Here is a 57,210-nt window from a genome sequence, read left to right as displayed (position 1 = left end):
CTTCGGACAGTGGCCTGGTGGTGGTCAGCCAGGACCCGCTGATCATCGCCCACCTGCAGCAGCAGCTTGCGCGCACCGAACAGGAGTTCCTGGTGGATATCCAGGGCGAGCGTGCGATGTGGGACGTGGCCCGGCTGCAGACCGGCCTGAAGGAAAACGGGCGCACGATTCCCGGTTGCAAGATCAGCTGGCAGAGCGAACAGCGCCTGCGCTTTGCCGGCAAGGGCCTGCATCCGCGCATGTTGCGCGAAGCCTGCGCCGGTGCCTCGATGCAGGTGGTCGGCATCCGCCGCCTGCGCATCGGCCGTGTCTCGCTGGGCAAGCTGGCCCCGGGCAGCTGGCGTTACCTGGGCAGCGACGAGCGTTTCTGAACAGTGCACTGCGCGTGCACCGGCCTGGCGGTTAGGATCGGTGCATGAGTAAACCCCCTCCCCTGTGGCGCCGGCTGCTGCGCGGCCTGGCCATCGTGCTTGCGCTGCTGGTGTTGCTGGTGCTGTCCGGCCTGTTGCTGGCTGATCACCTGACCCCACAGGCGCGTGGCGAAACATCGCACGTGCTGCCGGTGCAGCCCACCCAGACCCGCATCGACCGCGAGGTCAGCGCGCTGCAGGCGGCGCATCCCGGGGCATCGGGCGTGGCCTTCCTGTCCGACGGACTCGATGCCTTCGCCGCGCGCGCGGTCATCACCGAACGCGCCGAACGCAGCCTGGACCTGCAGTACTACATGTGGAAGGACGACCTGATCGGCCACCTGATGGCGCGTGCCCTGCACGACGCCGCCGAGCGGGGCGTGCGCGTACGGATCCTGCTCGATGACATGAACGCGCAGGACAAGGACGCGCTGATGATGGCGCTCGATACCCATTCCAACATCGAGATCCGCCTGTACAACCCGTTCCGCAACCGCAACGGGCCGTGGCGGATGGTGGAGATGGTGCAGCGGTTCTTCTCGGTCAACCACCGCATGCACAACAAGAGCTGGATCGCCGATGGCCGGGTCGCCATCGTCGGCGGCCGCAACATCGGCGAGGAATACTTCAGCGCGCGCCCGGACGTGAACTTCCGCGACCTGGACCTGCTGGTGGCCGGTGAAGCGGTCGGCCAGGCCAACACCGTGTTCGACGATTACTGGAACAGCGAAGCGGCCGTGCCGATCGCCGCGCTGGCCTTCCATACGCGGCAGGAGCTGCGCCTGTTGATGCGCGAATCGGACAACGAAGCGCGGCTGGACTCGGCCAGGCCCTACCTGCAGGAAGTGGCGAAGTCGCGCCAGCGCGCCATGGCCAGTGCGACACCGCTGCACTGGAGCGCGAACGTGCGCATCGTCTCCGATCCGCCGATGAAGCATCGCCGCGATGACCCGCAGAACTGGCTGGTCAGCGACCTGGTGCAGATGCTGACGGCGTCGCAGCACAAGGCACTGCTGATATCGCCGTACTTCGTGCCCGGCAACGAGGGCCTGGATGGCCTTACCCGGCTGAGCGAACGCGGCGTGCAGGTCGGGGTGGTCACCAACTCACTGGCCGCCAACGACGTGGTCGCCGTGCATGGCGGCTACATGACCTACCGCGCGCCGCTGCTGCAGGCCGGCGTGCAGCTGTACGAACTGAAGGCACATGGCAAGGCGACCAGCTCCGGGCTGTTCGGCAGCAGCGGCGCCAGCCTGCATACCAAGGCCTTCGTGCTGGATGACCGGCACGGCTTCGTCGGCTCCTTCAACCTGGACCCGCGCTCGGCCTACCTCAACACGGAAATGGGCGTGATCTTCGACGACCCGGTGCTGGCCGCCCAGCTGACCGCCGAGTACCTGCGGCTGTCCAGTCCGCAACAGAGCTGGTGGCTGGCATTGGACCCACGGGACCGCGTGCGCTGGCTGGAACGCGAGCCACCGCCGCATTGGGTCGACACCGAACCGGACAGCAGCCTGCGCCTGCGCACCAGTGCACGGGTGATCAGCTGGTTGCCGCTGGAATCACAGCTCTGACGCTGCTCACGCGTCGCCGTCGTGTTCGTCGGCCAGGGTTTCAACCGGCCGCCCGTGCAGGCGCCGCCAGATCCACAGCAGGGCATGCGGCGGGGTGCCGGGCAGCTGCTCCAGCCAGGCCAGCCCCTGGCTCTTGCCGATGTGGCCATGCCGCGCCAGCAGGCTGGCGGCTGCCGCGGCGCGGGCGAAGCGCAGCGTGCGCGGCAAACCGCTGTTGGTATTGCTGGCCTGCAGCGCCTCGTGCACCGGCGCGGGCAGCTCCCAGGCCGCGGCCACGCGCTGGGCGACCGGCAACGTCCACTGGCGCAGCAGCGCCTCGGCGGTAGGGTAGTCCAGCGGCACCTGCAGCGTCTGCGCTTCCTGCAGCAGCTGTTTCATCACCAGCGCGGCGCCCAGGCCCTGCGTGAGCCCCAGCCACTGCGCCGCGAACGGATCCTGCTGGCTGACCGTGCGCGCGTGGTCGGCCGCCGCGCGCGAGGACAGCAGCGCGTGCTCCCAGATGATGGTGCTGAACTGCGGAAACTCACTGCACTGCAGGTGCATCACCGGCTGCACCAGCACCGCGCTGATGATCTGCCGAATGCCTTCGGTGCCGACCAGGGTGATGGCCCGCTGCAGGCTGTCCACCGGCCGCTCCTGCATGCGGAACGCGGGGCTGTTGGCGATACGCAGCAGGTTGCCGGTCAGCACCGGGTCCTGGCCGATGATCGCGGCGGTCGCCCGCGCGGAGGATTCCGGATCGTTGACGGTCTGGATCAGCTGCGGCAGCAGCTGCGGGCGCCGTGGCAGCTGGCGCGCGCTCCAGTCTCGTGACAGCAACGCCTGCCGGGTCGCCTCGAGCAGGGCCCCGTGGCAGGCCGCGCCGCCATCCAGGGCCGGGTGCAGGGCCAGCGCATACAGCCCGGAGTGCAGCCGCGCCTCGGCATCGGCATCGGCATCGGTATCGCCACCGGCAGCCGTCGGGGCAAGCGCAACGGCTTCGGCGACGAAGCCATCGTGGCGCTGCGTGCGCTGCTGCGTGGGGTGCCGCGCCCCGGCACGGCCGAACAGCCGCCCCCACCAGCCGGCCCAGCCACTGCTGCCCGTCGCACTCATCGGCCCGCCCCGCATGGCCCGGCAAAGCGGGCGTAGGATTGCTGTACTGCCACCGCACCGGTCCTTAGCTTCAGGCGGACACCGCCGTGCATCCAGCATCGGCCGCTACGGTCGCTTCTTTAACCCCTCCACCCTCCCGGCCATGGGCCCGGACGTGCACAACACCACCCCGGGGAATGGACTAGAATGGCGCCGCGCGGCCCGTCCCCTGAACTGACGAAGTCGCTTTTTTTGTTTCTGCACCCTTATCGTTGCTGGCCTGTTCGAAGTGGTTCGCTGCTGTTCACGCCAACGGAGTCGCCATGCTATTCGAAACCCTCGCCACTACCGGTCACGAGCAGGTCGTTTTCTGCAACAACCCCGATGCCGGGTTGCGCGCCATCATCGCCCTGCACAGCACCACCCTGGGCCCGGCCCTGGGCGGGGTCCGCATGCGTCCCTACGCGAGCACCGACGAGGCACTGGCCGACGTGCTGCGGCTCAGCCGCACGATGACCTACAAGAACGCGCTGGCCGGGCTCAACGTCGGCGGTGGCAAGGCGGTGATCATCGGTGACCCGCGCACCGACAAGACCGAAGTGCTGCTGCGTGCGTTCGGCCGCCAGGTCGATGCGCTCGGCGGTCGTTACATCACCGCCGAGGACGTCGGCACCGATGTCAACGACATGGAAAACATCTACCTGGAAAGCCAGTTCGTCACCGGCGTGCACCAGGTCCACGGGGGCTCCGGCGATCCCGCCCCGTTCACCGCCTACGGGGCACTGCAGGCCCTGATGGCTTCGCTGCAGGCCAAGCTGGGCCATGAAGAAGTGGGCAAGACCAGCATCGCCGTGCAGGGCCTGGGCCACATCGGCATGGAACTGGTGAAGCTGCTGCGCGACCGCGGGGCCAAGCTGTACGTGACCGACCTGGATGCATCGCTGGTTGATCGCGCGGTGTCCGAGTACGGCGCCGAGGCGGTCAAGCCGGACGAGATCCACGAGGTCAATGCCGATGTGTTCGCTCCGTGTGCGCTGGAAGGTGCGATCAGCCTGGACGTGCTGCCACGGCTGAAGGCGCGGATCATCTGCGGCACCGCCAACAACCAGCTGGCCAACCCGGAAGTGGGCGATGAACTGCACGCGCGCGGCATCCTGTACGCGCCGGATTACGCGGTGAATGCGGGCGGGGTGATGAATGTCTCGCTGGAAATCGACGGCTACAACCGCGAACGCGCGATGCGCCTGATCCGCAGCATCTACCACAACCTGGGCCGCATCTTCGCGTTGTCGCAGCGCGAGAACATCGCCCCGCAGCGCGCGGCCGACCGCATTGCCGAAGCGCGCATCCAGTCGATCGGCAAGCTGAAGCTGCCGATGGGACGCGCCACCCCGCGCTTGGGCGACCTGCGCGCTGGCTGAGCGCCGCCCGCGCCAACCCTGCACGGCAAGCCCGGTAGCGCCGGGCCACGCTCGGCGAGCGCGAAGCCCAGCGCCTTTCATCAGCCACTGCCTGCGAAACACGGTAGCGCCGAGCCACGCTCGGCGAGCGCGAAGCGCGGCGCCTTTCATCAGCCACCGCCTGCGAAACACGGTAGCGCCGAGCCACGCTCGGCGAGCGCGAAGCGCGGCGCCTTTCATCAGCCACGCCGCGCCTCACCGGGAAGCCGCAGAGCCTGGCTCCGCGCCTCCGTGAATCAGAAGCCGGTGCTGTAGTTCAGCGCCGCCTGCGAAACATCCAGCCCGCCGCCGAAGCGCTGGTCGTAGCCGAACGACAACCGGCCGCTACGCCCCACCCCTGCTTCCAGCGCCACGCCGACCAGGCCGGAGGCACGCGGCAGCGCGCCGAAAACCAGCGGTGCCCATGCCTCCACGCCAGTGAAGCCGGCCTGCGCATCGAACCCTTCACTGGACAGCTCCTGCTGCCATTCGGAGTAGCCGCGCAGCGTCCAGCGCTGCCACTGGCGTTCGGCGCGCAGGCCCAGCATGGCCAGGCTGCGCCGCGCCAGGTTGTCCTGCATGCGCAGGCCGAAGCCCAGCCCGCCCTGTTCGGCGAATCCATCCGACCGCACCTGCACCTGGCTGGCCGCCAGGTACGGCGTCAGCGCGGCACGCGCGCCGCCAAACCGCAGCCCCGATTCCACGCTCATGCTGGCGAACCGGCCGCCGTAGCGCGCCCCGGTCCCGACGGCCTGCGCACCCAGCAGCAGCTGACGATCCACCTGACGCTGGAACTGGCCGGCACCCAGCTGCGCCAGCAGGTAGCCACGCCCTTCGCTCCAGCCGGCATACAGCTGCGCCTGCGCCTGGCGATCCCGCCCCAGCCCGCCGGTGTCGCGGCCGCTGGCGCTGCTGCGTACCTCACCGAAGGCAACGCCGAGCAATCCGTTGCCGCCCAGCGCACTCTCCTGGCCCGCCATCCAGCCCTGGGTCTGCGTTGCGTTGCCGGCGAAGTTGCCCTGCCCGGCGTCGCCCAGCGCACTCTGCCACCCACCGCGCAGCGCCGGCCGCGCCTGCACCTGGCCGAAACGAGCCGCCACGGCGCGCCGGCTCATGTCCACGCTGTCGAAGGTGGCCTGGGTGGCCAGGGCATGGGCCTTGCCGGACAGGCTGTCCAGGCTGGCCGACAGGCCACTGATGCCGCCGGGCGTACGCTGCAGATCGCCGGCAGCATCGGCGAACGCGCTGCCCTGCAGGTCCGGGCTGCCATCGAGCAGTTCGAAGGCGCGCTCCACGCGCCCGGCCGAGGCCAGTGCGCGCGCATCCAGCGACGCCGCGCTGGCCGCAGCGACCACGCTGACCCGGGTCAGTTCCAGCCAGGCCGTGGTGCTGTCATAGCCGTACGAAGTTTCCAGCAGCGACACGCCGTTCTGGCCCACCGCAGCGGTGTTGAACTGGCCGGACAACCCGCCCTGTGCGCGGATCAGCGATTGCCGCGTGCCATCGGCCGGCACATAGCCTGCAATCGCGCCGTTGACCAGCACGCCACCGCCCTGCAGGGTCGCCGTGCCGGTGACCTGCAAGGCGTTGACGCCCAGCGCGACCATCAGCTGGGCGCCGTCGCGCTGGAGGTAATTGCCTTCGATGGTGGCATCGGCATTGGCGCTGGTCAGCACCACGCTGGCGCCGTTGTCGACGTTGCCGACCACCCGCGTGGTGCCGTTCATGAACTGCAGCGCGGCGCCGCTGGGGCTGCCGGCCTGCGCGGCAATGCTCACGTTGGAGGTGATCGAGGCGCCACCGCGCAGCGCCAGCGTGCCCTGTTCGATGCGCGTGGCACCGCTGTAGGTGCTGCGTCCTGACAGCCCCAGCGAACCCACGCCCTGCTTGACCAGGCCGCCGGTGCCGCTGAGGTCGTTGCTCCAGACCGAATCCAGCCCGAGCCGGTTGACGTTGACGCTGACATCGCCCCAGTCCAGGCGGCCCGGACCATTGACGGCCTTGCCGACATTGAGCAGCCCGTTGCCGAACACCGGGTCCACGCCGGCAGCGCCGAGGTCGGTTGCCGTGCCCAGCAGGGTCTGCCGGACCAGGTCGTTGCTGAAATACCGATAGCGTTGCCAGACCAGCGCCGCCGCGCCGGAGACCAGCGGCGCAGCATAGGACGTGCCCCAGCCGTAGTAGTAGCTTGCCGTCGCCGTGGTCGCCTGGGGATCCGGATAGACCGCGGTGCCGGGCGCGGCCAGGCAGTAGCTGGCGGCTTCGCCGCAGGCATTCGCATAGCTGGCAAGCTGGGTCGGGGTGACCGTGTCCACGGCGGTCACCGCCAGCCAGCCGCGCACCAGGTCGGCCGCTGGCGTGCTGCCGCCGACGCCGGGACGGCTCGGCAGCGCGGCCATGTTGGACGGGGTTGGCTTGCCATCATTGCCGGTGGCGAATACCACCAGTCCGCCGTTGCTGGTGATGAACGGGCGGTACTCGTCGGCGATCTGCGCGGTGGTGGCCGCGTTGGTCCAATACAGGCCACCCCAGGAGTTGTTCATGATCTTGACGCCGGCATTGATCAGGTCGCGGTGCACCGGCGCCAGGCCGATGGCCCCACTGACCTGGTTGCCATTGCCGCTGCCGTCATCCACGGGCCGCTTGTCGGCGATGATCCGCGCCGAGACGATCTCCGCGCCGGGCGCCACGCCGACCTGCGAACCGGCATAGTCGCCGCCGGCGGCCAGCATCGACACCGTGGTGCCATGCCCGACCACGTCGTCGCGCCCCAGGTCGTTCACCCGTGAATCAACGTAGGTGTAGTTGGCGACCACGCGGCCGGCGAGTGCCGGATGGCTGCGGTTGACCCCCGAATCCACGACGCCGATACGCACGCCCTGCCCGGTCAGGCCGGTGCCCAGCGCATTGATCGCGGTCAGGTGGCCCTGCCTGCTCGGCTGCGGCGGCGTTACCGGCGGGGGGGTAACCGGCGGCGGCGTGACCGGTGGTGGCGTCACCGGCGGCGGCGTGGGCGGTTCGACGCGGACATTGCCGCCGCCGCCACCGCCACCGCAGGCGCTCACTGCCGCCGCCAGCGCCATGGCCAGCGCGTTCCTCATCCCTGCAGCCGTATTCAGTTGAACCCGTTTCATCCCTGTATCCCCGTCGTAGGTAGCGAGTGCCGCGGTCGCCTTATGCTGGCGTCGGGCCAGCCAACCTGCGGTAAGGGGCACCGCCTTATACTGGCGTCCCCCACGCAGTCTGCCGGGATTCGCGCCGCCTTCCAACGGGTCGCGTCTCCTTTTCCGAATTTGCTCACGCAACAACGAGATTGCCATGTCCAACATCGTCATCGCCGCGGCCAAGCGTACTGCCATCGGCTCCTTCCTCGGCCAGTTCAACGGCGTCCCCACCCCGACCCTGGGCGCGACCGCGATCGCCGCCGCGCTTGAAGCCTCCGGCGTGCCGGCCAGCGACGTCACCGAAGTCATCATGGGCTGCGTGCTGCCGGCCAACCTGGGCCAGGCGCCCGCCCGCCAGGCCGCCATCGCCGGCGGACTGCCGCTGTCCACCGGCGCCACCACGCTGAACAAGGTGTGCGGTTCGGGCATGAAGGCGATCATGCTGGGGCATGACCTGATCAAGGCCGGCTCGGCCAGCATCGTCGTCGCCGGGGGCATGGAGTCCATGTCCAACGCACCGCACCTGCTGCCCAACTCGCGCACCGGCAACCGCTTCGGCAACTTCCAGGCGGTGGACCACATGGCCCACGATGGGCTGGTGAATGCCTACGACGGCAAGGCCATGGGCGAGTTCGCCGAATGCGCCGTGGACAAGTACCAGTTCAGCCGCGAAGAGCAGGACGCCTACGCGATCGAGTCGGTCAAGCGTGCCCAGGCCGCGCAGGCCAGCGGTGCATTTGCCGATGAAATCGTCGCGGTGAAGGTCGCCAGCCGCAAGGGCGAGGTCGAGATCTCCATCGACGAACAGCCCACCCGCGCCGACATCGCCAAGATCCCGACCCTGCGCCCGGCGTTCAAGAAGGACGGCAGCGTGACCGCCGCCAGTTCCTCCAGCATCTCCGACGGCGCCGCCGCAGTGGTGCTGCTGTCCGAAGAAGACGCCCAGGCGCGTGGCCTGCAGCCGCTGGCCCGCATCGTTGCCCACGCCACCCACTCGCAGGAGCCGGAGTGGTTCACCACCGCCCCGATCGGCGCGATCCACAAGCTGCTGGACAAGGCAGGCTGGACGCTGGCCGACGTCGACCTGTTCGAGGTCAACGAGGCGTTCGCGGTGGTGGCCATGGCGCCGATGCGTGAACTGGGCATCGCGCATGACAAATTGAACGTCAACGGCGGGGCCTGCGCACTGGGCCATCCGATCGGCGCATCCGGGGCACGTCTGGTGGTCACCCTGGTGCACGCATTGCGCAGCCGCGGTGGCAAGCGCGGGATCGCTACGCTGTGCATTGGCGGCGGCGAAGCAACGGCCATCGCCATCGAATTGATTTGATTGGATTTAACTCCTGTTTCGCAAAACTGAATGCGGGATCGCTTGACAGCCATTCGTGGCTTGTCATCATGTTGACGGCGCGCAACTGCGCGTTGCCTATCTAACGACGACGAGGATTCACCAAATGAGCATCAACAAGCTGCTGGTTGCTATGTCCCTGGCCCTGGCCCTGGCTGCCTGCTCGAAGCAGGAAGCTGCCCAGGACGCCGCCGCTTCGGCCAACGAAGCTGCCACCGAAGCTCAGGCTGCTGCTGACCAGGCTGCTGCCGCTGGTTCGGCCACCGCCGACGCTGCCCAGCAGGCTGCCGACACCGCCGCCACCGCTGCTGACGCTTCGGCCGACGCTGCTGGTGCCGCCGCTGGCGCCGCCACCGACGCTGCTGCCGACGCAGCTGCTGACACTGCCAAGGCTGCCGAAGGCACCGCCGAGCAGGCCAAGGACGCTGCTGAAGAAGCCAAGAAGTAATAACTTCTTTCTTCACGCTGTTCTGAAGAAGCCGCTGGTTCGCCAGCGGCTTTTTCTTTGCCTGTCGTTGGGGTGGGTCGAACGGGTGATACCCCCTCGCGGGTGGCTTTCAGGCTGAAGCTGGGGGGCCGGGCGGTGGGGCTGGGTGGGGGACGGCAAAAGCCGCTCCTGCGGGCCTCGTTTCGCGCCATCCATGGCGCTCAACGCCCCCACCCAGCCCCAGCGCCCGGCCCCTGACAGGTTCCGGTGGCCGCCACCCGCGCGATGAAAATAAAAAAAGGTAGCGCCGACCCATGGTCGGCGGAATCCGTCCGGGGCTGTCAGCAAAGAGCCGCCGACCATGGGTCGGCGCTACCAAGGCCGCTATGGACCTGTCGAAGGTGGGGCGGGGTGGGTTCGTGGGAACGCTCATCCGCATGGATGCGGATGGCGAGCCTACAGGGACGTACTTGCGGCGATTCCCACGAACCCACCCCGCCCCGCCAACCCAACAGCCCTGCCGCTTTTGACGTTGCCGTTGCCGTTGCTTCAAAGCGCGCGCACGCGCAAAAAAAACTTCACCCGCCTTAGACCGGTCGATGAATAGGCTGGCGCTCCCTGAAACCCTGATCCTGGAGCGCGCCATGAAGATCCGCACCCTGACCACGTCCCTGCTGGCCTCCGCGCTGGTGCTCGGCCTGGCCGCCTGCAAGGGCCCGGAAGCCGAACAGGCACGCCAGGACGCCGCCCAGGCCGCCGACAGCGCCGGCGTGGCCGCCCGTGATGCCGTCGACCGCGCGGCCGCCGCCACCCGCGATGCCACCGACGATGCCGCCGCAGCCTCGCGTGAAGCCGCTGCCGATACCCAGCAGGCACTGGACCGCGCGGCCGATTCCACCGCCGCCGCCGCTGCGGAAGCGAAGGTTGCCGCCAAGGATGCGGCCGCCAATGCCAGCGAAGCCACCGCGACCGCGGCACAGAACGTGGCCGACAAGGCACGCGATGTCGCCGACGATGCCAAGGACAACGCCGACCACGGCAAGCACTGAACCACGCACCTCCTTCCACGATGCAGGCGCCGGCCGATGCCGGCGCCTTTTTTGTGGTCCTTGCTCAGGGCAGCGCGCGTGCCAGCATCGCCGCGCTGTCGATCCCCAGCGGCAAGGTGCCGAAGGCCAGGCCGTGTTCACCGCCCAGCCGGCTGCGCACGAACGTGACCGCAAACGGACTGCCTGCACGCAGCAGGATCGACCCCTGCAGCAGCAGCGCCAGCCGCTCGCAGTACACCCGCGCCAGTGCCGGCTCCGGCGGCGCGGCGCTCCACCAGCGTGACATCGCCTCGTCGAAGGTGGCATCCAACCCGCTGCCGGCCAGCAGTTCCTCATGCAGCGCCTGCAACGCCGCCGGCTCGCGCTGCAGCGCGCGCAGCACGTCCAGGCACTGGATGTTGCCGCTGCCTTCCCATATCGAATTGAGCGGCGCCTGGCGGTACAGCCGCGGCAGCATCGACTCTTCCACATAGCCCGCTCCGCCCAGGCATTCCTGTGCTTCATTGACGAACGCCGCCGCGCGCTTGCACACCCAGTATTTCCCCAGCGCGGTGCCGACCCGTGCCAGCAGCGCCTGGCGCGGGTCGCGTGCAGCGCGGTCCACCGCCGCGGCCACGTGCAGGGCCAGCGCGGTCGCCGCTTCGGATTCCAGCGCCAGGTCGGCCAGCACGTTGGCCATCAGCGGGTGGTCGCACAGGCGTTGGCCGAAGGTACGCCGGTGCCGCGCATGGTGCAGCGCCTGCGCCAGCGCCATGCGCATTTCCGCGGCAGCGCCGAGCATGCAGTCCAGCCGGGTCATCATCACCATGTGGATGATGGTGGCCACGCCGCGCCCTTCATCGCCCACCCGCCAGGCCTGCGCGCCGGTGAATTCCACCTCGCTGGAGGCATTGGACCAGTCGCCGAGCTTGTCCTTCAGCCGCATCAACTGGAAGGCGTTCCGGTTGCCATCGGCCAGCCGCCGCGGCATCAGCAGGCAGGTCAGGCCTGCCGGCGCCTGCGCCAGCACCAGGAAGCCGTCGGACATCGGCGCGGAGAAGAACCACTTGTGCCCCACCAGCCGGTAGCTTCCGTCCGCGCCGGGCTCGGCGACGGTGGCATTGGCGCGGACATCGGAGCCGCCCTGTTTTTCGGTCATGCCCATGCCCAGGGTGATGCCGACCTTGTCGGCGATCGGCACATCGCGCGGGTCGTACACCGGTGCGGCCGCCTTGCGGGCCCACTCCGACAGCACCGGGTGGTCGGCCAGCACCGCCACCGCGGCGTGGGTCATGGTCAGCGGGCAGCTAGTCCCGGCTTCGGCCTGGTGGTGCAGGTAACTCAGCGCGGCGCGCGCCACGTGCGCGCCTGGCTGCGGCTCGTGCCAGGACAGCCCGGCCACGCCGTGTTCCTTCGCCGTGTGCAGCAGCTGGTGGTACGCCGGATGGAACTCGACGATGTCGATGCGATGGCCCTGCGCATCGTGGGTACGCAGGCGCGGTCGATCACGGTTGGCATCGAAGCCGAGCCGATACAACGCATCGCCGGCGAGGCGGCCGTACGCTGCCAGGCGACCGGCGAAGGAGGACGCCCCGCCCCGGTCCACCGCTTCCACCAGCGCCGCATCGTCGGCCCACAGGTGGCGGCCGGCGAACGCGGGCGGCTGGTTGTGCACGAGGTGGGTCTGGAACGGTGCTGCTTCGTTGCGCATGGTGGAACGCCTCCCTGGCTGCATGACCCTCGATTCTGCCCCAGCGCGGGAACGGCTGCTGTTCAGGCGGATTCTCACCTCCTGCACGACGGCCCCGGCACAGTGCCGACATGAGCAGACGCGACGATCTGGTGGTTCTGCGTCCGGAAGGACTGTACTGCCCCGCTGGCGATTTCCACATCGATCCATGGCGCCCGGTGGCGCGCGCGGTGATCACCCATGGCCACGGCGACCACGCCCGCGGCGGCATGCAGGAATACCATTGCAGCCCGTCCAGCGAGCCGATCCTGCGCTGGCGGCTGGGCGATGTACGCATCCACACCCACGGCTGGGGCGTGCCGTTCCGGATGGGCGCGGTCGAGGTCTCGCTGCACTCGGCCGGCCACGTGCTGGGCTCTGCGCAGGTGCGCATCGACGACGGCGAGCAGGTCTGGGTCGCGTCCGGTGACTACAAGCGCCAGCCCGACCCCACCTGCGATCCCTTCGAAGTGGTGCCATGCGATACGTTCATCACCGAAGCCACGTTCGCTTCGCCGATCTACCGCTGGCCCGACACCCCGGACGTGGCCGCGGACATCGTCGCCTGGCGCCGTGAATGCGGCGAGCGCGGCGAAGCGGCGATCCTGCTGTGCTATGCATTGGGCAAGGCGCAGCGGGTGCTGGCCGAACTGTTGCCGCTGGACGATCAGCCGGCCTGGCTGCACGGGGCGATCGACAACGGCGTGCAGGTGTATCGCCAGGCCGGCATCCCGATGCTGGCCACCCAGGCGGTGGCCGAACAGGGCCGCCAGCCCGACTCAGCCGGCCGCCTGGTGCTGGCCCCGCCATCGGCCGCGGGCACGCCGTGGGTGCGCCGCTTCGGCCGCCACCAGCTGGGGTTTGCCTCCGGCTGGATGCACCTGCGCGGCAACCGCCGCCGTCGCAACGTTGATCGCGGCTTCGTGGTGTCCGACCACGCCGACTGGCCGGCGCTGCTGCAGACCATCGCGCAGACCGGCGCCACCCGGATCATCGCCACGCATGGCAACACCGATGCATTGATCCGCTACCTGCGCGAAAACGGCACCGCCGCCGAAGCCTTCCGTACCGACTACGGGAGCGAAGAATGAAGGCCTTCGCCGACCTGTACCAGCGCCTGGACCGCAGCACCGCCACCGGCGACAAACGCGCCGCGCTGGTCGACTACTTCCGCCATGCGCCCGCGCACGACGCCGCATGGGCGTTGTACCTGCTGAGCGGTGGCAAGGTCGGTGGCGCGCGCCGCAAGATCGCCGCCAGCGGCGAACTGCGCGCCTGGTTGGCCGACGAATCCGGACTGCCGGCGTGGCTGGTGGAAGACAGCTACGAGCAGGTCGGCGACCTGGCCGAAACGCTGACCCTGTTGGTGGATGAGCCGCGCCAGCCAGCCCCGGACCGCCCGTTGGTGGAGTGGATCGAAACCCATCTGCTGGCCGTGGCCAACCTGGACGAAGCGATCCGCCGGGCCGCCGTGGAAACCGGCTGGCGGACGTTGCCGGCAGCGCAACGGCTGGTGTTCAACAAACTGCTCACCGGCGCGCTGCGCGTCGGTGTCTCGCAGCGGCTGGTGCAGCAGGCACTGGCCGAACTGTCCGGGCTGGACATCGCGCGCATCGCCCAGCGCATGCTGGGTGACTGGGTCCCCTCGCCCACCCTGCTTGCCACGCTGTTGACCCACGAGGAGCTGCCGCTGGACCGCCAGCAGCCCTATCCGTTCTTCCTCGCCTCGCCTCTGGAAGCGGCGGTGGAGACGCTGGGTCCGATCAGCGACTGGCTGCTGGAATGGAAGTGGGATGGCATCCGCCTGCAGCTGCTGCGCCGGCAGGGCGAGGTCGCGCTGTGGTCGCGTGGCGAAGAGCGGCTGGACGGGCGTTTTCCGGAAATCGAACAGGCCGCCACTGCCCTCCCCGATGGCTGTGTGATCGACGGTGAGCTGCTGGCCTGGGACGTAGGGCAGGATCTGCCGCGTGCCTTCACCGCGCTGCAGACGCGCATCCAGCGGCGCAAGCCGGGTCCGGCTACCCTGCGCAGCACGCCGGTGCGCGTGCTCGCCTACGACCTGCTGGAAGAAGGGGGCGAAGACCTGCGCAACGTCCCGTTGCAGCAGCGTCGGCAGCGCCTGGCTGCGCTGCTCGGTGCGCTGGATGATCCCCGCCTGCAATTGTCTCCCCACGTCCATGCCGACGACTGGCAGCAGGCGGCCACCCTGCGCGAAGAAGCACGCGTGCGCGGCGTGGAAGGCTTGATGGTCAAGCGTGCCGATTCGGTCTACCAGGCCGGGCGCCGCCGCGGTGACTGGTGGAAGTGGAAGGTGGATCCGCTGACCATCGATGCGGTGCTGCTGTACGCGCAGGCCGGCCACGGCCGGCGCAGCACGCTGTACACCGATTACACCTTCGGGGTCTGGAACGGCGAAGAACTGGTGCCGGTCGCCAAGGCCTACTCCGGCCTGGACGACAAGGAAATCCTCGCGCTGGATCGCTGGATCCGCGCCAACACGCGCGAACGCTTCGGCCCGGTGCGCAGCGTGCGTGCCGAACAGGTGTTCGAGCTGGGCTTCGAAGCGGTCAATGTCAGCAAGCGGCACAAGTCCGGCATCGCCGTGCGCTTCCCGCGCATCCTGCGCTGGCGCCAGGACAAGCCCGCTGCCGAAGCCGACCATCTGCAACAGCTGCAGGCACTGGCCCGATGACCGCAGCGGAGGCGCTCAAGCGCCTGCAGGGTTTCTTCGCCGAACGCGGCTGGCGGCCGTTGCCGTTCCAGCGCACGATGTGGCGGCACTACCTGGCCGGCCAGTCCGGCCTGCTGCATACGCCCACCGGCAGCGGCAAGACCCTGGCGATGTTCGGCGGCCCGTTGCTGCAGGCGCTGGTCGATCCCCTACCCGCGCCGGCCCGTCGCAGCGCGGTACGGCCGTTGCAGGTGCTGTGGGTGACCCCCCTGCGCGCACTGGCCACCGACACCGCACGTGCGCTGCAGGCGCCGCTGAAGGCCGTTGGACTGGACTGGCAGGTTGGCCTGCGCAGCGGCGACGCCAGCAGCCGCGACAAACGCCTCGCCCGCGAAGGTCGGCTGGACGTGCTGGTGACCACCCCGGAATCGCTGGCGCTGCTGTTGAGCTACCCCGATACGCTGGCGCGCATGCGCCAGCTGCGCTGCGTGGTGGTGGACGAATGGCATGAGCTGCTGGGCAGCAAGCGCGGCGTACTGCTGCAGCTCAACCTGGCCCTGCTGCGCGACACCGCGCCGGCGATGCAGCTGTGGGGCCTGTCGGCCACGCTGGGCAACCTGCAACAGGCACGTGAGGTGCTGTTGCCCGGCCGCGACGACGCGGTCACCGTGGAAGGGGCCAGGCCGCGACCGGTGCGCGTACGCAGCCTGCTGCCCGAGCCCGGCGAGCGCTTCCCGTGGGCCGGCCACCTGGGGCTGGGGCAGCTGCCGCGCGTGCTGCAGGCGCTGATGGGCGCGCGCAGCAGCCTGCTGTTCACCAACACCCGCGCGCAGGCCGAGCTCTGGCACCAGGCATTGTCCGCGGTGTGGCCCGAAGACAGCGCCACGCTGGCGCTGCACCATGGATCGCTGGATCCGGCGCTGCGCCAGCAGGTGGAAGATGGACTGCGCGCCGGCAGCCTGCGCTGCGTGGTCGCCACCTCGAGCCTGGACCTGGGCGTGGATTTCCCGGAAGTGGAACAGGTGCTGCAGTTGGGCAGCCCGAAGGGCGTGGCCCGGCTGCGCCAGCGCGCCGGACGCGCGCGACATCGCCCCGGCGCCAGCGGCGAGATCCTGTGCGTCCCCAGCCATGCGCTGGAACTGGCCGAATACGCGGCCGCGCGCCGCGCCCTCGACGCGGGCGTGGTCGAGGCACGACGGCCGCTTAGGCTGTCGCTGGACGTGCTGGCCCAGCACTGCATCAGCCGCGCGCTGGCCGGCGGCTTCGATGCCGAAGCGCTGCTCGCGCAGGTCCGCCGCACGCATGCCTTCACACAGCTCGGCGATGCGCAGTGGCAGGACGTGCTGCAGTTCATCGTGCAGGGCGGGCGGGCGTTGGCGCAGTACCCGGATTTCCACAAGGCGGTGCAGGACGAGGACGGCATCTACCGCGTGCACGACCGACGCCAGGCGCTGCGCCATCGCCTGTCCATCGGCACCATCAGCAGCGACGGCAGCGTGCGCGTGCAGTTCCTGCGCGGCGGCAGCCTGGGCGCGGTGGAAGAACAGTTTGCCGGGCGCCTGCGTCGTGGTGATCGCTTCCAGTTCGCCGGGCGGCTGCTCGAACTGGTACAGCTGAAGGACATGACCGCCTACGTGCGCGTGGCGCGCGGTGGAGAAGGCGTGGTGCCGCGCTGGCAGGGCGGCCAGCTGGCGCTGTCCACTTCACTGGGGCGGGAACTGGAAGCGGTGCTGCGCGGCGCCGACGACAGCCCCGAATCGCGCTGGCTGGCACCACTGATGGACCTGCAGGCAACCCTGTCGGCGCGGCCTTCGCCGGATCACCTGCTGGTGGAAGACGTACGCCGCCGCGAAGGCCAGTTCCTGTTCGTGTACCCGTTCGCCGGCCGCCACGTGCATGAAGCCCTTGCCGCGCTGCTGGCCCTGCGCTGTACGCGGCTGCAGCGCAACAGCATCGGCTACGCGGTGAACGACCACGGGCTGGTGCTGGCCCCGGCCCTGCCCATCGCCCTGGATGCGGCACAGTGGAGCGCGCTGCTGGACCCTGGCGCACTGCTTGATGACCTGCGCGCGGCAGTCAACCTGGGCGAACTGGCACGCCGCCAGTTCCGCGGCATCGCGCGGGTGTCCGGCCTGCTGGTGCCCAGCCTGCCGGGCGGCATGCCGCGTTCGCTGCGCCAGCTGCAGGCTTCAGCCGGCCTGCTGTACGACGTGCTGCGCGAACACGATCCGGAGCACATGCTGCTGCAGCTGGCCGAGCGCGAAGTGCTGCACGACAGCCTGGACGTGGACGGCCTGCGCGACGCCCTGCAGCGGATGCAGGGCCGTGCACTGTCGCTGCAGGCACCGCGCTCGCTGACGCCGCTGGGCTTCCCGCTGTGGGCCGAACGCCTGCGCGGCCAGCTCAGCAACGAAGACTGGCGCACGCGCGTGCTGCGTGCCGCGCAACAACTGGAAAAGCGCAATGCCCGATGATGTTGTCCTGCACCTGGCCGGCGAGGAAGTGATCCTGCTGGGCGAGCGTGCGCTGCGGATACCGCGGCTGCGCGCGGTGTTGATCGCCGACCTGCACCTGGGCAAGGCGGACATCTTCCGCCGCGCCGGCATCGCGCTGCCGGTGGGTGGCACCGCCGCCGACCTGAAGCGGCTGCAGCAGCTGGTCGAGCGTACCGACTGCGAGCAGCTGTGGATCCTCGGCGATGTGCTGCACGGGCCGTTGCACCGGGCACCGTGGTACAGCCACTGGCTGGCTTGGCGCGAGCAGCGTCCCGGGCTTGCGGTCCACGTGGTGCGTGGCAACCACGACCGCGCGCTGTCCGCCGCCGCGCTGCAGGTCCAGGTGCACGAGGAGCAGGCCGCACTGGGTCCCTTCCTGCTGCGCCACGAACCGGAGCCGGATGCGCAGGCACACGTGATTGGCGGTCACCTGCATCCGCTGGCCGCGCTGCCGGGGCTGCCGCGCCGGTTGCCGTCCTTCTGGCTGCGCGAGCGGGTGACGGTGCTGCCGGCGTTTTCGCAGTTCACCGCGGGGGTGGTGCCGGTGTTGGCTGCCGGCGAGCGGATGGTCGCGTGCGTGGACACTGCGGCGGTGCTGCTGCCTGCGCGGTAGGTGGGTCGAACGGGTGGGCCCCCCTCGCGGGTGGCTGCGTTTCGCTGGCTACGTGCTTGGGGCCGGGCGGTGGGGCTGGTCGGGGGACGGCAAAAACCGCATCCATGCGGGCCTCGTTTCGCGCCATCCATGGCGCTCAACGCCCCCGCCCAGCCCCACCGCCCGGCCCCCTGACAGATTCCGGTGAAAGAGCAAAGGCAGGGGTCAGACTCCTTTTGCGCAGCGAAAGGACTCTGACCCCATTTTCCTCCCACTCTTCCCACCCCTGTCCGAATCCGCCGACCATGGGTCGGCGCTACCAAGCATCTGCCCGGCCCCCTGACAGATTCCGGTGAAAGAGCAAAGGCAGGGGTCAGACTCCTTTTGCGCAGCGAAAGGACTCTGACCCCATCTTCCTCCCATTCTTCCCACCCCTGCCAGAATCCGCCGACCATGGGTCGGCGCTACCAAAGCAACCAATGGCCACCATGGACGTGTCAAGGGGGGGCGGGGTGGCTGTGCAGGACCGTCTTTTCGCATGGATGCGAAAAGCGAGCCTACACGGACGTACTTGCGGCGTGTCCTGCACAGCCGCCCCGCCCCACCAACAATCAGCCCTGCAGCTGTTGCCATGGCCCTGGCTCTGGCTTCAAGCCCGCGCGCAGCGCGAAGAACTCACGCGACCGCCAGCATCTCCGGCATCAGGCGGAAATCCGGCCCGCGGCTCTCTACCCGCCGGGGCAGCGCCCGGATCGTGGCCAGCATTTCCTGCGCACACGTACGGATATAACCGTGCTGCTCCGGAGAGGAATGACTGATCAGGCTGCCAACATGGAATTCGAAGACATCTTCCAGCACGTCAGGCTGGTCTTCGTGCAGCATCTGCAGCAACCCGCGCAGTTTGCAGATTTCCGATTCCAGCGCTTCAGCCGAGAACAACATGGGGGACTCCTTGCATGCGGCTCGCCCGAGCCAGAGGGGGCAGCAGCGACAGGCCGCCCGCCGGGGCGCGATGCAGGATCACGGAACAGTGCGGGGGCCACGCGGTGCGTGCGTTCCCCCCTGTTGTGCCATGAACGAGGTGAGCCGACCGTCAACTCCGCCCACCGCAGCGTTCACGCAGCGCTCAACGCCCCCCCCTCCGCCGTGGCCCGTGGCGTGCCCAGCGCGTCGATGAACGCCGGATCCAGCGGCAGTTTCCCCAGCCAGCCGCGCTGGGTGCCACTGAGCACGCGCAGCATGTGGCCCCGCCCCCCCGGCAAGCGCCCCATCGGCCCCAGCAGCACGTCACGGGCCTTCGACCAGGCATCACGGTCGGACTGGAACAATGGGGTCAGCCAGCGGCTCCAGTAGTGGTACACGGCCACGTGCGCGCGTCGCTGTGCCTGGTAGGCCTGAAGGGCGGCCTCGCCCTTGCCATGCACGCGCAGCGCGTCACGCAGGGCCAGCGCATCCAGCAGCGCCATGTTCACGCCCTGCCCCAGCTGCGGGCTCATGGAGTGCGCTGCATCGCCGGCCAGCACCAGCCGACCGTTGTGCCAGCGCCGCATCACCGCATCGCGGTAAGAAGCGCGCGCCAACTGCCCCGCCTGCTGCAGGTGGGCAAAGCGCGGGCCAGCCTCCGGCCACAGCGCGTGCAGCTCATCCAGCCACGGTTGCAGGCCATCGGCCTCCCAGCGCGCGAAGTCCTCGCGCGGCAGGCTCCAGAAGAAGCTCAGCCGCGGCGTGGCATCCCCGGGGCGCGTGCCGACCGGCAGCAGCCCGATCATCTTGCGCGCCGCCACGTAGCGCTGGCGCAGTTCGCTCACATGCGGCCAGTCTTCGGCCGGCAGCAGGCACCACAGGGCGCCCCACGGGTACACCCGGTCCAGCGACGTCCCCCCGACCTGCGCACGCAGGGCCGATGCCGAGCCGTCGGCAGCGATCACCAGGTCATACGGCCCGTGCTGGCGCCCTTCGCCGTCGTGCAGCAGCCCGCGTTCGTGGTCGACCGATGCAATGGTGACGCCTGCATGCAGCTGTCCGAGGCCATCACGCGCCTGGTCCAGCAGCTGGAACAGCGCGCCACGCTGCATGCCCAGGCCGTGCAGGCGCGCATCCAGGCCGTCGTAGCCCATGTCCATCACCGCCCGCCCGCAGGGGGTATCGCCGTGCAACCGGTGCACCGGTGCGGCATGTGCGCGCACCGCATCCAGCAGGCCCATCTGCCACAGCACCTGCAGCCCGCTGGGCTGCAGCAGGAAGCCGGCGCCGACCGGCCCAGGGCGGGGCGCGCGCTCGAAGATGTCGACGTGGTGTTCGTCGCGGGACAACAGAATGGCCAATGCCTGGCCAGCGGTCCCGTAGCCGATGACGGCGATGCGCATGCGGGGATCCATCCTGCGATTGTGCCTGATCGGCGCGGCAGGCAAAAAAAAACCCCGCCGAAGCGGGGTTCTTCCAACACGCGACTGAATGGATCAGGCGGCCTGGATGTTCGATGCCTGGTCGCCCTTCGGGCCCTGGGTCTTTTCGAAGGTGACTTTCTGGCCTTCCTGCAGGGACTTGAAGCCATTGCCCTGGATGGCGGAGAAGTGCGCGAACAGATCAGCGCCGCCGTCGTCCGGAGTAATAAAGCCAAATCCCTTGGCGTCGTTGAACCACTTCACGGTACCTGTTGCCATGTTGATGCGAGACCTTTGCAATGAATGGGTGGTGTGCGCAAAAACCCTGCGCACGGGGCGAGTATGCAAACCTTGCCCGAGGATGACAATCACCCCCGTGCCAATTCCCCGATCAGTTCGGGCAATCCGTTGGACGCGGCCTGCACGTTGGAGAGTACTTCGGCCATCGTGATTTCTTCCCCATCGCCACAGCCGGCGGCCCAGTTGGCCACGATCGCAAGGCAGGCGTAGTCAAGCCCGAGCTCACGCGCCAGGGCCGCTTCGGGCATGCCGGTCATGCCTACCAGGTCACAGCCATCACGGCGCAGACGCGCGATTTCTGCAATGGTTTCCAGCCGCGGACCTTGCGTTGCAGCATAACAACCACCGTCCCGCACTGTGACGCCCGTCACCTTTGCGGCCGCAAGAATTTTGCTTCGCAGCATGGGCGTGTAGGGATGCCCGAAGTCCACGTGCAGGACGTCACTGCCCGCTTCCTCACACAGGGTGGAGATCCGGCCCCAGGTGTAGTCGATGATCTGGTCCGGGCAGGCCAGCACGCGCGGACCGAAATCGTCGCCGATGCCGCCAACCGTATTCAGCGCCAGCACGCGCGACGCGCCGATCTGCTGCAGTGCAGCAAGGTTGGCGCGGTAGTTGATCTTGTGCGGGGGCAGTGAATGGCCCTCGCCATGGCGGGCCAGGAAAGCCACCCGGTGGCCCAGCAGGCTGCCGACCCGGATCGGACCGGAGGGCGTACCAAAGCGGGTTTCGATCTCGTGGGTCTGCACGTCATCCAGCGTGGCGAGGTTGTAGACGCCGGTTCCACCGATGACCGCCAGGGCGATGGGCTGCATCAGCCTTCCTTCATTGCGTAGATCGCCGGCACGCAGCGCAGGGTCTCGTTGACGTCCATCCCGAAGCCGAACACATAGCGGTCCGGCAGTTCCACGCCGGCGTAATCGGCGTGCACGTCGGCCAGCGCGCGGTCGTGCTTCTTCACCGTCAGCGCAGCGATGCGCACATCAGTGGCGCCCTGCTCCAGGCACCAGGTGCGCACGCCCTGCAGGGTGTAGCCCTCGTCCAGGATGTCGTCCACCAGCAGCACGCGGCGGCCGAACAATGCGGTGGCCGGCTTGTGCTTCCACACCAGGTCGCCGCCGGTGGTTTCACCGCGGTAACGCGTGGCGTGCAGGTAATCGAACTGCACGTCCTGGCCGCGTGCGCCCAGTTCCAGTGCCAGTTGGCCGGCGAACGGCAGCGCGCCATGCATGATCGACAGGAACAGCGGCACTTCGCCCTTGTAATCGCTGGCGATGGCGTCGGCGATGCGGCCGATGGCCTGGTCGATGGTGGGGCGGTCGACCAGCAGGTCAGCCTGTTCCAGGGCCTGGGAAATGGTGAGGTTGGGCATCAGACGGTTCTTCCAGAGGATTCGAGAAAACGGGTTCGGGTGTCGCCATGCCGGGCATCGGCCAGCAGGCCGTCCCAGCCAAGTGCGCCGCGGCCGATCAGGCCAAGCAGCGCGGCAGTGTTCGAGGTGCGATGCTGCATGGCCTGCAGCGCATCGTCCACCAGCTCGGGATGGCAGACCAATACCACGTCGCAGCCGGCATCCAGGTGCGCATCGACGCGGGCCTTCACGCCACCGGCGCTGAACGAGGCAGCCATGCCGATGTCATCGGAAAACACCACGCCGCGGAACCCGAGTTGGCCACGCAGGATGTCCTGCACCCAGCGCCGCGAGTAGCCGGCCGGTTCCGGGGCGACCTGCGGGTAGATGACGTGGGCCATCATCACCGCATCGGCGCCGGCGGCGATCCCGGCCACGAAAGGCACCAGGTCGCGCTGCTGCAGTTCATCCAGCCCACGCGGGTCGATCGCGGTATCGACGTGGGTGTCTTCCAGCACGCTGCCATGGCCGGGGAAATGCTTGAGCGTGGCGGCCATGCCGGCGCTGTGCATGCCGCGCACGTAGGCGGCGGTAAACGCGGCCACCACCTGGGGATCTTCACTGAATGCGCGATCGCCGATGGCGCGGTTGCCATGGCCCAGGTCCACCACCGGCGCAAAGCTCAGGTCCACGCCGCTGGCGCGCACCTCGCTGGCCATCAGCCAGGCGTGCTGCTCGGCGGCGGCCAGCGCGGCCTGCGGATCCTGCGCATGGCCCAGGCCGATCTGCTGCAGCGGCGGCAGATCGGTGAAGCCCTCGCGGAAGCGCTGCACGCGTCCGCCTTCCTGGTCCACGCAGATCAGCTGCGGACGCGGTGCTGCCTCGCGGATGGCGGCGGACAGTCCGGCGATCTGCTGGCGGGATGCGAAATTGCGCTTGAACAGCACCACGCCGGCCACGGCATCGTGCTGCAGCCAGTCACGCTCCTGGGCGGTCAGTTCGGTACCGGCAACGCCGATCAGCAGCATGTTCAGGTCTCCACGACGGGCGCCACGATGGCGCAGCGCCGCATTGTCGCAGAAGCGTGGCCCAGCGTCAGACCCTGCACCCGTCCGGGCCACATCCGTCTTCAGCGTCCAGCGCGTCGGAAGCGCCGGCTTCACTGCGTTCGGCGGCGATCTGGCGCAGCGCCTGGGCGATCGCTGCCGGCGACTGCGCACCCTGGATTGCCCAACGGCCGTCGATGACGAAGGTCGGCACCGAGGTGATGCCGATGGCGTGGCCGTGCTGCAGGCCTTGCTGCACCTCGGCCAGCCCCAGGCCCGAGCCCAGCATCGCCTGGATGTCGTCAGCGGCAAGTCCGCCCTCGATCCCGGCCCGGGCCAGCACCTGCGGATCGGCGAGATTGCGCCCCAGTTCGAAATGCGCACGGAACAGCGCTTCGCCCACCCCATCCTGGACCCCGTGCTGGCCAGCGAGCCATAGCAGGCGGTGCGCCTGCAGCGTGGTCACGCGGACCTGGCCACGACTGAAATCCATCGGCAGCCCCTCGGCGCGTGCGGTGGCCTGCATCTGGCCCAGCAACTGCTCGGTGCGCTCGGCACCCCCGAACTTGCGCGCATAGGCCTCACGCAGCGGCACCGGCGTGGCATCGGCGTCCGGATCCAGCTGGAACGGCTGCCACTCCACCTGCAGCGCGGGCACCGCATCACCCAGCAGCGCAAGACCCTGCGCGAAGCGGTGCTTGCCGATCCAGCACCACGGACACACCACGTCGGAATAGATGTCGATCTTCATCCCCCCGACATGGGGACGACCGCCCGGCGATAAAGGGGACGCAGGCGACCAGCTCGTTTCTGGCATGCCGGGACGCGTCGGCAGCGACTCACTCCCCGCCGTCGCCCTTTTCGCCGGGAGACCAGCGGGCGTACGGGTGGGAGGCCAGCGCGACGTTGTAGTAGCGCGCCTGGTCGGTGACTTCGCGGCCGGTCCAGGCCGGCAGGCTGATCGCCTGGTCCGGGTCTTCCAGCTCCACTTCGGCGACCACCAGCCCGGCGTTGTCGCCGAGGAACTCGTCGACCTCCCACAGCAGGCCTTCGTGCTGCACCAGGTGCCGGCGCTTGTCGATCAGGCCGCCCACGCACAACGCCAGCAGCTCACGCGCGTCCGCTACCGGAATCGGATATTCGAACTCCTGCCGGCTGCGCCCCAGCGTGCGTGATTTGAGGTTCAGTGCGGCACCGTCGCCTTCGATGCGCACCCGCACCGAGGCGTTCTGGTCCCCGCGGTCCAGCGCGCCCATGTCGTTGATATAGCCCTGCGCCATCGGGATGACCGCATGCGCCGCCGCCCGCCAACCGTCACCGGTGACGAGGAATTTCCGTTCGATTTCAATGCCCATGGGGTGATTATGCGGGAAGCGCGTGACAACCGACGGTCGTCACCCACCGCGACCAGCGTTCATCCACCGCGACCGACGGTCACCCGCCCCGATCAGGCTTTTTCGAATACCGCGATGCTTTCCACGTGTGCGGTATGCGGGAACATGTCCATCGCCCCGGCACTGACCAGGGTGAAGCCACGCTCGTTGACCAGGTAGCCGGCATCGCGCGCCAGCGAACCCGGATGGCAGCTGACGTAGACGATGCGCTTGAACTGCTCCAGCGGCAGCTGTTGCAGCACCTCGATGGCGCCCGAGCGCGGCGGGTCCAGCAGCAGCTTGTCGAAGCCCTCCAGCATCCACGAGGCCTGGCGCTGGTCCTGGGTCAGGTCGGCGGCATGGAAGCTGGCGTTGGCCAGCCCGTTGCGCTGGGCGTTCTCCTTCGCACGCGCCACCAGCCCGGCATCGCCCTCCACGCCGACCACTTCGCGCACGCCGCGGGCCAGCGGCAGGGTGAAGTTGCCCAGCCCGCAGAACAGGTCCAGCACGCGCTCCTGCGGGCCGGCATCCAACAGCGCCAGTGCGTGCTCGATCATCTTCACGTTGAGGTTGGCATTGACCTGGATGAAGTCCAGCGGGCGGAACGCCAGCTCCACGTCCCACGGCGCCAGCCGGAAGGACAAAGGAACCTCCTGCGGCCACAGCGGGTGGACCGAGTCGACCCCGTCGGGCTGCAGGAAAATGGCGAATCCGTGTTCCTGCCCGAACGCGATCCAAGCCGCGCGATCGGCCTCGCTGAGCGGCTGCATGTGGCGGATGGTCAGAGCGATCGCCTCGTCACCGGCGATGAACTCGATCTGCGGGATGTCGCGTCGGCCATCCAGCGATTCGACGAAGGCCGACAGCACCGACACCTTGGTGCCGATCTCCGGAATCACCGTCAGGCACAGCGACAGGTCTGCCACGAAGCGCGGATCCAGCTCACGGAAGCCGACCAGGGTCTTGTCCTTCTTCTCGACCCGACGCACCGAGAAGCGCCCCTTGCGGCGGTAACCCCAGCTGTCGCCGACCAGCGGCGGCAGCACCTGCTGCGGCTGCACGTGGCCGATGCGCTGCAGGTTGTCCATCAGCACCCGCTGCTTGGCCACGATCTGCTCGCTTTCTTCCAAATGCTGCAGCACGCAGCCGGCACAGACGCCGAAATGCGGACACTTCGGCTGCACGCGCAGCGGCGAGGCTTCCACCACTTCGACGGTGCGCGCCTGGTCGAAATGCTTGCTGCGCGCGGTCTGTTCGGCCATCACCACTTCACCCGGCAGCGCGCCGGTGATGAAGGTGACCTTGCCACCTTCGCCATCACGGCGTGCGACGCCGCGGCCGTCGTGGCTCAGGTCGAGGATGTCGGTTCTGAAGAGGGTGCGGTCGATGCGGGAACGTTGACGGGCCACGTGGCGAGGGGCTGCGTGTGAAAAAGGGCGCGTATTGTCTCAGAACAGGGCGAAAATCGCTTCTCCACCCTTGCAAGGCGGCGCGCGGTGTTTAATATGCAGCGTAGCTGACATGGAGGCAGCCTTATGCAGACGAATACGCCGCGCCCCGCGCGACCCCGTTTCCTGCTGGTCGAGGACGACATCATCACGTGTGGTTTCCTCAAGGCCGCGCTGGAAACGTTGCCAGCGGACGTGGATACCGCCGACTCGCTCAACGCCGCGCTCGCCCGTGCCCAGGTCCGCCACTACGACCTGTGGCTGATCGATGCGAACCTGCCCGATGGCCATGGCAGCGAATTGCTGCAGCAGTTGCGCCGGCAGCACCCGGACACCCCGGCGCTGGCGCATACCGCCGATCGCGACGCGTCCGCGCATGGGCGCCTGCGGGATGCCGGATTCGGCGACATCCTGGTCAAGCCGCTGGGCCGCGATGCCCTGCTCAAGGGCGTGCGTCGCGCCTTGGGCCAAGGCGCCCGTTACCGGGTGGACAGCGCGCCGATCCAGCCCATCATGCTGAACGAGGCCCAGGACTGGGACGAGATCACCGCGCTGGCCGCGCTCAACGGGCAACGCAACCACCTGGTAGCGCTGCGCGAGCTGTTCCTGGCCGAGCTGCCGAGCGTGCGTGACGCGGTCGACCAGGCGGTGGACCGCCATGACGAGCCGGCGCTGCGCAACCAGCTGCACCGGCTGCAGGCCAGTTGTGGTTTCGTCGGTGCTGCCCGCCTCAGCCGCGCGGTGCGCACCCTGCACCAGATGCCGGCCTCGCACATGGCGCAGGCCGGCTTCCGCGACGCCGTCGCCGCGCTGCTGCACTGACCTGGAAAAAGGGGTTGGAAAAAGGGGTCAGAGTCAGGGGTCAGAGTCGTGACTCTGACCCCTGACTCTGACCCCTGACTCTGACCCCTGACTCTGACCCCTGACTCTGACCCCTGACTCTGACCCCTGACTCTGACCCCTCAGCGGCGGCGTGCCAGGTCGTCCAGCAGTTCCCAGGATTTCAGCCCGCGCGAGCCCAGGTGGTAGGCCAGCACGACCCGCATCGGCAGGCGCAGGCTGGCCAGGTCCTCGGCGCCGGGTTCTTCATCGCGTCCCAGCGCCAGCAGCGCAGCGCCGGTGGCGGTACCGCGCCGCCCTTCCCCATCGCGCTCGCTGAGCAGCCGGCGCGGGCCTTCCTGTGGATCCAGCAGGTAGCGCGCGGCCGGGTCCACGGCGCTGCCATCGCTGGCGCGAGTCAGGTCGAAACCGACCCCCAGCGCCTCCAGCAGGTCGCGTTCGAAGCGGCGCAGGCTCCACGCCAATGAAAGCTCCAGGCTCAGGCGGGCGCGTACCTCGCCGTAGGCCCGGTACAGGTCCGGCAGCGGGTCGTGCCGGGGGGCCAGCCGCATCACCAGCTCATTCAGGTAGAAGCCGGCCAGCATGTCATTGCCGGCAAGGCGGGGGGCGGCATCCAGCGCCTCGGCGCCGCGCAGCTGTGCCAGGTCACCGCGCTGGACCGCGTCGAAACGGATCCACTGCAGCGGCTGCAGGGCCGCGCGCAGCACCTGCCCCTTCGCACTGGAAACGCCGCGGGCAAGCAGGCCCAGCCGCCCGTGCGAGGCGCTCAGCACCTCCACCAGCAGGCTGGTCTCGCGGTAGGCCCGCGCGTGCAGGACAAAGCCCGGTTCGGACGCGATCTGCATCAGGGCCAGCCCCGCAGGCGCTGCTTATTCGTAACCGAAGGCCTTCAGCGCGGCCTCGTCGTCGGACCAGCCCTCGCGCACGCGCACCCAGGTCTCCAGGAACACCTTGGCACCGAACAAGCGCTCCATCTGCATGCGCGACTTGGCCCCGATGTCCTTCAGGCGGGTGCCGCCCTTGCCGATCACGATGGCCTTCTGCCCTTCGCGTTCGACCCAGATCACCGCACCGATGCGCAGCAGGTTGCCGTCTTCGGTGAAGCGCTCGATCTCTACCGTGGTGGCGTACGGCAGCTCTTCGCCGAGCTGGCGCATCAGCTGCTCGCGCACCAGTTCGCCGGCCAGGAAACGCTGGCTGCGGTCGGTGATTTCGTCTTCGCCGAACATCGGCGGGGCTTCCGGCATCAGCGCCAGCACGTCACGCACCAGTGCTTCCAGGCCGTTGCGCTTCTGCGCGGAAATCGGATGCACCGAAGCGAACTCGCGGCCTTCGGTGATCTGCTGCAGGAACGGCAGCAACGCGGCCTTTTCCTTCATGCGGTCGACCTTGTTGACCACCAGCACCACCGGGATGCCGGAATCGCGCAGCACGTTGAAGGCCAGGCTGTCTTCCTCGTCCCAGCGGCCGGCTTCGATGACCAGCAGGCCAGCGTCGACGCCCTCCAGCGATCCGCGCGCAGCACGGTTCATCACCCGGTTCATCGCCCGCTTCTGCACTTTATGCAGGCCGGGCGTGTCCACCAGCACCAGCTGGCCTTCCGGATAGGTGGCAATGCCCAGCAGCCGGTGGCGCGTGGTCTGCGGCCGGTTGGAGACAATGCTGACCTTGGCCCCTACCAATGCATTGGTCAGGGTCGATTTGCCCACGTTGGGGCGGCCGATGACAGCAACGCTGCCGCAACGATGGGGGGTCTGTTCGGTCACTTTGAATCCACCAGTAGGTCAAGCGCGGCCGCAGCCGCCTGTTGTTCGGCCAGCCGCCGCGAGGAGCCTTCGCCCTCGGTACACACGGCCGGTTCTGTCAGGTTGCAGCGTACCCGGAAGGTCTTGGCGTGGTCGTCACCGGATTCTGACACCAGTTCGTACGCCGGCAGCGCCTTCTGTCGGCCCTGCAGCCATTCCTGCAGCCGGGTCTTGGGGTCTTTCTCCGGCCGTCCGGTCGCCGGCAGGGCGTCCATGGCCGCTTCGAACCAGGGCAGCACCACCGCGCGGCAGGCGTCGAAGCCCGCATCCAGGTAGATCGCCGCCACCACCGCCTCGAAGGCATCGGCGAGGATCGAATCGCGCCGGTGGCCGCCGGTCTTCATTTCGCCGGCGCCCAGCACCAGGCGCTCGCCCAGTTTGAGTTCGCGGGCGCGCTCGGCCAGCGCGCCTTCGCGCACCAGTTCGGCGCGGCCGCGGGTCAGCGCGCCCTCGTCGGCCTTCGGCCAGCGCGCATACAGCGCCTGGGCCACCAGCATGTTGACGATGCTGTCGCCGAGGAACTCCAGGCGCTCGTTGTTCGGTACGCCGGCAGACCGGTGCCGCAGGGCCTGCGTGAGCAGGTCCGCATTGGCGAAGGGGTGGCCGATCAGGTCACCACGTTGGAAAGTTTTATTCGACACCGCTACGGCTGAGGTCCTGGGTTGAGTCGAACTTGCCGACCACGTCGATGTTGCCGATCAACGGACGCCGCACTTCGTAGTTCACGCGCATGGTCCAGCCATTGTCCTTGCGGTCGAACTTCACGTTGGCGGGCTTCACGTTCTCGGAGTAGTTGATGTACAGGCGCTTGAACAGCAGTTTCTGGATGTTGGCCGGCTGCATGCTGCCGATGCCGGGCTCATTGGCCAGGCTCTTCATTGCCGAACGGACCGCATAGTTTTCCTGGTACATGGGGAACAGCTTCATGCCCACGTAAAGGAAAAAGCCGACCACGATCAGGACCACCAGGAAGGAGGTCAGGGTGATGCCACGTTGCGCCTTCATGCTGTTCATTGCGTTTCTCCCCAGATACGCGTGGATGAATCAATTGACGCCCGAGCCGATCCGCGACGGTTCGAAGCCGTCCTTGCAGAACCAGCCGGAGCAGTTGAGCCAGATCAGGAACGCCTTGCCGCGCAGGTTCTGCTCCGGCAGCAGGCCCCAGAAACGGCCGTCATCGCTGTTGTCACGGTTGTCGCCCATCACCAGGTAGCGGCCTGCCGGAACGGTCCATTCCCCCTGGCCGGCAGGATACGCCGTCTCCAGCACGGTGTGGGTGCGGCCCGGCAGCTTTTCGACCAGCAGGCTGGACCCTTCGCCATGGCCACGATGGCCGGCGTAGATGCCCTTGTCTTCGTACTCCACCGGCTGGCCGTTGAGGATCAGGCCGTTGCCTTCGAAGGTGATCTGGTCACCCGGCACGCCGATCACGCGCTTGATGAAATTCTCGCCCTTGTTCGGGTCCTGGTCGTCGTGGCCCGGGAAATGGAACACCACCACGTCGCCACGTTCCGGTTCACTGATCGGCACGAACTTGGTGTTGGTCAGCGGCAGGCGCAGGCCGTAGGCGAACTTGTTGACCAGGATGAAATCGCCGATCAGCAGGTTCGGCATCATCGAACTGGACGGGATCTTGTACGGTTCGGCGATGAAGCTGCGCACCACCAGCACGATCGCCAGCACCGGGAAGAACGCGCGCGAGTAGTCCACCAGCGCCGGTTCGGTGTCCAGCAGGCCGGCGCGACGGGCGCGGCGGCGGGCGAAGTACAGCTTGTCGGCAAGCAGGATCAGGCCGGAGGCCAGGGTCAAGGCAACCAGGAGGAACTCAAACGCTTTCATTCAATGTCCTTTGCAGCGTCTCGGGGCCAACCGGCCCGGTAAGGGGCCGACTGTACCGTTACTTGTTGTCCATCTGCAGCACGGCGAGGAAGGCTTCCTGCGGAATTTCCACGCGGCCCACCTGCTTCATGCGCTTCTTGCCTTCCTTCTGCTTCTCCAGCAGCTTCTTCTTGCGCGACACGTCGCCGCCGTAGCACTTGGCAAGAACGTTCTTGCGCATGGCCTTGACGGTGGTGCGGGCAATCACCTGCGAGCCGATCGCGGCCTGGATGGCCACGTCGAACATCTGCCGGGGAATCAGTTCCTTCATCTTCTCGCAAAGCTCGCGGCCGCGACGATCGGAGTGCGAACGATGGACGATAAGCGACAGCGCATCGACCTTGTCGCCATTGATCAGCACGTCCACGCGGACGAAGGGACCGGCGTCGAAACGGACGAAGGCGTAATCCAGCGACGCATAGCCGCGGCTGACCGACTTCAACTTGTCGAAGAAGTCCAGCACCACTTCGGCCATCGGCAGCTCATAGCTGATCTGCACCTGGCTGCCCAGGTAGTTGATGCCGAGCTGGCTGCCGCGCTTTTCCTCGCACAGCTTGATGATGTTGCCGATGTATTCCTCGGGGGTGAGGATGTTGGCGCGGATGATCGGCTCGCGGACTTCCTGCACCTGGTTCACCGGCGGCAGCTTGGCCGGGTTGTCCATGTTGACGATGCTGCCGTCGGTCTTGAGCACTTCATAGACCACCGTCGGCGCGGTGCTGATCAGGTCCAGGTTGTACTCGCGCTCCAGGCGTTCCTGCACGATTTCCATGTGCAGCATGCCAAGGAAGCCGCAGCGGAAACCAAAGCCCATCGCTTCGGAGCTTTCCGGCTCGAAGCGCAGCGCGGCATCGTTCAGGCGCAGCTTGTCCAGCGCTTCGCGCAGATCCGGGTAGTCTTCGGCATCGACCGGGAACAGGCCGGCGAACACGCGCGGCTGCATTTCCTGGAAGCCCGGCAGCGGCGTGGGCGCCGGATCGCCGGCCATGGTCAGCGTGTCGCCGACCGGCGCGCCGTGCACGTCCTTGATGCTGGCCGTCACCCAGCCCACCTCGCCCGCACGCAGGGCCGGCAGCACCTTGCGCTTGGGGGTGAACACGCCGACGTTGTCGACCTGGTGGTTGCGGCCGGTGGACATCACCTGCAGCTTGTCGCCGGCCTTGATCTCGCCCTGCATGACCCGCACCAGCGACACCACGCCGAGGTAGTTGTCGAACCAGGAATCGATGATCAGCGCCTGCAGCTTGTCGGTATCGCGCGGCACCGGCGGCGGGATGCGCTTGACGATCGCTTCCAGCACGTCGCGCACGTTCAGGCCGGTCTTGGCGCTGACCGGCACGGCATCTTCGGCATCGATGCCGATCACGGCCTCGATCTCGGCCTTGGCGCGCTCGATGTCGGCGGTGGGCAGGTCGATCTTGTTGATCACCGGCACCACTTCCAGGCCCTGCTCCACGGCGGTGTAGCAGTTGGCCACCGACTGCGCTTCCACGCCCTGGGCCGCATCGACCACCAGCAGCGCGCCTTCGCAGGCGGCCAGCGAGCGGCTGACTTCATAGGAGAAGTCCACGTGCCCGGGGGTGTCGATGAAGTTCAGGTGGTAGGTCTGGCCGTCGTCCGCCACGTAGGGCAGCGAAACCGACTGCGCTTTGATGGTGATGCCACGCTCGCGCTCGATCGGGTTCGAATCGAGCACCTGCGCTTCCATCTCGCGGGCCTGCAGGCCGCCACACAGCTGGATGATGCGGTCAGCCAGCGTGGACTTGCCGTGGTCGACGTGGGCGATGATGGAGAAGTTGCGGATGTTCCGCATCGAATCAGAGGACATAGAGGTGGCGGCGGCGCCGGGCGTCGTCAGGGTAACGTCGGATTATCGCACGGGACGACGGCCGCCGGTGGGTGAGCACCGCTTCCGGTAGTGACGGCCGCTGGCCGTCAGCTCCTGGCCCGGGTAGTGACGGCCACTGGCCGTCTGCTCCTGGCCCGGGTGGGTGACAACCGTTGCAGGCTGTGTAACAAGTCCGGGCCCGGTCGAGCTACGCGAGATCTGGACCTCCGGCAGACATGCAACTATGCAGATCTCGCGTAGCAGGGCGAAAAATGGCGACAATTTCGCCATCGGCCGACAAGGTCGGACTTGTTACACAGCCTGCGTTGGTCGTCACGCCCCTGCCTGCCGCGACCTTCGCCGCTACCCCGGTAGTGACGGCCGCTGGCCGTCACCCTCCGGTCCCGGTCAGCTGCCGGTCTTCACCGCTACGAAGGCACTGTTGCCGCCACTGCGCACCAGCAACATCACCACGTCACCCTTCTTGTAACCGGCCAGCGCACGGTTCAGGGCGTCCACGCTGCCGACGGCGGTACGCCCGGCCTGCAGGATCACCATCCCCGGCGACAGCCGTGCGTCGCGGGCCGCCTGGCCGTTGACCCGGGTCACCCGCACGCCCTCGCCTGCGTCCAACCCCAGCTGCTTGCGCTGCGCGGCGGTCAGGTCGGCCACTTCCAGGCCCAGCAATGCGTTGGCGCCGGTCTGCGGCGCCGCGTCCTCATTGGCCGCCGCCGGGCGGTTTGCCGCCGCCTGGGCATCTTCGGCCAGCTCGGTCAGGGTGGCACTGAGCTCACGCTCGCGGCCATCCCGGACCAGGCCGATGCTGACCTTGCTGCCGGGCGGCAGGGCGCCGATCAACGGCGGCAGGTCGCTGAAGGAGTTCACCGGGCTGCCGTTCACCGAGCGGATCACATCGCCAACCTGCACCCCGGCCTTGGCCGCCGCACTACCGGCAACAATCTCATTGACCAGTGCGCCACGGCTGTCCTTCAGGCCCAGTGCCTGGGCGTTCAGCGAATCGATCTGCTGCACCACCGCGCCGAGCTGGCCACGGCTGACCCGGCCGGTCTTCTTGATCTGCTCGACCGCACCCATCGCCAGGTCGATCGGGATCGCGAAGCTGATGCCCATGTAGCCGCCGGAGGCGGAGAAGATCTGCGAATTGATGCCGACCACTTCGCCGCGGGTGTTCAACAGCGGGCCACCGGAGTTGCCCTGGTTGATCGCCACGTCGGTCTGGATGAACGGAACATAGCGCTGGTCGGCGCCGCCGGTGCTGCGGCCCACGGCACTGACCACGCCGGCGGTCACCGAGTGGTCCAGGCCGAACGGCGAGCCGATCGCCACCACCCACTGACCCGGCTTCAGCGTGCGCGAATCGCCGACGCGCACGGTCGGCAGCCCGCTGCCTTCGATCTTCAGCAGGGCCACGTCGTACTGCTGGTCACTGCCGACCACCTTGGCGATGAACTCGCGGTTGTCACCGAGTTTCACCTTCACTTCGGACGCATCCGCCACCACGTGGTGGTTGGTCAGCACGTAGCCATCGGCGGAAATGATGAAGCCCGAGCCCATGCCGCGGCCCTTGATGCTGGGGCCGCCATCCGGGTCGCCGCCGGGGCCGCCCGGACCGGGCATGCCGAATTCGGGGCCGAAGAAGCGGCGGAAGATTTCCGGGATTTCGTCCTGGCTCGGCCCCATGCCACCGCCGCGTGCCTGGCGGCTGCCGCCGCGCACGATGGTGGTTTCGATGTTGACCACGCCCGGCCCCACCTGGTCCACCAGGTTGGTGAAATCCGGCAGGCCCGTCACCAACGGCTGCGCAGGCGCGCGCGGCGCGGCGGCAGCGGACTGCGCCGTGGCGGCCTGCGGTGCCGGCGACGGTGACTGGGCGCAGGCGGCCAGTGGCAGGGTCATCGCCAGCAGGCCCAGGGCCTGGGTACGGAACGAACGGGTAAGCGGGATCATCGGACTACAACCTCCGGACAGGTCATCGGACAGCACAACGGGGAAAGGGGGCGCGCCGACGGTACGGCGCGCGCAGGCCATGCGCGGTCAGTCGCGCGGGCCCTGGACCGGCGGCGCGTCCTGCAGCCGCGGCTCAAATGGATAGAACGTGCCTGGCGTATTGCCGGGGAAACTGGCATTGAGGGCGGCACCAGCCGCCGGGCCCACGCTGGAGCGCGGCCACGGCCGGGCCTGCAGCGCCCCCACGTTGCCGAACGACAGCTCGTGCTGGGCGCCGGTGGACAGCGCGGGCGACAGCACCGGCTGGCCGGCCGCGAGCGCACGCTGCGGCTCGTCATTACGCTGCGCGGCGCGCGCCACCTGCTGGCTGCGCGTGGCACTGGCGCGGCGGACGCTGGCATCCTGGCGACGCGCCGCGGCGGCCACCGCAGCGGCCGGGACACTGGCCACCAGCGCAGCGCCGGCCTGCGCCGCCGCCGGTTCCTGCACCGGTGCGGACGCCGGCAGTGCAAGCTCGGCCTGGCTGGCGATCACCTGCACCGGCAGGTCTGCCGGCGGCGCGCCTTCATCCAGCGATTGGCGACCCATGAAGAAGGCCACCGCGGCGACCGACGCGGCCAACGCGGCACCGCCGCTCCAGCGCCGCCAGCCGCTGCGCAGCTCGCGCCGCGGCTCGGCCCGGGGCACCGGTTCCTGCGCGACCGCCGCCGACACGCGCGCGGCGAAATCCAGCGGCGCCGGCGCCACGGCCTTGCCGCGCATCACCTCGCCCAGCAACGCCCAGCGCTCCTGGCAGGCCTGCAGCTCGGGATCGTGCTGCAGGCGGCGCAGCAGGAAACGGGCCTCGTCGGAGGACAGTTCGCCATCGACCAGCGCAGACAACTGCTGGCGGTTATGCACGTCGATCTTGTCTTCGGGTTGGTCGTACTTGCTCATAAGCGGCTCTTCTCACGGGTGGCGCTGCCGGTGTCCAGCAGCGGCCGGAGTTCAGTGTCGATCGCCTCGCGGGCGCGGAAGATCCGCGAGCGCACGGTGCCGATCGGGCACCCCATCTTCTGCGCGATGTCCTCGTAACTCAGGCCTTCCACCTCGCGCAGGGAAATGGCCAGGCGCAGCTCCTCCGGCAGCGAGGCAACGGCCTTCATCACCGTGGTTTCCAGCTCCTGGCGCATCAGCTGGCGTTCCGGCGTATCGGTATCGCGCAGGCGCGTTCCCGAATCGAACTGTTCGGCATCGCCGATTTCGATGTCATCGGTCGGCGGGCGACGATTGCTTGCAGCAAGGTGGTTCTTGGCGGTATTCACGGCAATCCTGTGCAACCAGGTCGAAAATTGGGCGTCGCCGCGGAAACTGTTGATCGCGCGGTAGGCGCGGATGAACGTGTCCTGGGCAACGTCCTGGCACTCACTCCAGTCGGCGATGTAGCGTCCGACGAGCGACACGACCCGATGCTGGTGCTTGCGCACCAGGACATCGAATGCCGCGCTTTCGCCGCGCTGCACGCGCCGGACCAGTTCCAGGTCCAGCTCCTGTGGTGTTTCAACCTCGGTCATTGGGGACCGAACTCCTGTCAGCCCAACCGACGTCAGGCAATGAGACTGCCAATCCCGGGAAAAGTTCAGCGCCATCTGACCGGGCACCGCACCAGCTTTTAACCAACGTTCCGTTAACGTAGCGGTCCATGCTATGAACCTCCGTCAACGCTACCCCAGCTATTGGGATTTGACGGAAGGGAAACAACCTCTGGATCATAGCCGCCTTCTCCATACACAACCGGATGGAACGTCCATGCTCTCAGGCTTCGATGGGCTTCGCCTCGCGCACTGGCACCCGGAGATCCGCGACGACGGAGTCGTGGTGCTCAATCTCGACCGCCAGGACGCCAACGTCAATGCGATGTCCCAGGATGTCCTGCTGGAACTGGGCGACCTGATCGAGCGCATCGCCATCGATCCGCCCAAGGGCGTGGTGATCCAGTCGGCCAAGAAGGCGGGCTTCATCGCCGGCGCGGACCTGAAGGAGTTCCAGGAGTTCGACCGCCGCGGCACCGTCAATGACGCCATCCGCCGCGGCCAGGTGACCTACCAGAAGCTGGCCGAGCTGCCCTGCCCGACCGTGGCCGCGATCCACGGCCACTGCCTGGGCGGCGGTACCGAACTGGCCCTGGCCTGCCGCTACCGTGTCGCCTCCAACGACAGCAGCACCCGCATCGGCCTGCCGGAAACCCAGCTGGGCATCTTCCCGGGCTGGGGCGGCAGTGCACGCCTGCCGCAGCTGGTCGGCGCCCCGGCGGCGATGGACATGATGCTGACCGGGCGCACCCTGTCGGCGTCGGCGGCGCGCAACATCGGCCTGGTGGACAAGGTGGTGGCCCCGGCCCTGCTGCTGGACACGGCCGTGGCGCTGGCGCTGAAGGGCACCGTGCGTCCGTTCAAGCAGCGTGCGACCGCCTGGGCGACCAATACCTGGCCGGCGCGCAAGCTGCTGGCCCCGCAGATGGCCAAGCAGGTCGCGCGCAAGGCCCGCAAGGAGCACTACCCTGCCCCGTACGCACTGATCAGCACCTGGGAACGCAGCGGCGGCAAGCCGGTGCAGGCGCGGCTGGACGCTGAGCGCCGCGCGGTGGTGAAACTGGCCAGCACGCCGACCGCACGCAACCTGATCCGCATCTTCTTCCTGACCGAACGCCTGAAGGCGCTCGGCAGCGGCGACCACGGAATCCACCACGTGCACGTGGTCGGTGCGGGCGTGATGGGCGGTGACATCGCCGCCTGGTCGGCCTACAAGGGCTTCAACGTGACCCTGCAGGACCGCGAGCAGCGCTTCATCGACCCGGCCATGCAGCGCGCGCAGACCCTGTTCGAAAAGAAAGTCCGTGACGAGAGCAAGCGGCCGGCGGTGGTGGCGCGCCTGCAGGCCGACCTGGCCGGCGCGGGCGCTGCGCAGGCCGATCTGGTGATCGAGGCGATCATCGAGAATCCGCAGGCCAAGCGTGACCTGTACCAGACGCTGGAGCCGAAGATGAAGGCCGATGCGCTGCTGACCACCAACACCTCCTCGATCCCGCTGATCGAACTGCGTGACCACATCCAGCGTCCGGCGCAGTTCGCCGGCCTGCATTATTTCAATCCGGTCGCGCAGATGCCGCTGGTGGAAATCATCCACCACGACGGCATGGCACCGGAGACCGAGCGCCGCCTGGCTGCGTTCTGCAAGGCGCTGGGCAAGTTCCCGGTGCCGGTCGCCGGCACCCCCGGCTTCCTGGTCAACCGCGTGCTGTTCCCGTACATGCTCGAAGCGGCAACCGCCTATGCCGAAGGCATCCCGGGTCCGGTGATCGACAAGGCCGCGGTGAAGTTCGGGATGCCGATGGGGCCGATCGAACTGCTCGATACGGTCGGGCTGGACGTGGCCGCCGGCGTGGGCGAGGAACTGGCCCCGTTCCTGGGCCTGCAGATTCCGGCGGCGCTGCAGACCGTCGAACCGGGCAAGCGCGGCAAGAAGGATGGCCAGGGCATCTATGCCTGGGAAAACGGCCGCGCGAAGAAGCCGGAGGTGCCCAAGGGTTACCAGGCGCCGGGCGACCTGGAAGACCGGCTGATCCTGCCGCTGCTCAACGAGGCGGTGGCCTGCCTGCATGAGGGCGTGGTGGCCGACGCGGACCTGCTGGATGCGGGGGTGATCTTCGGCACCGGGTTCGCGCCGTTCCGCGGGGGTCCGGTGCAGTACATCCGGGCGACCGGGGCCGATGCGCTGGTGGAGCGGCTGAAGGCGCTGCAGCAGCGGCATGGTGATCGGTTCTCGCCGCGGCCGGGCTGGGACAATCCGATCCTGCGCGAAGCGGTGGTTTGACCGCGTCTGCCTTGATGCGCCCGGCACGGGGAGCTACGGCGCAGGACACGCCGTAAACCCATCCATGGGGGCTCGTTTCCGCCCGTCCGGGGCTCCAACGGTCCTGCGCCGCAGCTCCCCGTGCCTCCGGACAGCCTCTTGGCATCCGGCGGCCCGGGAAGTAGAGACAGGGAAACATCAAGGCACAAAAAAAACGCGGCGCTGGGCGCCGCGTTTTTTCGTGTTCTGCCGGTCAGCGGATCAGCTGGCCTTGGCGACGGCCTTCTTGGCAACGGCCTTCTTTGCCGGGGCCTTGGCCACGGTCTTCTTGGCGACCGGAGCGGCGGCGCCGACGGCGGCCTTGCTCACGGTGTGCGAACGGGCGTTGCCGTAGCTGGCGTTGTAGCGCTTGCCCTTGGCGGTCTTGCGGTCACCCTTACCCATCTCTTGAACTCCTGGCTATGTTGATTCTGATTACCCCGTGCTGACACGGGTTTGGCGGGGCCGTCTTGCTGGACGCCCCCGCGCACGATCGGAAAGCCTACCACGACGACCTCAATGCGCGCAGCTGGCGTCGTGTACGTGGCCGTGGTTGAGGCGCAGGTTGACCAGGTGGGCCACGCCCACCAGCAGCCCACCGAGGGTCATCACCACCGCATGCGGCACCGGATCGTGGTGCAGCGGGTCGTACAGCACGCCCGTCCACAATGCGACCAGACCGGGAATCAGGAAGGCCAGCGCGCGCAGCGCACCGTGACGCCGATAACCCCAGACCAGGCTGAACAACCCCAGCAGGGTGACGAACACCACCAGCGCCTGCTCCACGCCATCGCCCAGCCACACCGACAGGCCCAGCGAGGGCGCAGCGGCCAAGGCCACGGGGATGACCGCGCAGTGCACCGCGCACAGCAGTGAACCGGTGGCACCGAAGCGGTCAATCAGATGTCGCACGCGTGGGATAAGGGGCATGACTTCCAGCAGGGTCGGCGAAGCGTTATGGAATAATATAACATCCCTCCTGTACCCGCACGGCCTGTTTCGCCCAGCGACTCTCTCCCGCTGTCCGCCATGGGATTCGTGCGCCCCCTTGTTGATACGTTATAACAATTCATTGGAAGCCCCATGACTGCTCTGCGTACCCGGCCCCGTCCGCACACCCTCACCCTGGCCCTGGCGGCTGCCCTGCTGCCTGCGATGGCGATGGCCGCCGACGCCCCGGCCGACCGACACCTGACCGAACTGTCCGAAGTGAAGGTCACCGCCTCGCCGCTGCAGGGCGATGCCGAATCGCTGGCGCGGCCGGTCGAGGTACTCGCCGGGGAACGCCTGGATGAAGCCAAGGCGGGCACCTTGGGCGACACGGTGGCCAAGCTGCCGGGCGTGCAGAGCTCGTACTTCGGCCCCGGCGTGGGCCGCCCGATCATCCGCGGACAGGAAGGCCCGCGCGTGGCCGTGCTGTCCAACGGCGTGGGCAACATGGATGCGTCCACCGTCAGTGCCGACCATGCCACCAGCATCGAACCGTTTTTGGCCGACCAGATCGAAGTGCTGAAGGGACCGGCCACCCTGCTGTTCGGCAGCGGTGCGATCGGCGGCGCGGTCAACGTGGTCGATGGGCGCATCGCCAGCGAACTGCCGGCGCGCCCGCTGAGCGGTCGCGCCGAGGTGCGCGGCAACAGTGTCAACGACGAACGCAGCGGCATGTTCCGGCTGGACGGCGTCAACGGCAACTGGGTGCTGCACGTGGATGGCCTGGTGCGCAACGGCGATGATTACCGCATCCCCGGCTACGCGGTGGTCGATGCGCTCGAAGAGCACGACCATGCGCACGCTGGCGGCGATGCCGATGAACCGCGTCGCGGGACCCTGGACAACAGCTCCATCCGCACCCGCGCCGGTGGTGTCGGTGCTACCTGGCTCGGCGATGGTGGCTTCTTCGGCCTGTCGGCCGGCACCTACCGCACCAACTACGGCATTCCCAACGGCGCGCACGTGCATGCCGACGGCGATGACCATGACCATGACCACGACCATGACCACGGCGGCGAGGAGGAAGGCGGCGACGAGCACGACGTGCGCATCGACATGGTGCAGAACCGCTTCGACTTCAAAGGCGGCATCTACAACCCTACCTCGTTCCTGAAGAACGTCACCCTGCGCGCCGGCTACACCGACTACGAGCACACCGAACTGGAAGCCGGCACCCCGGCAACCCGCTTCACCAACCAGGGCATCGAAGGCCGGTTGGAAGCGGTGCAGAACGAGATCGCTGGCTGGAACGGTGCCTTCGGCCTGCAGTTCGGCAACAGCGATTTCGGCGCCAAGGGCGAAGAGGCCTTCGTGCCGGATACCACGACCGAAAACCTCGGCCTGTTCGTGCTGCAGGAAAAGCAGTTCGGCCCGTTCAAGCTGGAACTGGGCGCGCGCCATGACCAGGTCAAGCTGGATCCGACCGGTGATTACCAGCGCCGCAAGTTTGATGCCACCAATCTGTCTGCCGCCGGCATCTGGACGCTGAATGATGCAGTGGACCTGCGCTTTGGCGTGGACAGCTCCGAGCGTGCACCGACCAATGAAGAGCTGTACGCGGCCGGTGCACACATCGCCACGCGTTCGATCGAACTGGGCGATGCGCAGTTGAAGACCGAGCGCGGCCAGCGCATCGAACTGGGCATCCACACGCACAGCGAGCGCCTGGATTTCTCCGCGTCGGTGTACCAGACCAAGTTCAAGGACTTCATCTACCTGGCTGACACCGGCGTGGTGGAAGACCTGCCGGTGCGCTTGTGGGCGCAGCAGGACGCCACCTTCAAGGGCGCCGAAGCCGAGGCGCTGGTGCATCTGTTCGAAGGCAATGCCGGTGACTGGGACCTGCGCGTGTTCGGTGACTACGTCAAGGCCGAGCTGGATGGCAGTGGCAGCCGCAGCGTGGACATCGCCGTGCCGCATGGCGACCACAACCACAACTACACCGTGGACCTGGCCAACGGTGGCTACCTGCCGCGCATTTCGCCGGCACGCGTGGGCGCCGACCTGCGCTGGGCCAAGGACGGCTGGCGCGCATCGGTCGGTGCAGTGCGTTACAGCAGCCAGAAGGACACCGCGCAGAACGAAGAACCGACCAGGGGCTACACGCTGGTGGATGCGCACGTGGCGTATCGCTGGGACCGCAGTGACAGCAACAGTTACGAAGTATTCGTGGACGGCAGCAACCTGACCAACCGCGAAGTACGTCCGCACACCTCGCTGCTGCGCGACTACGCCCCGCTGCCGGGCCGTGGCGTGGCGTTCGGCATCCGCGCGTACTTCTGACGGCTTACCGGCTGGCCGGCCCACGGCCAGCCGTAGTGGGTGGCCCCACCCATGGTGGGTGACCTACCCATGGTGGGTGACGACCGTTGGTCATCACGTTCCGCGACATGGACAGGCGCCAGGCGCGCCTGCCACCACGACCGCCGCACGCCGGCCCTTCACCACTTCATCACCAATTTGACTGCGGACTGACACTGCGGCTGCGTGGCGCACTCGACACTGGCCGAACGGACATTTGTGTCCGAAAATGGCGCATGACCTCTCTACGTGCCGACGCGGCCGCCCGCCGCGCCCTGATCCTCGACGCGGCCGACCACGTGTTCGGCAACCATGGCGTGACCGCCCCGCTGGATCTGGTGGTGGAGCGCGCACAGGTGGGACGGGCGACGCTTTACCGCAACTTCCCCGACCGCAGCGCGCTCATCGAAGCCCTGCTGCAGCGGACCGTCGACCGTATCGCGCGCCAGGTAGCCGAACTGGGCACGCGTGACGACGCACTGTTCGTGCTGCTGGACGGCATGGCCCGCCGCATCATCGATTCGCCTGCGCTGGCCGACTACTGGCGCGCGGTGCATCCGGACGACCCCACCGTACGTGGCGCGCGCGAACGCGTGCGCACCCTGATGGAAGCCCCCATCCAGCGCGCCATCGCCGCGGGGCTGTGCCGGCCGGACCTGACCTCCACGGATATTTCACTGATCTCGGGCATGCTGGGGGCGGCCCTGCGCGGCAAGAACCGCGAAGAGCGCAGCGCACTGGCGGGCCGCGCGTTGCAGCTGCTGCGCGCAGGCCTGCAGGGAACCGGCGCCACGGAGGCCTGATGTCGCAGTACCTCAAGCCCATCCCGGACTGGGAGGAACACGAAAAGCCCACCCTCCCCGGCTCGGCGTCGATGCCCTGGCATCCGCCGCACCGGCGCGCGGCCTATGCGCTGGTGTCGGTGCTGGTCGCCATCACCGGCGGCCTCGGCACCGCGCTGGTCACCGCCAACCTGCCCTTCCTGCAGGGACAGCTCGGGCTGACCCCGGTGCAGGGCACCTGGCTGGTGGCGTCCTACGTGATGGTCAACGTCACCGCCAACCTGCTCGCCTTCAAGTTCCGCCAGCAGTACGGCATCCGCCTGTTCGCCGAAATCGGTCTGGGGTTGTACGCCGCACTGGCCCTGCTGCACCTGGCCGTCGGCAGTTTCGAAACCACCGTGCTGCTGCGTGCGGCCAGCGGTTTTGCCGGCGCAGCCTGCTCCACGTTGGGCACGCTGTACATGCTGCAGTCGTTGCCGCGCCGCTACACCGGCAACCTGCTGGTGATCGGCGTGGGCCTGTCCCAGCTGGCGGTGCCGCTGGCCTGGGTGGTTTCGCCGAGCCTGGTGGGTACCGGCCAATGGCATCTGCTGTACTTCTTCGAGGCCGGACTGGCGCTGTGCGCGTTCGCGGCCGTGGTGCTGCTGAAGCTGCCACCGGGCGTGCAGATCAAGGCGTTCGAACCGCTGGATTTCCTCACCTTCGCGCTGCTGGCACCGGCCGTTGGCCTGCTGGTGGTGGTGCTGGCGCAGGGCTACGTGCGCTGGTGGACCGACACCCCGTGGCTGGGGTGGGCACTGGTCGCCTCGATCACCCTGGCCACCGCGGCCTTCGTGATTGAACACTACCGGCGCAATCCGCTGCTGCAGGTGCGCTGGCTGGCCAGCCTGCCGGTGCTGCACTTCATCGTCGGTGCCTTCCTGCTGCGCTTCCTCACCACCGAACAGTCATACGGCGTGGTTGGGCTGATGCGCACGCTCGGCATGGGCCCGGACCAGATGCGGCCGCTGTTCGCGGTGATCCTGGCCGGGGTGGTCACCGGCATCGCCGCCAGCTCGCTGACCTTCGGGCCGAAGCGGCTGATCCCGCAGGTGCTGATGGCGATCCTGCTGCTGGGCAGCGCCGCCCTGCTCGACCAGCATCGCACCAGCCTGGACCGGCCGCACGATTTCTACGTCAGCCAGTTCCTGGCCTCGGTCGGCTCGGGCATGTTCATGGGGCCGCTGATCATGCTCGGCATCACCGCCGTGCTGAAGCAGGGTGTGGACCACATGATCACCTTCCTGGTCACCCTGTCGATCACCCAGACGCTGGGCGGGCTGGCCGGTTCGGCCGTACTGGGCACGGTGCAGCTGCATCGCGAGCAGCTGTATTCCAGTGCACTGGTCAGCCAGCTGGACCCGGCCGATCCGGTGGTGGCGCAGCGGCTGCGCCTGCAGCAGCAGCTCTATGCCGCACAGATCACCGACCCGGTACAGCGCAGCGCGCAGGGCACCGCGCAGCTGGCGCAGATCGCGCGCCGCGAAGCCAACGTGCGCGGCTTCAACGATGTATTCACGCTCAGCGGCTGGCTGGCGCTGGGCTTCCTGGGCTGGCTGCTGTCGCTGCAGGTGTGGATCGCCGCGATGAAGCAATGGCGCAAGCGCCGTCCCTCCCCTTCCTCCCCCGCGGCGCCCGATGCAGCTGCCGCACCGCGTTGAGTAGACCCCATGTCCCAGCAACCTCCCCGTGATGACGACGCCCCCGACAACGTCAATCCGGCGCCTCCCACCGATGCCGCACCCGCTCCTGCGCCGCCTCCGCCGGCGGCCGCCCCGGTGACGCCCACGAGCGCGCCGAAGTACCTCAAGCCCAGCAACCGGGCGGTGGTGATCATGGTGGTGGTGGCCCTGGTGGGCATCGCGCTGATCCTGCGCGGCTGGCAGCTGTGGCCGTTCACCAGCGCCATCGCCAGCACCGACAACGCCTATGTGCGTGGGCAGATCACCGTGCTGGCGCCGCAGGTCAATGGCTATGTCACCGACGTGCGGGTCAAGGATTTCCAGCACGTCAAACAGGGCGATGTGCTGCTGCGCATCGACGATCGCATCTACCACCAGCGCGTGGCGCAGGCCGAGGCCGCGCTGGACAGCGCGAAGGCCGCGCTCGCCAATTCGGACCAGTCGCAGGCGCAGAACCGCGCGCAGATCGCCTCGGCCAGGGCCACGCTGTCGGCCGGGCAGTCCGAACTGCAGCGTTCGCGTGCCGAGCTGGCGCGCTACGAACAGCTGGCCGAACAGCGGCTGGTGGCGTTGAACGACCGCGACAAATTCCGCACCAGCCAGGCCTCCGCGCAGGCCGGCGTGCAGCAGTCGCAGGCGCAGATCCAGATTGCCGAGGAAACCCTGGTCTCCACCCGGGTGGCGCGCAAAGGGCTCGAAGCCCAGGTGGAAAGTGCGCAGGCGGCGCTGGAACTGGCGCGCATCGACCTGGCCAACACGGTGGTGCACGCCCCGCGCGACGGCCAGGTCAGCGAAGCCAGCGCGCGCGTCGGCCAGTATGTGACGGCCGGTTCGCAGCTGCTGTTCCTGGTGCCCGATGCGCTCTGGGTGGTGGCCAACTTCAAGGAAGGCCAGACCTGGCAGATGCGCATCGGCCAGCCGGCCACTTTCGCGGTGGATGCATTCCAAGGCGAGGTACTGCGCGGCCACGTAGAGGAGATCGCCCCGGCCACCGGTTCGGAGTTCAGCGTGCTGCGGCCGGACAATGCCAGCGGCAACTTCACCAAGGTGGTGCAGCGGTTGCCGGTACGGATTGCGATCGATGCCGATCAACCGCTGGCGGCGCGGCTGCGGCCGGGGATGTCGGTGGTAGCCAAAGTGGATACGTCGGTTGAGCCTGCCTCCGCGCCGCGCGAGCGGTGAGTGGGTCGAACGGGTGAGACCCCCTCACGGGTGGCTTTGTTGCTGGCTACGTGCTTGGGGCCGGGCGGTGGGGCTGTGCGGGGGACGGCAGAAGCTGCTCCTGCGGGCCTCGTTTCGCGCCATCCATGGCGCTCAACGCCCCCGCCCAGCCCCACCGCCCGGCCCCCTGACAGGTTACGGTGGCCGCCGCCCGCGTGATGAAAATAAAAATTAAGGGCAGGGGTCAGGGTCCTTTCGCGCAGCGAAAGGACCCTGACCCCGTTTTTCTTCCACCCTTCCCACCCCGCATCCGCCGACCATGGGTCGGCGCTACCAAGGCACCCGGGCCGCCACGGACCTGTCGAAGGGGGGGCGGGGTGGCTGTGCAGGACCGTCTTTTCGCAGGGATGCGAAAAGCGAGCCTCCATGGACGGATTCACGGCGTGTCCTGCACAGCCACCCCGCCCCGCCAACACGCAGCCCCGCAGCTGTTGCCGTTGCCGTTGACTCAAAAAAAGCAGGCCGCCGGGCCGCAGACCCGGCAACACCAAACCACTCAGCCCGCGCAGCGGGCGCAGAGTCCGTGTACTTCCAGCGTCTGCGCCTGCGGCTGGAACCCCAGTTCCTTGGCGCGCTTTTCCAGCTGGCTGACGATCTCGCGGTCTTCCAGCTCCACCGCGCTGTGGCAGCTGTTGCAGATCAGGAACGGCACCGAATGCGCCGCGCTGCTGGGATGGTGGCAGGCCACGAAGGCATTCACCGATTCCAGTTTGTGCACGAACCCGTTGGCCATCAGGAAGTCCAGCGCGCGGTACACCGTCGGCGGGGCGTCGGCGCCCACGCCCTTGCCGCTGCGCACCCATTCCAGCAGCTCATACGCCTTGACCGGCTTGCCGGCCTCGGCGATCAGCCGCAGCACGTTGGCGCGGATGGGCGTGAGCCGCAGTCCGCGCTCGCGGCACACGCGCTCGACCACCCCCACGAAGTCCGACGCGTCGTGGACGTGGTGGTGCGGGGCCGTGCAGGCGTGCTTGGCGGACATGCGGGTTCTCCAGTTCGGGCGGATTTCAGGCCGCTGCCACTACCTTGGTAATGGCAACATCGATGCGTTTCAAGGCCTCATCGCGACCGGCAAGGTACACCGTCTGCGAAATGTCCGGGCTCACCTGGGTACCGGTGATGGCCACGCGCAGCGGCTGGGCGACCTTGCCCATGCCGATCTCCAGCGCCGCGGCGGCATCATGCAGCGCCACCCCCACGCTTTCAGCGGTCCACGCCGGCAATGCCGCCAGCAGCTCGCGCGCCTTGCCCAGCGGCAGTTCGGCGCCGGCCTTCAGGTGCTTGGCCACGGCCGCGTCGTCGTAGGTTTCCAGCGGCTGGTACCAGACCACCGCCTTCTCGGCCATTTCCTTCAGCGTCTGCACGCGCTCGCGCAGGGCGACCACGACATCTTCCGCCGACGGGCCAGCGTTCAGGTCCAGGCCCAGCTTCTCCAGCTGGTACACCAGCGCCGGCGCGATGGACGCAGCGGCTTCGGTCTTCAGGAAATGCTGGTTGACCCAGCCCAGCTTGGCCATGTCCAGGCGCGCCGCCTTGGAATTGCAGTTGGTCACGTCGAACAGGTCGATCAGTTCCTGGCGGCTGAAGATCTCCTGGTCGCCGTGCGACCAGCCCAGCCGGGCCAGGTAGCTCAGCAGCGCCTCCGGCAGGTAGCCGGCGTCCTTGTACTGCATCACGTCGGCCGCGCCGGTGCGCTTGGACAGCTTGGCGCCCTGCTCGTCCAGGATCATCGGCATGTGGCCGAACTTCGGCACCGGTGCGCCGATGCCCAGGTACAGGTTGATCTGGCGCGGGGTGTTGTTGATGTGGTCATCGCCGCGGATCACCTCGGTGATGCCCATGTCCCAGTCGTCCACCACCACGGCGAAGTTGTAGGTCGGGTAGCCGTCCGGGCGGAAGATCACCATGTCGTCGAGCTCGCTGTTGGCGATCTCGATGGGACCCTTGATCAGGTCATCGAACACCACCGTACCGTCCAGCGGGTTCTTGAAGCGGATCACCCGGTTCGGGTCATCGCGGTAAGGCAGGTTCTGCTCGCGCGCGGCACCGTTGTAACGCGGCTTTTCCTGCTTTGCCATGGCCGCCTCGCGCATCGCGTCCAGCTCTTCGCGGGTCTCGTAGGCGTAGTAGGCCTTGCCGTCGGCGACCAGCTGTTCGGCCACTTCCAGGTAGCGGGCCACGCGCTGGGTCTGGTAGATCGGACCTTCGTCGTAGTCCAGTCCCAACCACTCCATCGCCTCCAGGATCGCGTCGATGGCGCCCTGCGTGCTGCGCTCGCGGTCGGTGTCTTCGATGCGCAGCACGAACTCGCCGCCACGGTGACGGGCCTCCAGCCAGCAGTACAGCGCCGTGCGGGCGCCGCCGATGTGCAGGTAGCCGGTAGGACTGGGGGCAAAGCGGGTGCGGCAGGTCATGGGACGCTCGGGGAACGAATATCCGCCGATTTTAGCAAAAGGGGGCGGAGGAGATGACGTCGCGCCCCCCGCCCCTTCACGCCCGTGCGGCGCCGTCTACGGCTTACTTCCCGCCGTCGCCGTCCAGCGCCTTGCGCGGGAACAGGGCGTCGCGGGTGGCGGCGTTGTAGACGAACGAGGCCACGATCGCGGCGGCCTGCTTCAGGTCCTCCGGTTCGGCGTGGTCCCAAGTGTCCAGGTGGCTGTGGTGGACGTTGCTGAAGTAGTCCAGCTTGTCCTGGATGAACTGGAAGCCCGGCAGGCCAACGCGGTCGAAGCTGATGTGGTCGGTGGAGCCGGTGTTGCGGGTGGCCACGGTGGTCGCGCCGACGTCGTTGAACGGCTTCAGCCAGGCCTCGAACACCGGCATTGCCGCCAGGTTCTCCTGGGCATAGATGCCGCGGAAACGACCCGAGCCGTTGTCCATGTTGAAGTACACCGAGAACTTTTCGTAATCGCGGCGCTTGACCGGGGCGCCGGTGGGCTCGCGCAGCGACGCCGGCAGCGCCTTCTGCGCCGCATCGGTGGGTTCGGGGAACTGTGCGAAGTGCTTGGCCACGTAGGCCTGCGAGCCGATCAGCCCCTGTTCCTCACCGCTCCACAGCGCGACCCGGATGGTGCGCTTGGGCTTGGCACCCACCGCCTTGAGGATGCGCATGGCTTCCATCATCACCGCCACGCCGGCGGCATTGTCGGCTGCGCCGGTGCCGGTATGCCAGGAATCCATGTGCGCGCCGAGCATCACCACTTCATCGGCCTTGCCGCTGCCGCGGATCTCGGCCAGCGTGTTGTAGCCGGGCTGGTTGCCGACATCGGTGAAGCGCGCGGCCACGTCCACGCGCAGCTTCACCGGCTGCTTGGCCGCCAGTGCGCGAACCAGCGGATTGAAGTGTTCGGAGATCATCGCCAGCTCCGGGATGCCGGCTGATTCGCCGGCCCTTCGCGAACCGCCGCCGGCCACCCGGATGATTCCGTTGTCCCAGCCGCTGATGCTGATCGCCGCCAATGCGCCCTCTTCCACGAAGAAGGCATTGACCGCCTTGGCCAGCTCCTGCCGCTCGGTGTACTCCTTGACCCGCTTTTCCTTGTCGGCCGCCGCGTTCTTCGGCACCGTGAACGCCTGCAGGCCCTCCAGCGAGGTGGCATCGTGGCGATGCGAATCCGGCTCGGTGCCACGCTTGTACTCCCGCGCTTCGCCCAGCAACAGGATCTTGCCACGCAGCTTGCCCTTGTACTTTTCCAGGTCGGCCAGCTTCTTGATGTCCACCTGCACCAGCTCGCCCTCCACCGGGCCATTGGTGCCGGGGGTCCAGGCCTTGGGCAGCGCGTGCAGCGGCTGCATGCGATCGCCCTGGGTACCGCTGCCCAGCATCAGCACCGATGCCGAAGTGAACTCCCAGCCGCGCCCGAAGTCCTCGAACGCTTCATCGTGCACGTTGACCAGGCCCCATTCGTTGAACTTGCCGCGCGTCCACGCGTTGGCCTGGGCCATCGCCGGCGAATTGGTCAGCCGGGGGCCGATGCTTTCGGTGAGATGGCTGAAGGTATCCATCACCTGCGAGCGATGGAACGCTTCCTGGCGGATCTTGCTGACCATGTCCAGGTCGACCGGCTCGGCGCGCTGCGCCCATACCGGATTGCTCAACGCCAGCGCGATTGCCAGCACACCCCACTTCCCCATCGTCCAGCCTCCGGCTCGCGCCGTCACAGATCAATCCCCGAGTGTAGGGCGAAGGGCCGCGCACGACAGATGCCTAAGGTCACACAACGCAACGGCGCCACATTCCGATCGGGAATGTGGCGCCTTGGAACGTATGCCGGAGCATGCCGGAGCAGGTCAGCCCAGGGTGCGCGGCTGGCCGTCGGTGGGCAGCGCGGGCGGCGTACCCATGCCCAGCGCGTACCAGTCCACCCGGCGGGTCACCCACATCACCAGCGCGAGGATCCCGAACAGCAGCAGCGAGCCCATCAGCAGTGCGTTGTTCTCCGACACCAGCAGGCCGTACAGCGCCCCGTACAGCACCGTCAGCATCAGCGCGAAGCCCGCGCCGCGCTTCCAGTGGCCCAGCACATTGGCCAGGTACACCGCCTGCAGGCCGATGCAGGCCAGCGCCGATACCAGGTAGGCCTGCCAGAAGGCGATGTGCTCGGACAGGCTGATCAGCAGCAGGAAGAAGATCGCCAGCGCCAGGCCGACCATCAGGTACTGCAGCGGATGGATGCGCAGCTGGCGGATCAGTTCGAACAACAGGAAGCCGACGAAGGTGAGCAGCACGAACAGCACGCCGTACTTGGACGCACGATCGGCCTGGGTATACACGTCCACCGGATCCACCAGCGAGACCTGCACCGCCTGCGTGGACGGATCCCCGGCGCGCAGCTGGCGCTGGGCATCGGAGGCCAGCGAGGACACCGCCCAGCGTGCCTCGAAGCCCTGCGCATCCACCCGGCGCTCGTTGGGCAGGAAGGCGCCGGCGAAGGAAGGATGCGGCCAGCGCGACCGCAGGGCGATCTGGTTGTCATCACCGACCGGCACCACCGCCAGCGAGCGGCTGCCATCCACCTGCAGGTCCAGCTGGATCCGGCTGGCGGCCAGCACGCCGCCACGGGCATCGGCGAATCCGCCGAGGTCGGCATGCAGTCCGCGGCCCAGTTCATCGGCCACGCCGACGCCCGGCTGCAGCCGCAACGGTGCCCCATTGACGCGCAGGTCCGGCGTCCCCACCAGCCCGCGTACATCACTCAGGCCGATCGCCAGGTACGGCGTGCCGTAGCTGCGCCCTTCCTTTACCGGATAGTCATCGGCGGCGAACGCCGCGGTGATGTTGCCCTGCCAGCTGTAGACCGGCACCTTGAACAGGCCGACCGAGCGCTGGTCCGGCAGCAGCCGTCCGTCCACGCTCAGCTGCTGCGGCATCTGCAGCCAGTGGCCCTGCGTGGTCTGCACTTCGGTGCTGGTCTTGCCGGCTTTGTCGACAACCGCCACGGTGGTGCGCTCGATCCACGGCACCACCCGCACCGGGCCGACCAGCTGCTGGGTGCCGGCACGGCTTTCGGCCACCCGACGGAATGCTTCTTCGCGGTACTCGCTGCGGTCGGTGATGACGCCGCGGATCAGCATCAGCGGAACCAGCAACAGCAGGATCAGCCCGCCGACAATGGCGAAGCGCAGGAACAGGTGCAGGGATTTCATGGTCCATCCTCGTTGGAGAGGCCTGCAGGATGGACACCCCGGATGTGCGGGGTTTGAGGCGAGTTTGAAGCGAATGTGAAGTGGCCGCTAGCGCGGCAGCCACAGCACCGCGCGGGTACCGCCGGACGCACCCGCTTCCACGCGGGCGTGCCCACCATGCAGGCGTGCCACCTCACCAACGAACGGCAGGCCCAGGCCGGAGCTTCGTGCGCCGGTGGCCGGGCGTGCCAGCGAATAGAAGCGTTCGAACACGCGCCCGCGCGCGAACTCCGGAATGCCGGTGCCCTGGTCGATCACCTGCAGCGCGATGCCGGCGCCCTCCGCGCTGGCGACCAGCTGGATGCGGCTGCCGGCCGGCGAAAAATCGATTGCGTTGTCCAGCAGGTTGCCCAGCGCCTGGCGCAGCAGGTAGCCATCGCCCTGCAGCGTCATCGTGCCGGCGGGCTGCACCTGCAGCTGTACGCCTGCGGCCTGCGCGCGCAGCTGGACGTCCTGCTCCACCGCGGCGAACAATGTGGCCACCGACAACGTGTCACGCGACTGCAGCCAGCCGTGCTGCTCCACTTCGGCCAGCGCCAGCAGCTTGTCGATGGTCTGGGTCAGCCGCTGCTGCTGGTCGACGATGCTGCGCGCGAAGCGCTCGCGGTCTTCGGCCGGCATCGGCTCCTGCAACAGCTCGGCCGCGCCGCGGATCGCCGCCAGCGGGCTCTTCATTTCATGGGTCAGCGACTGCACGTACTGCTCCACGTAGGCCTTGCCTTCCAGCTTGCGGCGCATGGTTTCCAGCGCGCGGCCAAGGTCGCCGATCTCATCGCGCCGCGGCTTCGGCGGGGCCACCGGCTCACCGGCACTGACCGCCTGCGCATAGCGGTTGAGCCGCCGCACACCGGTCATCAGCCACGCCGTCATCAGGATGCCGATCAGCGCCGACAGGCCGATCAGCCACGCACCGCGCAGCATGATCTGGCGCTGGCTGGCAGTGATGAAAGGATCGATGCTGCGGTTGGGCTGGGACAGCGACAGCACGCCGATCAGGGTGCGGCCATCGGCCGGGTCGTACACCGGCGCCGCCACGTGCATCACCGTGTGGGTGGCATCGCCGGGCACTTCCGGGCTGGAGCGCGCGCCGTACTCGCCGCGCAGGGTGCGATGGACATCGTTCCAGCGCGAGTTGTCGCGGCCGACGTCACGGCCCAGCGAGTCGTACAGCACGATGCCCTTGGCATCGGTGATGGTCACCCGGTAGTCCAGCGCGCGCTTGGGGAAGCGCCAGACCATCGCCTTCGGGTCGCGGCGTTGCGCACGGGCCAGGCTGGCGGTGAAGCCACCGCGGGCCAGCGTGCCGGCCTTGAGCTCCGGCGCGGCCAGTTCGGCCAGCACGTTCGCTGCATCCACCAAGGTGGATTCCATCGCCTGGCGTACCCCCGGCTTCACTTCCTCCACGAACACACGCATCACGAAGAAGGCGGCCAGCCCGACGATCAGGAAGAAGCCCAGGAACAGTTTCAGCCCCAGCCGCATGCTCAGGCCTCCAGCGCATAGCCGACACCGCGATGGGTGCGGATCGGGTCATCGGTGGCACCGGCACCGCGCAGCTTGGCGCGCAGCGTCTTGATATGGGTGTCCACGGTGCGGTCGGCGCTGTCGGCGCTGGCGTCCCAGCCGCGATCCATCAACTGGGCACGGCTGAGGATGGCGCCGGGGCGCTGCAGCAGGGCAGCCAGCAGCGCATATTCGTAGCGCGTCAGGTCGAGCAGCTGTTCGCCATAGCGGATGCGGTGGCCCTGCCGATCGATATGGAATCTACCCTGCTGCTGCCAGCGGCCATCGGACGTGGCCCCGGCCACGCCGCTGCGGCGCAGCCGGGCCCGCACGCGTGCCACCAGTTCGCGCGGCGAGAACGGCTTGGTGACGTAATCATCGGCGCCCAGTTCCAGCCCCATCACCCGGTCGACCTCGTCGTTGCGCGCGGTCAGGAAGATCACCGGCAGCTGCCCCACGGCGCCCGGCAGCGCGCGCAGGCGACGGCAGACCTCGAAGCCGCCCAGGTCGGGCAGGCCCACATCGAGCATCACCAGATCGAACGCGCCGTCCTGCAGCTGCTGCAGGGCCTGCCCGCCGAGCAGGCAATGGGTGGCCGCGAAGCCTTCGCTGCGCAGCGCATACAGCACGGTTTCAGCGATGGCGGCCTCGTCTTCGACCACCAGCACGCGGGCAACGGGTTCTGTCATGGGCGGCAGCATAGCCGCTGCGATAGCCGCTGCGCCTGCCGACCCGTACACTGCGCCCCATGAACTACCGCCACGCCTTCCATGCCGGCAACCATGCCGATGTCCTCAAGCACATCGTGCAGCTGGCCCTGATCGACAGCTTCAAGCGCAAGGACAGCCCGTTCTTCGTGCTGGACACCCATGCCGGCCGCGGCCGCTACCTGCTGGCCAGCGAAGAGAGCCGCAAGACCCTGGAAGCCGAGGACGGGGTCATGAAGCTGATGTCCCAGCCCAAGCTGCCCGAAGTAGTGGAGCGCTACCTCAAGGCCGTGCAGGCCGACAACCCGGTCGGGGCGATGATCACCTACCCCGGCTCGCCGCTGCTGACCGCCCAGGCGATGCGCCCGCAGGACCGCCTGGCCGCCTGTGAGCTGCAGCCCGAAGAAGCCGCCGCGCTGAAGAAGCTGTTCGCCGGTGATGCCCGGGTCGGCGTGTATGAAGGCGACGGCTACGAAAAAATACGGGCGCTGGTCCCACCGAAGGCAAACGGTGCCAAGATCGGCCGCGGCCTGGTGTTGATCGATCCGCCTTACGAGGGCCAGGACGCCGAGTACATCCGCATCCTTGCTGCCCTGAAGGAAACCTTCGAGCGCTGGCCGCAGGCCACCTGCGCGGTCTGGTTCCCGGTCAAGCAGCGCCGCACCATCCTGCATTTCCTGCGCAAGGCCACCGCCCTGCCCTACAAGTCGGCGATGACCATCGAGCTGCTGGTGCGTCCGGATGAGTCGCCCCTGCGCCTCAATGGCAGCGGGATGCTGATCCTCAACGCCCCGTTCCAGTTCGACCGGGTGATCGGCCCGGCCCTGCCCGCGCTCAAGCAGCACCTGGGCGAGCCCGGCGCCAGCACTCGCCTGGACTGGTTGAAGACCGCCGAATAAGGCCCCCGTGGCCGCTGCGTCCCGTGAACCTTCCGTTCACGGAATGCACCCATGGGGATGCCACAATCGCTGGACCACCAAGGAACTACCCGGTATGGCCACTCGCAACCGCATGCCGCCCTGGCACGAGATCTTCAAGGCCCCCAGTGGCCATGAACTGCTGATCCGTCCCATCCGGCCCGAAGACGGCCCGCCGTTGCAGGCGGCCTTCAGCCTGTTCGGCCCGGAAGAGATCCGCGACCGCTTCCTGCAGGCGGTGACTGAACTGTCTCCGGAAACAACCCAGCGGCTGACCCATCCCAATCCCAAGACCGAGATCACCCTGGTCGCCGCCGAGTCGCTGCCGGCCGGCGAAGCGGTGGTCGGTGCCGTCGCGCGTGCCTCGATCATCCAGGGCACCCGCGAAGCGGAGTACGCGATCCTGATCAGCCGCTTCCTGATCGGCCAGGGCCTTGGCCGGCAGCTGATGCGCAAGCTGGTGAAGTGGGCACGCGGCAAGTACCTGGATCGCCTGTACGGCGACATTGCCGAAGAAAACGAACCGATGAAGCAGCTGGCAGACTCGCTGGGCTTCAAGCCGGTGCCGCATCCGCAGGGTACGCCCGGGCTGGTGCGCATGGTGCTGGAACTGGATAACTGAGCGGATGGGCCGGGCGCTGCCCGGCGATGCTTGCCTGGCCGCTGCGCTCACCGAGCATGGCTCGGCGCTACCCGGCGTGGTGCCGCGCCCGCCTCGCTTGACGGATTGTTGTCCGGGCCTGCACAGGCGGCTCTGGTAGAATCGTCGGCCAATGTCGCGCTCTCCTTATCCCCTTCCGCCGCTGCCCCGTCCCGGCCAGCTCCGCGCCTGGTGGCGCGCTCCCAGCTCGCCCACCGCGCTGGCCTGGTACCTCGCCCGTGCGGCGCAGGCACACGACGGCCCGGTGCTGGTCGTCGCGCCGGACAACCACGGTGCCAACCAGATCGAATCCGATCTGCGCACCCTGCTAGGCGATGATCCATCGCTGCCGGTGGTGGCGTTCCCGGACTGGGAAACCCTGCCCTACGATCGCTTCAGTCCGCACCCGGACATCATTTCCCAACGCCTTTCCGCCCTGCATCACCTGCCCGGCCTGAAGCGTGGGCTGGTGGTGGTGCCGGTGCAGACGCTGATGCAGCAACTGGCGCCGAAACAGTATGTGATCGGTGGCAGTTTCGATCTGGAAGTCGGCCAGCGCCTGGACCTGGATGCGGAAAAGCGGCGACTGGAAAGCGCCGGCTACCGCAACGTGCCACAGGTGATGGACCCGGGTGATTTCGCCGTGCGCGGCGGCCTACTGGATGTGTACCCGATGGGTGCCAGCGAACCACTGCGCGTGGAACTGCTGGACCAGGACATCGATACCATCCGCGCCTTCGATCCGGAAACCCAGCGTTCACTGGAGAAGGTACAGGCCGTGCACATGCTGCCCGGTCGCGAAGTCCCGATGGACGATGCCAGCATCTCGCGGGTGATGGACGCGCTGCGCGAACGCTTCGATGTCGACACGCGCCGCAGTTCGCTGTACCAGGACCTGAAATCGCGGCTGGCACCGGCGGGCATCGAGTACTACCTGCCCTTGTTCTTCGACCACACCGCCACGCTGTTCGATTACTTTTCCGCCGACGTGCTGCCGGTGATCGCCGCCGGCGTCGGCGAAGCCGCTGCGGCGTTCTGGGCGCAGACCGGCCAGCGCTACGAACAGCGCCGACACGACGTCGAACGGCCGCTGCTGCCGCCGGGCCAGCTGTACCTGTCGCCGGAACTGCTGCGCGAGCGCCTCAACGACCTGCCCCGCGTGGAAGTCTGGCCGCCCGGGCATGCGCGCATCGAACAGGCCCACGCGCTGGGAGACACCGCGTTGCCGCCGCTGCCGGTCGCTGCGCGCGATGCCGCCGCAGGCCAGGCGCTGGCCACGTTCATCGAGCAGTATCCCGGCCGCGTGCTGATCGCCGCCGATACCGCCGGTCGCCGTGAGGCGCTGCTGGAAGTCCTGCAGGCCGCCTCACTGCGCCCGCCGGTGGTGGCCGACCTGCCGACGTTCCTGGCCGGCAGCGAGCGCTTCGCGATCACCGTGGCGCCGCTGGAAGACGGCTTCGCGCTGGATGATCCGCGCATCGCGGTGCTGACCGAACGCCAGTTGTTCCCCGAACGCGCAGCGCACCAGCGGCGCTCGCGCCGTGCCGGTCGCGAGCCCGAGGCGATCATCCGCGACCTCGGCGAACTGACCGAAGGCGCGCCGATCGTCCATGAAGACCATGGCGTAGGCCGTTACCGCGGCCTGATCGCAATGGATGTCGGCGGCATGCCCGGCGAGTTCCTTGAAATCGAATACGCCAAGGGTGACCGGCTGTACGTGCCGGTGGCCCAGTTGCACCTGATCAGCCGCTACTCCGGCGCATCGGCGGAAACCGCTCCGCTGCATTCGCTGGGTGGCGAGCAGTGGACCAAGGCCAAGCGCAAGGCCGCCGAGAAAGTCCGCGACGTGGCCGCCGAACTGCTGGAAATCCAGGCGCGCCGTCGCGCCCGCGCCGGGCTGGCGCTGGACGTGGACCGGGCGATGTACGAACCGTTCGCCGCCGGTTTCCCGTTCGAGGAAACCCAGGACCAGTTGGCGGCGATCGATGCGACCCTGCGCGACCTTGCCAGCAGCCAGCCGATGGACCGCGTGGTCTGTGGTGACGTCGGCTTCGGCAAGACCGAAGTGGCCGTCCGCGCCGCGTTCGCCGCGGCCAGTGCCGGCAAGCAGGTCGCCGTGCTGGTGCCGACCACGCTGCTGGCCGAACAGCATTACCGCAACTTCCGCGACCGCTTCGCCGATTACCCGATGAAGGTGGAAGTGCTCTCGCGCTTCAAGTCCACCAAGGAGATCAAGGCCGAGCTGGAGAAGGTCGCCGATGGCACCATCGACGTCATCATCGGCACCCACCGGCTGCTGCAGCCGGACGTGAAGTTCAAGGACCTCGGCCTGGTCGTGGTCGATGAGGAACAGCGTTTCGGCGTGCGCCAGAAGGAAGCGCTGAAGGCGATGCGTGCCAACGTGCACCTGCTGACCCTGACCGCAACGCCGATTCCGCGCACGCTCAACATGGCCATGGCCGGGCTGCGCGACCTGTCGATCATCGCCACCCCGCCGCCGAACCGGCTGGCGGTGCAGACCTTCATCAGCCAGTGGGACGATGCGCTGCTGCGCGAAGCCTTCCAGCGCGAACTGGCGCGCGGCGGCCAGCTCTACTTCCTGCACAACGACGTGGAAAGCATCGGCCGCATGCAGCGCGAGCTGTCCGAGCTGGTCCCCGAAGCCCGCATCGGCATCGCCCACGGACAGATGCCCGAGCGC

The 57,210-nt window shown here is 68.1% G+C and carries 48 protein-coding genes (2 of these 48 running past the window's edge); 19 read left to right on the top strand and 29 right to left on the bottom strand.

Annotation, left to right across the window (positions count from 1 at the left end; genetic code table 11):
* Both QE373_RS05575 and QE373_RS05570 read left to right on the top strand, forming a co-directional pair.
* Positions 1-371: the 3' portion of an RNA pseudouridine synthase gene (locus QE373_RS05575; RefSeq protein ID WP_057687605.1), read on the top strand. It extends 337 nt beyond the left edge of the window; 371 of the gene's 708 nt are visible here — the last part of the coding sequence; its start codon lies beyond the left edge, outside the window; the stop codon is at positions 369-371.
* 44 nt (positions 372-415) lie between these two features.
* Positions 416-1,984 (top strand): phospholipase D family protein, encoded by a 1,569-nt coding sequence (locus tag QE373_RS05570; protein ID WP_309684400.1) that lies wholly within the window; start codon positions 416-418, stop codon positions 1,982-1,984.
* A 6-nt stretch (positions 1,985-1,990) separates the two neighbouring features.
* Here the strand turns inward: QE373_RS05570 and QE373_RS05565 are convergent, their stop codons facing one another.
* On the bottom strand, positions 1,991-3,079 hold the full coding sequence (locus tag QE373_RS05565) for an HDOD domain-containing protein (RefSeq protein ID WP_309684397.1): 1,089 nt from the start codon (positions 3,077-3,079) through the stop codon (positions 1,991-1,993).
* Positions 3,080-3,381: 302 nt separating this feature from the next.
* Between QE373_RS05565 and QE373_RS05560 the strand changes: the two genes are divergently transcribed.
* The gene (locus QE373_RS05560; RefSeq protein WP_057687602.1) at positions 3,382-4,479 is read left to right on the top strand and encodes a Glu/Leu/Phe/Val dehydrogenase; all 1,098 of its coding nucleotides are present in this window, start codon (positions 3,382-3,384) and stop codon (positions 4,477-4,479) included.
* A gap of 275 nt (positions 4,480-4,754) precedes the next feature.
* Here QE373_RS05560 and QE373_RS05555 read toward each other — a convergent pair whose 3' ends face one another.
* Positions 4,755-7,598 (bottom strand): S8 family serine peptidase, encoded by a 2,844-nt coding sequence (locus QE373_RS05555; RefSeq protein WP_309684391.1) that lies wholly within the window; start codon positions 7,596-7,598, stop codon positions 4,755-4,757.
* Positions 7,599-7,815: 217 nt separating this feature from the next.
* Here QE373_RS05555 and QE373_RS05550 point away from each other — a divergent pair, with 217 nt between their 5' ends.
* The 3 genes from QE373_RS05550 (at position 7,816) to QE373_RS05540 (ending at position 10,485) form a co-directional block, all read left to right on the top strand.
* Positions 7,816-8,991 carry an acetyl-CoA C-acyltransferase gene (locus tag QE373_RS05550; RefSeq protein WP_057508008.1) on the top strand — a complete coding sequence of 392 codons (1,176 nt, stop codon included), beginning with the start codon at positions 7,816-7,818 and terminating at the stop codon, positions 8,989-8,991.
* A gap of 124 nt (positions 8,992-9,115) precedes the next feature.
* Positions 9,116-9,457 (top strand): hypothetical protein, encoded by a 342-nt coding sequence (locus QE373_RS05545; protein WP_057508009.1) that lies wholly within the window; start codon positions 9,116-9,118, stop codon positions 9,455-9,457.
* Positions 9,458-10,080: 623 nt separating this feature from the next.
* Complete coding sequence (locus QE373_RS05540; protein ID WP_057687417.1) at positions 10,081-10,485, top strand: hypothetical protein; 405 nt, start codon at positions 10,081-10,083, stop codon at positions 10,483-10,485.
* 64 nt (positions 10,486-10,549) lie between these two features.
* Here the strand turns inward: QE373_RS05540 and QE373_RS05535 are convergent, their stop codons facing one another.
* Complete coding sequence (locus tag QE373_RS05535; RefSeq protein WP_309684384.1) at positions 10,550-12,175, bottom strand: acyl-CoA dehydrogenase family protein; 1,626 nt, start codon at positions 12,173-12,175, stop codon at positions 10,550-10,552.
* Between the two features lie 110 nt (positions 12,176-12,285).
* Here QE373_RS05535 and QE373_RS05530 point away from each other — a divergent pair, with 110 nt between their 5' ends.
* The 4 genes from QE373_RS05530 to pdeM are packed head-to-tail and all read left to right on the top strand — an operon-like array spanning position 12,286 to position 17,972.
* Positions 12,286-13,284: a ligase-associated DNA damage response exonuclease gene (locus QE373_RS05530; protein ID WP_057687415.1), complete on the top strand. Its 999-nt coding sequence runs from the start codon at positions 12,286-12,288 to the stop codon at positions 13,282-13,284.
* Positions 13,281-14,885: an ATP-dependent DNA ligase gene (locus QE373_RS05525; protein ID WP_309684376.1), complete on the top strand. Its 1,605-nt coding sequence runs from the start codon at positions 13,281-13,283 to the stop codon at positions 14,883-14,885. The genes QE373_RS05530 and QE373_RS05525 overlap by 4 nt, the downstream gene beginning before the upstream one ends.
* Complete coding sequence (locus QE373_RS05520) at positions 14,882-17,338, top strand: ligase-associated DNA damage response DEXH box helicase (RefSeq protein ID WP_309684374.1); 2,457 nt, start codon at positions 14,882-14,884, stop codon at positions 17,336-17,338. Before QE373_RS05525 ends, QE373_RS05520 begins: the two co-directional genes overlap by 4 nt.
* Positions 17,328-17,972, top strand: coding sequence for a ligase-associated DNA damage response endonuclease PdeM (gene pdeM / locus QE373_RS05515; protein ID WP_309684371.1), 645 nt, complete (start codon positions 17,328-17,330; stop codon positions 17,970-17,972). The genes QE373_RS05520 and pdeM overlap by 11 nt, the downstream gene beginning before the upstream one ends.
* 654 nt (positions 17,973-18,626) lie before the next feature.
* Here pdeM and QE373_RS05510 read toward each other — a convergent pair.
* The 9 genes from QE373_RS05510 to rlmD form a co-directional block, all read right to left on the bottom strand.
* Positions 18,627-18,893 carry a hypothetical protein gene (locus tag QE373_RS05510; RefSeq protein WP_042614974.1) on the bottom strand — a complete coding sequence of 89 codons (267 nt, stop codon included), beginning with the start codon at positions 18,891-18,893 and terminating at the stop codon, positions 18,627-18,629.
* 173 nt (positions 18,894-19,066) lie between these two features.
* Positions 19,067-20,329, bottom strand: a complete 1,263-nt coding sequence (locus QE373_RS05505) for an NAD(P)/FAD-dependent oxidoreductase (RefSeq protein WP_309684368.1) — start codon at positions 20,327-20,329, stop codon at positions 19,067-19,069.
* A gap of 81 nt (positions 20,330-20,410) precedes the next feature.
* Positions 20,411-20,614 (bottom strand): cold-shock protein, encoded by a 204-nt coding sequence (locus tag QE373_RS05500; RefSeq protein ID WP_309684367.1) that lies wholly within the window; start codon positions 20,612-20,614, stop codon positions 20,411-20,413.
* Between the two features lie 89 nt (positions 20,615-20,703).
* On the bottom strand, positions 20,704-21,450 hold the full coding sequence (locus QE373_RS05495; RefSeq protein WP_309684364.1) for an S-methyl-5'-thioinosine phosphorylase: 747 nt from the start codon (positions 21,448-21,450) through the stop codon (positions 20,704-20,706).
* Entirely contained in the window at positions 21,450-22,007 is a 558-nt protein-coding gene (locus tag QE373_RS05490; RefSeq protein ID WP_057507287.1) for a hypoxanthine-guanine phosphoribosyltransferase, read from the bottom strand. Before QE373_RS05490 ends, QE373_RS05495 begins: the two co-directional genes overlap by 1 nt.
* Positions 22,007-23,014, bottom strand: coding sequence for a beta-N-acetylhexosaminidase (gene nagZ, locus QE373_RS05485; RefSeq protein ID WP_309684361.1), 1,008 nt, complete (start codon positions 23,012-23,014; stop codon positions 22,007-22,009). The genes QE373_RS05490 and nagZ overlap by 1 nt, the downstream gene beginning before the upstream one ends.
* Positions 23,015-23,081: 67 nt before the next feature.
* Positions 23,082-23,783, bottom strand: coding sequence for a DsbA family oxidoreductase (locus tag QE373_RS05480; protein WP_309684359.1), 702 nt, complete (start codon positions 23,781-23,783; stop codon positions 23,082-23,084).
* 88 nt (positions 23,784-23,871) lie between these two features.
* Positions 23,872-24,387, bottom strand: coding sequence for a CYTH domain-containing protein (locus tag QE373_RS05475; RefSeq protein WP_309684357.1), 516 nt, complete (start codon positions 24,385-24,387; stop codon positions 23,872-23,874).
* A gap of 92 nt (positions 24,388-24,479) precedes the next feature.
* Positions 24,480-25,814, bottom strand: coding sequence for a 23S rRNA (uracil(1939)-C(5))-methyltransferase RlmD (rlmD, locus tag QE373_RS05470; protein WP_309684355.1), 1,335 nt, complete (start codon positions 25,812-25,814; stop codon positions 24,480-24,482).
* A 126-nt stretch (positions 25,815-25,940) separates the two neighbouring features.
* Here rlmD and QE373_RS05465 point away from each other — a divergent pair, with 126 nt between their 5' ends.
* Positions 25,941-26,675, top strand: coding sequence for a response regulator (locus QE373_RS05465; protein ID WP_309684353.1), 735 nt, complete (start codon positions 25,941-25,943; stop codon positions 26,673-26,675).
* Between the two features lie 140 nt (positions 26,676-26,815).
* Here QE373_RS05465 and recO read toward each other — a convergent pair whose 3' ends face one another.
* From recO to rpoE, 9 genes are all read right to left on the bottom strand, one after another.
* Positions 26,816-27,538, bottom strand: coding sequence for a DNA repair protein RecO (gene recO / locus QE373_RS05460; protein ID WP_309684351.1), 723 nt, complete (start codon positions 27,536-27,538; stop codon positions 26,816-26,818).
* A 24-nt stretch (positions 27,539-27,562) separates the two neighbouring features.
* The gene (gene era, locus QE373_RS05455; RefSeq protein WP_309684349.1) at positions 27,563-28,459 is read right to left on the bottom strand and encodes a GTPase Era; all 897 of its coding nucleotides are present in this window, start codon (positions 28,457-28,459) and stop codon (positions 27,563-27,565) included.
* The gene (rnc, locus tag QE373_RS05450; RefSeq protein WP_057507295.1) at positions 28,456-29,139 is read right to left on the bottom strand and encodes a ribonuclease III; all 684 of its coding nucleotides are present in this window, start codon (positions 29,137-29,139) and stop codon (positions 28,456-28,458) included. The genes era and rnc overlap by 4 nt, the downstream gene beginning before the upstream one ends.
* Positions 29,129-29,512 carry a DUF4845 domain-containing protein gene (locus tag QE373_RS05445; RefSeq protein ID WP_042615281.1) on the bottom strand — a complete coding sequence of 128 codons (384 nt, stop codon included), beginning with the start codon at positions 29,510-29,512 and terminating at the stop codon, positions 29,129-29,131. The genes rnc and QE373_RS05445 overlap by 11 nt, the downstream gene beginning before the upstream one ends.
* 30 nt (positions 29,513-29,542) lie before the next feature.
* Positions 29,543-30,337 carry a signal peptidase I gene (gene lepB / locus QE373_RS05440; protein ID WP_057507296.1) on the bottom strand — a complete coding sequence of 265 codons (795 nt, stop codon included), beginning with the start codon at positions 30,335-30,337 and terminating at the stop codon, positions 29,543-29,545.
* A 58-nt stretch (positions 30,338-30,395) separates the two neighbouring features.
* Positions 30,396-32,189, bottom strand: a complete 1,794-nt coding sequence (gene lepA / locus QE373_RS05435; RefSeq protein WP_057507334.1) for a translation elongation factor 4 — start codon at positions 32,187-32,189, stop codon at positions 30,396-30,398.
* Positions 32,190-32,612: 423 nt separating this feature from the next.
* Positions 32,613-34,172 (bottom strand): DegQ family serine endoprotease, encoded by a 1,560-nt coding sequence (locus QE373_RS05430; RefSeq protein ID WP_057507297.1) that lies wholly within the window; start codon positions 34,170-34,172, stop codon positions 32,613-32,615.
* Positions 34,173-34,259: 87 nt separating this feature from the next.
* The gene (locus tag QE373_RS05425) at positions 34,260-35,108 is read right to left on the bottom strand and encodes a sigma-E factor negative regulatory protein (RefSeq protein ID WP_309684338.1); all 849 of its coding nucleotides are present in this window, start codon (positions 35,106-35,108) and stop codon (positions 34,260-34,262) included.
* A complete protein-coding gene (gene rpoE / locus QE373_RS05420) occupies positions 35,105-35,725 on the bottom strand; it encodes an RNA polymerase sigma factor RpoE (protein WP_309684337.1) in 621 nt (206 codons plus the stop codon). Before rpoE ends, QE373_RS05425 begins: the two co-directional genes overlap by 4 nt.
* A 235-nt stretch (positions 35,726-35,960) precedes the next feature.
* On the opposite strand from rpoE, the gene QE373_RS05415 reads away from it, so the two are divergent.
* Complete coding sequence (locus QE373_RS05415; RefSeq protein WP_309684336.1) at positions 35,961-38,024, top strand: 3-hydroxyacyl-CoA dehydrogenase NAD-binding domain-containing protein; 2,064 nt, start codon at positions 35,961-35,963, stop codon at positions 38,022-38,024.
* A gap of 240 nt (positions 38,025-38,264) precedes the next feature.
* On the opposite strand, the gene QE373_RS05410 is transcribed toward QE373_RS05415, so the two are convergent.
* Both QE373_RS05410 and QE373_RS05405 read right to left on the bottom strand, forming a co-directional pair.
* On the bottom strand, positions 38,265-38,447 hold the full coding sequence (locus QE373_RS05410) for a 30S ribosomal protein THX (RefSeq protein ID WP_042615275.1): 183 nt from the start codon (positions 38,445-38,447) through the stop codon (positions 38,265-38,267).
* Between the two features lie 111 nt (positions 38,448-38,558).
* Positions 38,559-38,972 carry a MerC domain-containing protein gene (locus QE373_RS05405; protein WP_309684335.1) on the bottom strand — a complete coding sequence of 138 codons (414 nt, stop codon included), beginning with the start codon at positions 38,970-38,972 and terminating at the stop codon, positions 38,559-38,561.
* 153 nt (positions 38,973-39,125) lie between these two features.
* Here QE373_RS05405 and QE373_RS05400 point away from each other — a divergent pair, with 153 nt between their 5' ends.
* The 4 genes from QE373_RS05400 to QE373_RS05385 all read left to right on the top strand — a co-directional run bounded on the left by QE373_RS05400 (position 39,126) and on the right by QE373_RS05385 (position 45,018).
* Positions 39,126-41,315 carry a TonB-dependent receptor gene (locus QE373_RS05400; protein WP_309684334.1) on the top strand — a complete coding sequence of 730 codons (2,190 nt, stop codon included), beginning with the start codon at positions 39,126-39,128 and terminating at the stop codon, positions 41,313-41,315.
* A 254-nt stretch (positions 41,316-41,569) separates the two neighbouring features.
* Positions 41,570-42,136 (top strand): TetR/AcrR family transcriptional regulator, encoded by a 567-nt coding sequence (locus tag QE373_RS05395; protein ID WP_123699798.1) that lies wholly within the window; start codon positions 41,570-41,572, stop codon positions 42,134-42,136.
* Positions 42,133-43,815 (top strand): MFS transporter, encoded by a 1,683-nt coding sequence (locus QE373_RS05390; protein ID WP_057507335.1) that lies wholly within the window; start codon positions 42,133-42,135, stop codon positions 43,813-43,815. Before QE373_RS05395 ends, QE373_RS05390 begins: the two co-directional genes overlap by 4 nt.
* 9 nt (positions 43,816-43,824) lie before the next feature.
* A complete protein-coding gene (locus QE373_RS05385; RefSeq protein WP_309684331.1) occupies positions 43,825-45,018 on the top strand; it encodes an HlyD family secretion protein in 1,194 nt (397 codons plus the stop codon).
* A 535-nt stretch (positions 45,019-45,553) separates the two neighbouring features.
* Here the strand turns inward: QE373_RS05385 and QE373_RS05380 are convergent.
* From QE373_RS05380 to creB, 6 genes are all read right to left on the bottom strand, one after another.
* The gene (locus tag QE373_RS05380; RefSeq protein WP_042612667.1) at positions 45,554-46,039 is read right to left on the bottom strand and encodes a Fur family transcriptional regulator; all 486 of its coding nucleotides are present in this window, start codon (positions 46,037-46,039) and stop codon (positions 45,554-45,556) included.
* A 25-nt stretch (positions 46,040-46,064) separates the two neighbouring features.
* Positions 46,065-47,471 carry a glutamate--tRNA ligase gene (gltX, locus tag QE373_RS05375; RefSeq protein WP_309684325.1) on the bottom strand — a complete coding sequence of 469 codons (1,407 nt, stop codon included), beginning with the start codon at positions 47,469-47,471 and terminating at the stop codon, positions 46,065-46,067.
* Between the two features lie 103 nt (positions 47,472-47,574).
* Complete coding sequence (locus tag QE373_RS05370; protein ID WP_309684323.1) at positions 47,575-49,191, bottom strand: M20/M25/M40 family metallo-hydrolase; 1,617 nt, start codon at positions 49,189-49,191, stop codon at positions 47,575-47,577.
* Positions 49,192-49,347: 156 nt separating this feature from the next.
* Complete coding sequence (creD, locus tag QE373_RS05365; RefSeq protein ID WP_309684321.1) at positions 49,348-50,703, bottom strand: cell envelope integrity protein CreD; 1,356 nt, start codon at positions 50,701-50,703, stop codon at positions 49,348-49,350.
* Between the two features lie 87 nt (positions 50,704-50,790).
* Positions 50,791-52,224, bottom strand: coding sequence for a two-component system sensor histidine kinase CreC (gene creC, locus QE373_RS05360; RefSeq protein WP_309684319.1), 1,434 nt, complete (start codon positions 52,222-52,224; stop codon positions 50,791-50,793).
* Positions 52,225-52,226: 2 nt separating this feature from the next.
* On the bottom strand, positions 52,227-52,946 hold the full coding sequence (gene creB, locus QE373_RS05355; RefSeq protein ID WP_309684318.1) for a two-component system response regulator CreB: 720 nt from the start codon (positions 52,944-52,946) through the stop codon (positions 52,227-52,229).
* A gap of 47 nt (positions 52,947-52,993) precedes the next feature.
* On the opposite strand from creB, the gene rlmJ reads away from it, so the two are divergent.
* From rlmJ to mfd, 3 genes are all read left to right on the top strand, one after another.
* Positions 52,994-53,851, top strand: a complete 858-nt coding sequence (gene rlmJ / locus QE373_RS05350; RefSeq protein ID WP_309684316.1) for a 23S rRNA (adenine(2030)-N(6))-methyltransferase RlmJ — start codon at positions 52,994-52,996, stop codon at positions 53,849-53,851.
* 94 nt (positions 53,852-53,945) lie between these two features.
* A complete protein-coding gene (locus QE373_RS05345) occupies positions 53,946-54,491 on the top strand; it encodes a GNAT family N-acetyltransferase (protein ID WP_057507310.1) in 546 nt (181 codons plus the stop codon).
* A 151-nt stretch (positions 54,492-54,642) separates the two neighbouring features.
* Positions 54,643-57,210, top strand: the 5' portion of a protein-coding gene (gene mfd, locus QE373_RS05340; protein WP_309684313.1) for a transcription-repair coupling factor. It continues 897 nt past the right edge of the window; 2,568 of the gene's 3,465 nt are visible here — the first part of the coding sequence; its start codon is at positions 54,643-54,645; the stop codon falls past the right edge of the window.

The sequence above is a fragment of the Stenotrophomonas sp. SORGH_AS_0321 genome (genome assembly GCF_031453215.1).
Classification (GTDB): Bacteria; Pseudomonadota; Gammaproteobacteria; order Xanthomonadales; family Xanthomonadaceae; genus Stenotrophomonas; species Stenotrophomonas chelatiphaga.
This window is presented reverse-complemented; position numbering and strand designations above follow the sequence as displayed.

What these genes read in the sequence shown, in the direction of transcription:
- QE373_RS05525 (WP_309684376.1), top strand. Translation starts at nt 13,281, where the DNA reads ATGAAGGCCTTCGCCGACCTGTACCAGCGCCTGGACCGCAGCACCGCC.
- rpoE (WP_309684337.1), bottom strand. Translation starts at nt 35,725, where the DNA reads ATGACCGAGGTTGAAACACCACAGGAGCTGGACCTGGAACTGGTCCGG.
- QE373_RS05510 (WP_042614974.1), bottom strand. Translation starts at nt 18,893, where the DNA reads ATGTTGTTCTCGGCTGAAGCGCTGGAATCGGAAATCTGCAAACTGCGC.
- QE373_RS05380 (WP_042612667.1), bottom strand. Translation starts at nt 46,039, where the DNA reads ATGTCCGCCAAGCACGCCTGCACGGCCCCGCACCACCACGTCCACGAC.
- QE373_RS05370 (WP_309684323.1), bottom strand. Translation starts at nt 49,191, where the DNA reads ATGGGGAAGTGGGGTGTGCTGGCAATCGCGCTGGCGTTGAGCAATCCG.
- QE373_RS05415 (WP_309684336.1), top strand. Translation starts at nt 35,961, where the DNA reads ATGCTCTCAGGCTTCGATGGGCTTCGCCTCGCGCACTGGCACCCGGAG.
- lepA (WP_057507334.1), bottom strand. Translation starts at nt 32,189, where the DNA reads ATGCGGAACATCCGCAACTTCTCCATCATCGCCCACGTCGACCACGGC.
- QE373_RS05530 (WP_057687415.1), top strand. Translation starts at nt 12,286, where the DNA reads ATGAGCAGACGCGACGATCTGGTGGTTCTGCGTCCGGAAGGACTGTAC.
- QE373_RS05345 (WP_057507310.1), top strand. Translation starts at nt 53,946, where the DNA reads ATGGCCACTCGCAACCGCATGCCGCCCTGGCACGAGATCTTCAAGGCC.
- QE373_RS05505 (WP_309684368.1), bottom strand. Translation starts at nt 20,329, where the DNA reads ATGGATCCCCGCATGCGCATCGCCGTCATCGGCTACGGGACCGCTGGC.
- QE373_RS05545 (WP_057508009.1), top strand. Translation starts at nt 9,116, where the DNA reads ATGAGCATCAACAAGCTGCTGGTTGCTATGTCCCTGGCCCTGGCCCTG.
- recO (WP_309684351.1), bottom strand. Translation starts at nt 27,538, where the DNA reads ATGCAGATCGCGTCCGAACCGGGCTTTGTCCTGCACGCGCGGGCCTAC.
- QE373_RS05475 (WP_309684357.1), bottom strand. Translation starts at nt 24,387, where the DNA reads ATGGGCATTGAAATCGAACGGAAATTCCTCGTCACCGGTGACGGTTGG.
- pdeM (WP_309684371.1), top strand. Translation starts at nt 17,328, where the DNA reads ATGCCCGATGATGTTGTCCTGCACCTGGCCGGCGAGGAAGTGATCCTG.
- QE373_RS05385 (WP_309684331.1), top strand. Translation starts at nt 43,825, where the DNA reads ATGTCCCAGCAACCTCCCCGTGATGACGACGCCCCCGACAACGTCAAT.
- rlmJ (WP_309684316.1), top strand. Translation starts at nt 52,994, where the DNA reads ATGAACTACCGCCACGCCTTCCATGCCGGCAACCATGCCGATGTCCTC.
- QE373_RS05500 (WP_309684367.1), bottom strand. Translation starts at nt 20,614, where the DNA reads ATGGCAACAGGTACCGTGAAGTGGTTCAACGACGCCAAGGGATTTGGC.
- QE373_RS05560 (WP_057687602.1), top strand. Translation starts at nt 3,382, where the DNA reads ATGCTATTCGAAACCCTCGCCACTACCGGTCACGAGCAGGTCGTTTTC.
- QE373_RS05565 (WP_309684397.1), bottom strand. Translation starts at nt 3,079, where the DNA reads ATGAGTGCGACGGGCAGCAGTGGCTGGGCCGGCTGGTGGGGGCGGCTG.
- lepB (WP_057507296.1), bottom strand. Translation starts at nt 30,337, where the DNA reads ATGAAAGCGTTTGAGTTCCTCCTGGTTGCCTTGACCCTGGCCTCCGGC.
- creD (WP_309684321.1), bottom strand. Translation starts at nt 50,703, where the DNA reads ATGAAATCCCTGCACCTGTTCCTGCGCTTCGCCATTGTCGGCGGGCTG.
- QE373_RS05400 (WP_309684334.1), top strand. Translation starts at nt 39,126, where the DNA reads ATGACTGCTCTGCGTACCCGGCCCCGTCCGCACACCCTCACCCTGGCC.
- QE373_RS05445 (WP_042615281.1), bottom strand. Translation starts at nt 29,512, where the DNA reads ATGAACAGCATGAAGGCGCAACGTGGCATCACCCTGACCTCCTTCCTG.
- QE373_RS05555 (WP_309684391.1), bottom strand. Translation starts at nt 7,598, where the DNA reads ATGAGGAACGCGCTGGCCATGGCGCTGGCGGCGGCAGTGAGCGCCTGC.
- creC (WP_309684319.1), bottom strand. Translation starts at nt 52,224, where the DNA reads ATGCGGCTGGGGCTGAAACTGTTCCTGGGCTTCTTCCTGATCGTCGGG.
- nagZ (WP_309684361.1), bottom strand. Translation starts at nt 23,014, where the DNA reads ATGCTGCTGATCGGCGTTGCCGGTACCGAACTGACCGCCCAGGAGCGT.
- QE373_RS05425 (WP_309684338.1), bottom strand. Translation starts at nt 35,108, where the DNA reads ATGAGCAAGTACGACCAACCCGAAGACAAGATCGACGTGCATAACCGC.
- QE373_RS05395 (WP_123699798.1), top strand. Translation starts at nt 41,570, where the DNA reads ATGACCTCTCTACGTGCCGACGCGGCCGCCCGCCGCGCCCTGATCCTC.
- QE373_RS05465 (WP_309684353.1), top strand. Translation starts at nt 25,941, where the DNA reads ATGCAGACGAATACGCCGCGCCCCGCGCGACCCCGTTTCCTGCTGGTC.
- QE373_RS05405 (WP_309684335.1), bottom strand. Translation starts at nt 38,972, where the DNA reads ATGCCCCTTATCCCACGCGTGCGACATCTGATTGACCGCTTCGGTGCC.
- creB (WP_309684318.1), bottom strand. Translation starts at nt 52,946, where the DNA reads ATGCTGCCGCCCATGACAGAACCCGTTGCCCGCGTGCTGGTGGTCGAA.
- gltX (WP_309684325.1), bottom strand. Translation starts at nt 47,471, where the DNA reads ATGACCTGCCGCACCCGCTTTGCCCCCAGTCCTACCGGCTACCTGCAC.
- QE373_RS05520 (WP_309684374.1), top strand. Translation starts at nt 14,882, where the DNA reads ATGACCGCAGCGGAGGCGCTCAAGCGCCTGCAGGGTTTCTTCGCCGAA.
- QE373_RS05495 (WP_309684364.1), bottom strand. Translation starts at nt 21,450, where the DNA reads ATGCAGCCCATCGCCCTGGCGGTCATCGGTGGAACCGGCGTCTACAAC.
- QE373_RS05550 (WP_057508008.1), top strand. Translation starts at nt 7,816, where the DNA reads ATGTCCAACATCGTCATCGCCGCGGCCAAGCGTACTGCCATCGGCTCC.
- QE373_RS05540 (WP_057687417.1), top strand. Translation starts at nt 10,081, where the DNA reads ATGAAGATCCGCACCCTGACCACGTCCCTGCTGGCCTCCGCGCTGGTG.
- QE373_RS05480 (WP_309684359.1), bottom strand. Translation starts at nt 23,783, where the DNA reads ATGAAGATCGACATCTATTCCGACGTGGTGTGTCCGTGGTGCTGGATC.
- QE373_RS05535 (WP_309684384.1), bottom strand. Translation starts at nt 12,175, where the DNA reads ATGCGCAACGAAGCAGCACCGTTCCAGACCCACCTCGTGCACAACCAG.
- QE373_RS05490 (WP_057507287.1), bottom strand. Translation starts at nt 22,007, where the DNA reads ATGCCCAACCTCACCATTTCCCAGGCCCTGGAACAGGCTGACCTGCTG.
- QE373_RS05430 (WP_057507297.1), bottom strand. Translation starts at nt 34,172, where the DNA reads ATGATCCCGCTTACCCGTTCGTTCCGTACCCAGGCCCTGGGCCTGCTG.
- QE373_RS05570 (WP_309684400.1), top strand. Translation starts at nt 416, where the DNA reads ATGAGTAAACCCCCTCCCCTGTGGCGCCGGCTGCTGCGCGGCCTGGCC.
- QE373_RS05410 (WP_042615275.1), bottom strand. Translation starts at nt 38,447, where the DNA reads ATGGGTAAGGGTGACCGCAAGACCGCCAAGGGCAAGCGCTACAACGCC.